Annotated in this window: 53 protein-coding genes and 1 pseudogene (1 of these 54 only partly in view); 32 read left to right on the forward strand and 22 right to left on the reverse strand. The window is 65.9% G+C overall.

The genetic code is table 11. The features are described from left to right. Together FG91_RS17270 and FG91_RS17275 are read right to left on the reverse strand one after the other, a co-directional pair. Positions 1-1,471 (reverse strand): annotated as a pseudogene (locus FG91_RS17270) (hypothetical protein); the annotation flags it as partial. 73 nt (positions 1,472-1,544) lie between these two features. Further along, positions 1,545-2,171: a DUF4126 domain-containing protein gene (locus FG91_RS17275; RefSeq protein ID WP_037517449.1), complete on the reverse strand. Its 627-nt coding sequence runs from the start codon at positions 2,169-2,171 to the stop codon at positions 1,545-1,547. A 109-nt stretch (positions 2,172-2,280) separates the two neighbouring features. On the opposite strand from FG91_RS17275, the gene FG91_RS17280 reads away from it, so the two are divergent. Both FG91_RS17280 and FG91_RS17285 read left to right on the forward strand, forming a co-directional pair. Then, positions 2,281-3,075 carry an NUDIX hydrolase gene (locus FG91_RS17280; RefSeq protein ID WP_052187827.1) on the forward strand — a complete coding sequence of 265 codons (795 nt, stop codon included), beginning with the start codon at positions 2,281-2,283 and terminating at the stop codon, positions 3,073-3,075. Positions 3,076-3,248: 173 nt separating this feature from the next. Continuing rightward, a complete protein-coding gene (locus FG91_RS17285; RefSeq protein WP_231732538.1) occupies positions 3,249-3,479 on the forward strand; it encodes a hypothetical protein in 231 nt (76 codons plus the stop codon). A 116-nt stretch (positions 3,480-3,595) separates the two neighbouring features. On the opposite strand, the gene FG91_RS17290 is transcribed toward FG91_RS17285, so the two are convergent. After that, positions 3,596-4,453, reverse strand: a complete 858-nt coding sequence (locus FG91_RS17290) for a carbon-nitrogen hydrolase family protein (protein ID WP_037517455.1) — start codon at positions 4,451-4,453, stop codon at positions 3,596-3,598. Between the two features lie 87 nt (positions 4,454-4,540). Between FG91_RS17290 and FG91_RS17295 the strand changes: the two genes are divergently transcribed. Continuing rightward, positions 4,541-7,480 carry a M16 family metallopeptidase gene (locus tag FG91_RS17295; RefSeq protein ID WP_037517458.1) on the forward strand — a complete coding sequence of 980 codons (2,940 nt, stop codon included), beginning with the start codon at positions 4,541-4,543 and terminating at the stop codon, positions 7,478-7,480. 10 nt (positions 7,481-7,490) lie between these two features. Here the strand turns inward: FG91_RS17295 and FG91_RS17300 are convergent, their stop codons facing one another. Together FG91_RS17300 and FG91_RS17305 are read right to left on the reverse strand one after the other, a co-directional pair. Beyond that, positions 7,491-9,275 carry a cation:proton antiporter domain-containing protein gene (locus tag FG91_RS17300; RefSeq protein ID WP_037517460.1) on the reverse strand — a complete coding sequence of 595 codons (1,785 nt, stop codon included), beginning with the start codon at positions 9,273-9,275 and terminating at the stop codon, positions 7,491-7,493. 63 nt (positions 9,276-9,338) lie between these two features. Next, complete coding sequence (locus FG91_RS17305; RefSeq protein WP_037517462.1) at positions 9,339-10,553, reverse strand: NADP-dependent isocitrate dehydrogenase; 1,215 nt, start codon at positions 10,551-10,553, stop codon at positions 9,339-9,341. A 136-nt stretch (positions 10,554-10,689) separates the two neighbouring features. Here FG91_RS17305 and FG91_RS17310 point away from each other — a divergent pair, with 136 nt between their 5' ends. After that, a complete protein-coding gene (locus FG91_RS17310) occupies positions 10,690-11,424 on the forward strand; it encodes a phosphatidylserine decarboxylase (protein WP_037517464.1) in 735 nt (244 codons plus the stop codon). Position 11,425: 1 nt separating this feature from the next. Then, the gene (locus FG91_RS17315; RefSeq protein ID WP_052187829.1) at positions 11,426-12,199 is read left to right on the forward strand and encodes a CDP-alcohol phosphatidyltransferase family protein; all 774 of its coding nucleotides are present in this window, start codon (positions 11,426-11,428) and stop codon (positions 12,197-12,199) included. Here the strand turns inward: FG91_RS17315 and FG91_RS17320 are convergent. Further along, positions 12,183-12,443: a hypothetical protein gene (locus tag FG91_RS17320; RefSeq protein ID WP_037517466.1), complete on the reverse strand. Its 261-nt coding sequence runs from the start codon at positions 12,441-12,443 to the stop codon at positions 12,183-12,185. The genes FG91_RS17315 and FG91_RS17320 overlap by 17 nt on opposite strands. A gap of 324 nt (positions 12,444-12,767) precedes the next feature. On the opposite strand from FG91_RS17320, the gene rpsB reads away from it, so the two are divergent. The 12 genes from rpsB to rpmE all read left to right on the forward strand — a co-directional run bounded on the left by rpsB (position 12,768) and on the right by rpmE (position 24,108). Then, the gene (rpsB, locus tag FG91_RS17325; RefSeq protein ID WP_037517468.1) at positions 12,768-13,625 is read left to right on the forward strand and encodes a 30S ribosomal protein S2; all 858 of its coding nucleotides are present in this window, start codon (positions 12,768-12,770) and stop codon (positions 13,623-13,625) included. 132 nt (positions 13,626-13,757) lie between these two features. After that, a complete protein-coding gene (gene tsf / locus FG91_RS17330; protein ID WP_037517471.1) occupies positions 13,758-14,684 on the forward strand; it encodes a translation elongation factor Ts in 927 nt (308 codons plus the stop codon). A 115-nt stretch (positions 14,685-14,799) separates the two neighbouring features. Continuing rightward, complete coding sequence (gene pyrH, locus FG91_RS17335) at positions 14,800-15,522, forward strand: UMP kinase (RefSeq protein WP_037517473.1); 723 nt, start codon at positions 14,800-14,802, stop codon at positions 15,520-15,522. A gap of 79 nt (positions 15,523-15,601) precedes the next feature. After that, complete coding sequence (gene frr / locus FG91_RS17340) at positions 15,602-16,156, forward strand: ribosome recycling factor (protein ID WP_037517475.1); 555 nt, start codon at positions 15,602-15,604, stop codon at positions 16,154-16,156. Between the two features lie 34 nt (positions 16,157-16,190). Then, entirely contained in the window at positions 16,191-16,883 is a 693-nt protein-coding gene (gene uppS / locus FG91_RS17345; RefSeq protein ID WP_037517645.1) for a polyprenyl diphosphate synthase, read from the forward strand. A 3-nt stretch (positions 16,884-16,886) separates the two neighbouring features. Further along, the gene (locus tag FG91_RS17350; protein ID WP_037517477.1) at positions 16,887-17,564 is read left to right on the forward strand and encodes a phosphatidate cytidylyltransferase; all 678 of its coding nucleotides are present in this window, start codon (positions 16,887-16,889) and stop codon (positions 17,562-17,564) included. Between the two features lies 1 nt (position 17,565). Beyond that, positions 17,566-18,732 carry a 1-deoxy-D-xylulose-5-phosphate reductoisomerase gene (locus FG91_RS17355; protein ID WP_037517479.1) on the forward strand — a complete coding sequence of 389 codons (1,167 nt, stop codon included), beginning with the start codon at positions 17,566-17,568 and terminating at the stop codon, positions 18,730-18,732. After that, on the forward strand, positions 18,725-19,855 hold the full coding sequence (rseP, locus tag FG91_RS17360) for an RIP metalloprotease RseP (protein WP_037517482.1): 1,131 nt from the start codon (positions 18,725-18,727) through the stop codon (positions 19,853-19,855). The genes FG91_RS17355 and rseP overlap by 8 nt, the downstream gene beginning before the upstream one ends. Positions 19,856-19,928: 73 nt before the next feature. Then, on the forward strand, positions 19,929-22,592 hold the full coding sequence (gene bamA, locus FG91_RS17365; RefSeq protein WP_037517485.1) for an outer membrane protein assembly factor BamA: 2,664 nt from the start codon (positions 19,929-19,931) through the stop codon (positions 22,590-22,592). Then, positions 22,592-23,281, forward strand: coding sequence for an OmpH family outer membrane protein (locus FG91_RS17370; RefSeq protein ID WP_037517488.1), 690 nt, complete (start codon positions 22,592-22,594; stop codon positions 23,279-23,281). The genes bamA and FG91_RS17370 overlap by 1 nt, the downstream gene beginning before the upstream one ends. 5 nt (positions 23,282-23,286) lie before the next feature. Beyond that, entirely contained in the window at positions 23,287-23,766 is a 480-nt protein-coding gene (gene fabZ, locus FG91_RS17375; protein ID WP_037517490.1) for a 3-hydroxyacyl-ACP dehydratase FabZ, read from the forward strand. 114 nt (positions 23,767-23,880) lie between these two features. Then, positions 23,881-24,108: a 50S ribosomal protein L31 gene (gene rpmE, locus FG91_RS17380; RefSeq protein ID WP_037517493.1), complete on the forward strand. Its 228-nt coding sequence runs from the start codon at positions 23,881-23,883 to the stop codon at positions 24,106-24,108. Positions 24,109-24,135: 27 nt separating this feature from the next. Here rpmE and FG91_RS17385 read toward each other — a convergent pair whose 3' ends face one another. Then, positions 24,136-25,608 (reverse strand): glycerol kinase, encoded by a 1,473-nt coding sequence (locus FG91_RS17385; RefSeq protein ID WP_037517496.1) that lies wholly within the window; start codon positions 25,606-25,608, stop codon positions 24,136-24,138. 367 nt (positions 25,609-25,975) lie between these two features. On the opposite strand from FG91_RS17385, the gene FG91_RS17390 reads away from it, so the two are divergent. From FG91_RS17390 to FG91_RS17400, 3 genes are all read left to right on the forward strand, one after another. Then, on the forward strand, positions 25,976-27,358 hold the full coding sequence (locus FG91_RS17390) for a DEAD/DEAH box helicase (protein ID WP_037517499.1): 1,383 nt from the start codon (positions 25,976-25,978) through the stop codon (positions 27,356-27,358). A 59-nt stretch (positions 27,359-27,417) separates the two neighbouring features. Then, positions 27,418-29,085, forward strand: coding sequence for an MFS transporter (locus FG91_RS17395; protein WP_037517501.1), 1,668 nt, complete (start codon positions 27,418-27,420; stop codon positions 29,083-29,085). A gap of 90 nt (positions 29,086-29,175) precedes the next feature. After that, the gene (locus FG91_RS17400) at positions 29,176-30,213 is read left to right on the forward strand and encodes an alpha/beta fold hydrolase (RefSeq protein WP_235212083.1); all 1,038 of its coding nucleotides are present in this window, start codon (positions 29,176-29,178) and stop codon (positions 30,211-30,213) included. On the opposite strand, the gene FG91_RS17405 is transcribed toward FG91_RS17400, so the two are convergent. From FG91_RS17405 to FG91_RS17440, 8 genes are all read right to left on the reverse strand, one after another. Beyond that, a complete protein-coding gene (locus tag FG91_RS17405) occupies positions 30,167-30,919 on the reverse strand; it encodes an alpha/beta fold hydrolase (RefSeq protein ID WP_037517502.1) in 753 nt (250 codons plus the stop codon). The genes FG91_RS17400 and FG91_RS17405 overlap by 47 nt on opposite strands. A 46-nt stretch (positions 30,920-30,965) precedes the next feature. After that, positions 30,966-31,205, reverse strand: a complete 240-nt coding sequence (locus tag FG91_RS17410) for a hypothetical protein (RefSeq protein ID WP_037517649.1) — start codon at positions 31,203-31,205, stop codon at positions 30,966-30,968. A gap of 132 nt (positions 31,206-31,337) precedes the next feature. Further along, positions 31,338-32,288, reverse strand: coding sequence for a DUF5996 family protein (locus tag FG91_RS17415; protein WP_037517503.1), 951 nt, complete (start codon positions 32,286-32,288; stop codon positions 31,338-31,340). Between the two features lie 123 nt (positions 32,289-32,411). Continuing rightward, positions 32,412-33,083: a spermidine synthase gene (locus FG91_RS17420; RefSeq protein ID WP_037517504.1), complete on the reverse strand. Its 672-nt coding sequence runs from the start codon at positions 33,081-33,083 to the stop codon at positions 32,412-32,414. Beyond that, the gene (locus FG91_RS17425; RefSeq protein WP_037517505.1) at positions 33,080-34,330 is read right to left on the reverse strand and encodes an N-succinylarginine dihydrolase; all 1,251 of its coding nucleotides are present in this window, start codon (positions 34,328-34,330) and stop codon (positions 33,080-33,082) included. The genes FG91_RS17420 and FG91_RS17425 overlap by 4 nt, the downstream gene beginning before the upstream one ends. 3 nt (positions 34,331-34,333) lie before the next feature. Beyond that, positions 34,334-35,335 (reverse strand): arginine N-succinyltransferase, encoded by a 1,002-nt coding sequence (locus tag FG91_RS17430; RefSeq protein ID WP_037517506.1) that lies wholly within the window; start codon positions 35,333-35,335, stop codon positions 34,334-34,336. Next, a complete protein-coding gene (locus tag FG91_RS17435; protein WP_037517508.1) occupies positions 35,332-36,540 on the reverse strand; it encodes a hydrolase in 1,209 nt (402 codons plus the stop codon). The genes FG91_RS17430 and FG91_RS17435 overlap by 4 nt, the downstream gene beginning before the upstream one ends. 52 nt (positions 36,541-36,592) lie before the next feature. Then, positions 36,593-37,795, reverse strand: coding sequence for a hypothetical protein (locus FG91_RS17440; protein ID WP_152568166.1), 1,203 nt, complete (start codon positions 37,793-37,795; stop codon positions 36,593-36,595). A gap of 224 nt (positions 37,796-38,019) precedes the next feature. Between FG91_RS17440 and FG91_RS17445 the strand changes: the two genes are divergently transcribed. Next, complete coding sequence (locus tag FG91_RS17445; protein ID WP_037517509.1) at positions 38,020-39,201, forward strand: GGDEF domain-containing protein; 1,182 nt, start codon at positions 38,020-38,022, stop codon at positions 39,199-39,201. A gap of 2 nt (positions 39,202-39,203) precedes the next feature. Here FG91_RS17445 and FG91_RS17450 read toward each other — a convergent pair whose 3' ends face one another. Continuing rightward, the gene (locus tag FG91_RS17450) at positions 39,204-39,503 is read right to left on the reverse strand and encodes a hypothetical protein (protein WP_037517511.1); all 300 of its coding nucleotides are present in this window, start codon (positions 39,501-39,503) and stop codon (positions 39,204-39,206) included. A gap of 214 nt (positions 39,504-39,717) precedes the next feature. On the opposite strand from FG91_RS17450, the gene FG91_RS17455 reads away from it, so the two are divergent. From FG91_RS17455 to trhO, 8 genes are all read left to right on the forward strand, one after another. Then, complete coding sequence (locus FG91_RS17455; protein WP_037517513.1) at positions 39,718-41,814, forward strand: malate synthase G; 2,097 nt, start codon at positions 39,718-39,720, stop codon at positions 41,812-41,814. Next, on the forward strand, positions 41,811-42,170 hold the full coding sequence (locus FG91_RS17460) for a GFA family protein (RefSeq protein WP_161785675.1): 360 nt from the start codon (positions 41,811-41,813) through the stop codon (positions 42,168-42,170). Before FG91_RS17455 ends, FG91_RS17460 begins: the two co-directional genes overlap by 4 nt. 208 nt (positions 42,171-42,378) lie before the next feature. Next, entirely contained in the window at positions 42,379-43,350 is a 972-nt protein-coding gene (locus FG91_RS17465; protein ID WP_037517516.1) for a magnesium transporter CorA family protein, read from the forward strand. A 19-nt stretch (positions 43,351-43,369) separates the two neighbouring features. Further along, positions 43,370-44,059: a hypothetical protein gene (locus FG91_RS17470; protein WP_052187831.1), complete on the forward strand. Its 690-nt coding sequence runs from the start codon at positions 43,370-43,372 to the stop codon at positions 44,057-44,059. An 83-nt stretch (positions 44,060-44,142) separates the two neighbouring features. After that, the gene (locus FG91_RS21130) at positions 44,143-44,637 is read left to right on the forward strand and encodes a hypothetical protein (protein WP_052187832.1); all 495 of its coding nucleotides are present in this window, start codon (positions 44,143-44,145) and stop codon (positions 44,635-44,637) included. 29 nt (positions 44,638-44,666) lie between these two features. Next, positions 44,667-45,290: a DJ-1/PfpI family protein gene (locus FG91_RS17480; protein ID WP_037517518.1), complete on the forward strand. Its 624-nt coding sequence runs from the start codon at positions 44,667-44,669 to the stop codon at positions 45,288-45,290. Between the two features lie 95 nt (positions 45,291-45,385). Next, positions 45,386-47,401 (forward strand): GMC family oxidoreductase N-terminal domain-containing protein, encoded by a 2,016-nt coding sequence (locus FG91_RS17485; protein WP_037517519.1) that lies wholly within the window; start codon positions 45,386-45,388, stop codon positions 47,399-47,401. A 28-nt stretch (positions 47,402-47,429) separates the two neighbouring features. After that, positions 47,430-48,155 (forward strand): oxygen-dependent tRNA uridine(34) hydroxylase TrhO, encoded by a 726-nt coding sequence (gene trhO / locus FG91_RS17490; RefSeq protein ID WP_081940660.1) that lies wholly within the window; start codon positions 47,430-47,432, stop codon positions 48,153-48,155. 139 nt (positions 48,156-48,294) lie between these two features. Here trhO and FG91_RS17495 read toward each other — a convergent pair whose 3' ends face one another. Then, complete coding sequence (locus FG91_RS17495; protein ID WP_052187834.1) at positions 48,295-49,629, reverse strand: caspase family protein; 1,335 nt, start codon at positions 49,627-49,629, stop codon at positions 48,295-48,297. 15 nt (positions 49,630-49,644) lie between these two features. Beyond that, positions 49,645-50,271, reverse strand: a complete 627-nt coding sequence (locus FG91_RS17500; RefSeq protein WP_037517522.1) for a class I SAM-dependent methyltransferase — start codon at positions 50,269-50,271, stop codon at positions 49,645-49,647. Positions 50,272-50,364: 93 nt separating this feature from the next. Between FG91_RS17500 and trxB the strand changes: the two genes are divergently transcribed. Then, positions 50,365-51,330: a thioredoxin-disulfide reductase gene (gene trxB / locus FG91_RS17505; RefSeq protein WP_037517524.1), complete on the forward strand. Its 966-nt coding sequence runs from the start codon at positions 50,365-50,367 to the stop codon at positions 51,328-51,330. Between the two features lie 80 nt (positions 51,331-51,410). Here trxB and FG91_RS17510 read toward each other — a convergent pair whose 3' ends face one another. Genes FG91_RS17510 through FG91_RS17525 form a run of 4 tightly spaced genes read right to left on the reverse strand, consistent with a single transcriptional unit; the run spans position 51,411 to position 54,095 of the window. Continuing rightward, complete coding sequence (locus FG91_RS17510; protein WP_037517527.1) at positions 51,411-52,208, reverse strand: hydrolase 1, exosortase A system-associated; 798 nt, start codon at positions 52,206-52,208, stop codon at positions 51,411-51,413. Next, a complete protein-coding gene (locus FG91_RS17515) occupies positions 52,193-52,861 on the reverse strand; it encodes a hypothetical protein (protein ID WP_037517531.1) in 669 nt (222 codons plus the stop codon). The genes FG91_RS17510 and FG91_RS17515 overlap by 16 nt, the downstream gene beginning before the upstream one ends. Before the next feature lie 14 nt (positions 52,862-52,875). Continuing rightward, positions 52,876-53,142 (reverse strand): acyl carrier protein, encoded by a 267-nt coding sequence (locus tag FG91_RS17520; RefSeq protein ID WP_037517533.1) that lies wholly within the window; start codon positions 53,140-53,142, stop codon positions 52,876-52,878. After that, the gene (locus FG91_RS17525; RefSeq protein WP_235212084.1) at positions 53,139-54,095 is read right to left on the reverse strand and encodes a GNAT family N-acetyltransferase; all 957 of its coding nucleotides are present in this window, start codon (positions 54,093-54,095) and stop codon (positions 53,139-53,141) included. The genes FG91_RS17520 and FG91_RS17525 overlap by 4 nt, the downstream gene beginning before the upstream one ends. 74 nt (positions 54,096-54,169) lie before the next feature. On the opposite strand from FG91_RS17525, the gene FG91_RS17530 reads away from it, so the two are divergent. Both FG91_RS17530 and FG91_RS17535 read left to right on the forward strand, forming a co-directional pair. Beyond that, the gene (locus FG91_RS17530; protein ID WP_037517536.1) at positions 54,170-55,702 is read left to right on the forward strand and encodes an acyl-CoA ligase (AMP-forming), exosortase A system-associated; all 1,533 of its coding nucleotides are present in this window, start codon (positions 54,170-54,172) and stop codon (positions 55,700-55,702) included. Beyond that, positions 55,699-56,721: the 5' portion of a pyridoxal-dependent decarboxylase, exosortase A system-associated gene (locus FG91_RS17535; protein ID WP_037517538.1), read on the forward strand. It continues 207 nt past the right edge of the window; only the first 1,023 of its 1,230 coding nucleotides appear in the window; its start codon is at positions 55,699-55,701; the stop codon falls past the right edge of the window. Before FG91_RS17530 ends, FG91_RS17535 begins: the two co-directional genes overlap by 4 nt.

The raw sequence follows: 56,721 nt of genomic DNA on the forward strand, positions 1-56,721 counted from the left end.
GATACCAATTCTGCCCCGTGCCAGCGGTGGTGCCGCCGCGAAACAGGAAATATTCATAGGCGCCGACGGCGACGCGCTGGTTGAGCGCAAAGGCGCCGCTCGCCGTCGTCCCGCCGTTGATCGCCTCGACGACAAGGATGCCGTTCTGCGCCGTGACACCCCCGGTGCCGCCGGCGTTGAGTACGGTGATTCCCGTTGTGCCCGACGCGGCGCCCGCGTCGATCACCAGCTTGTCGGACAGCGAGTTGTCGCCCCCGAGCACGGTATCGATCAGCAGCAGCCCGCTGTCGCCGACATAGTCACCGCGCACGGTGAAGCTGTCGCCCGGCGTATTGCCGCCATTGGTCAGGTCGATGCGCCCGGCGTTCACCAGCGTTGCACGCTGCCCCGCGGTAAAGGCCGTGATCCCGCCCTGAAGGCCGCCGCCGAAGATCGTGCTCGACGCATCGAGCTCGAAACGGCCGGTGCCCGTCCCCGCATCGCCGAGCGTCAGGAAGCCATCGAAGGTCAGTTCGCTATCGTCGGTGGCGCGGATGAGTTCCCAGCCGTCGAAGCGCGCGATTCCACCGCTTGTGACATTGTCGAAGGTGAGCGCGTCGCTGCCTTCGCCGCCGGTGATCCGCGGCGACCGGCCAAGATGCGCCGCCGTCAGGTTCACCAGCCGCGCGCTGTCATTGTCGCCGCCGAGATCGACCGTGCCGTGGACGATGCCGCCGCCGTCCCAGGTGAAGCTGTCGGTGCCGACGCTGAGCAGTATGTCGCCGCCGACCGATCCGCCGGTGATCGTCACGCTGTCGGTGCCACCCGATACGCTGATGTTGCCGCCGATCGTGCCGCCCGACAGGATGATCGTGTCGTTGCCGAATCCGGCGACGAGATTGCGATCGATGATGCCGCCCGACATGTCGAACAGATTGTCGGCGAGCTTCATATTGACGCGGCCGATCCGTCCGCCGGTCATCCGCGCCGTGTCGCCATCGTCGAACGCGTCAACGATGCGGCCGCCCGACATGAGAAAGGTGTCCATCGACCCGCCCTGGTTGAGCGTGTTGATCTCGCCGCCGGTCATCGTGAAATCGTCGATGCCTTCGCCTTGCTGCACCTGTCCGGTGATCGTCCCGGCGCTGATCTGGAAACGGTCGTCGCCGTTGCCCTGATCGACCCCGCCGTTGATCCGGCCCGAATCCATCACGACCGCGTCGGTCCCTCCGCCAAAGGTCACATTGCCGGCGATGGTCCCGGTTCCACCGGTGGGGAGCGTCAGCCGGTTGTTGCCGCCCGGGTCGTTCAGACCGGCGGGGGAGGTGCCGCTGCTGCAGACATGGGTGTCATTCCCGGCAGTCGGGGTGAAGACGCATTGGGCAAGCGCCGGCGATGCCTGCGTCAGCGTGAGGCCGGCGGCAGCGGTCGACAGGAGCAAATGCTTCCGGCGCGGGGCGCGTATCGGCTTTGATATGGATTTGGGGGGCATGCGTCCTCATTCCCTTTCGGGTTTGGTGTGCCCCCCTGTCCGTAAAGCCTATAAAGTGAATGTTGCCAAATTACTAAGCATCAATCGGCGGCGGCGTTTCGTCGCCCAGAGCGCGCTTCAACGTCGTCTTGATATTGCGCAGCAGCCGGCGCAGCGCGATGATGACGATGACGGCGGCAACCGCGAGCAGGATCGCGATGACGATGGCCAGCGGCGGATAGGCGATGGCCAGCGCCAGCAGGCCGCCCGTAGCGACATCTTCGCCGGTCGACACGACGGCGTTGCTGAACGGTTCGGGGCTGACGTTGACGACCGCGCGCGTCGTCGCCTTGGCGCCATGGCTCAGCAAGGCGCCGCCGCCGCCGAGCAGAAAGGCGATGACCTGCCACGCGGGGTTCGATGAATCGACCAGCGCCAGCGCGAGGAGGGCGCCGCCGAGCGGGCGGATGATGCTGTGGACCGTGTCCCACGCCGAATCGACCCACGCGATCTTGTCGGCCAGAAATTCGGCGATGGTGCCGACAAAAGCGACGCCGAGCACCCAGGGGTTGGCGAGCACCTGCAAGGCGGCGAGATGTTCGGGCAGCGGCAGCCAGCCGAAATGCATCGCGATGCCGGTGGCCAATATGGTCAGGTAGAGCCGCCAGCCGGCAAGGAGGCTGAGGCTGCCCGCGACGCCCAAAATCTCGACGATTCCCAATGCCCTGCTCCCCGTCCCGGATCCCTTGGTCGAGCGTCATCTTGCACCCGTCCGCGCGTGCCCGCAATGCCGGGATGACAAGGGGGTGCGGCGGGGTTATCGCTTGCCCATGACCGATACATCGACGACCCTGCCCGCCGAGACCTTGCCTGACGGTGCCATTCCCGCCGCGACGCTGGTCATCATGCGGCCGGCGGACGACGGCGGCGCTGACGAGATATTGATGGTCAAGCGGTCGGTCACCATGGCTTTCGCGGCGGGGGCGGTCGTGTTTCCCGGCGGCCGCGTCGACCCCGACGATTATCGGGTGGCGCGTCTGTACGGGCCGGGCATCGACGAAGCCGACGGCGCGGCACGGGTCGCGGCGCTGCGCGAGACGCTGGAGGAAACGGGCCTCGCGGTCGGTTGGCCGGCGCTGGCCGAAAACGACGTGGCCGAGGTGCGGCAGGCGTTGCTCGCCGGAACGCTGCTTTCGGACATATTGGCGGCGCGCGGCGACCGAATCGCACTCGAATCCTTCGTCCCTTTCGCGCGGTGGTGCCCCAATTTCAAAGAGGCGCGGACGTTCGACACGCGTTTCTATGCCGTCGCCGCCCCCCCGCACAGCCATGAACTCACGGTCGAGGAGGCCGAGCACAGCCATATCTTCTGGGCGAGCGCGAAGGCCACGCTGGCGATGGCCGACCGCGGCGACGTGTCGGTGATCTTTCCCACCCGCCGCAATCTCGAACGCTTGGCTCAAGTCATGGATTTTAGCGGATTTTCCGAGCATTCCGGCCAGTTTCCGGTCGAGCTCATCACGCCATGGGTCGAGGAGCGCGAGGGGCAGTCCTATCTCTGCATCCCCGGGCATCTCGGCTATCCTGTTACGAGCGAATCCTTCGAGCGCGTACGGCGCGGATAAGTAGCGTTCGAAGCAACAACTTTTCCCCTATTTATGATTTACTAAGATTTACCGGGGTAGGGCAAAACGTCGTTGCAATTGCTGAACGCCGTGCCTAATAAGGCGCTGCAGAAGCAGACCGGGGGAAACTTCGCCGGTGTGATTCGACAAAAGTAATCCAGTGGACGGAGAAAATGATGAACCTGCTTAAGAAAGCTGCGATCTCTCTCGCAGCGACCTCGATGATTGCGGCGCCGGTTGCCGCGTCGGCTGCTCCCGCAGCCCGCGCAGCTTCGGCCGTTGACGGCCAGAGCGAACTCGAAGGCAGCACGAGCTGGATCATCGCTGTCCTCGCTCTCGTTGCTGTCGTTGGCGGCATCATCATCGCGTCGGACAACGACGACGACAAGCCGACCAGCCCGTAATAACGGCTGTTCTGGCTAGCCAGACTTTCGCAAAGGGCTCCGAGCTTCGCTCGGGGCCCTTTGTTTATTCCGGGTGGTGATACAGCCACGCGTCGCCAAGACGCGGCGATGCGGGGTCAGAGTGCGATGGTGCGGTTCGTCCGCGATCGCGCGAGCGGGATCGCCTGGCGGGCGCGGTGGGTGGCGGCCGCGTCGATGGGGGCGAGCGTCAGCGCATAGCCCTCGGCGTGCGCATCGCCCGGCCTTGCAGCATCGGCCAGAACGATACCCCAGGGATCGACGGCAAGGCTGTGCCCGAAGGTCTGCCGGCCGTCTTCATGCGTGCCGCCCTGCGCCGCCGCCACGACATGACAGCCGGTTTCGATCGCCCGCGCGCGCATCAGGACATGCCAATGCGCCTCGCCCGTCGACACGGTGAAGGCGGCGGGGATGGCGATCAATGTCGCGCCGCGATCGACCAGCGCGCGGTAAAGTTCGGGGAAGCGCAGGTCGTAACAGATGCTGAGCCCCAACTGTCCCAGCGGCGTATCGACGACCGTCGCGGCGTCGCCGCCGGCATAGGCGGCCGATTCCTGCCAGTTTTCGCCCGAGGGCAGGGTGACGTCGAACATGTGGATCTTGTCATAGCGCGCACGGATGCGGCCGTCGGCGGCGATGACATGGGCGCGGTTGACGCGCCGTTCGCCATCGTCGGCGAGGAGCGGCATCGATCCCGAATGCAGCCATATCCCGTGCTTCTGCGCCAATGCCTGCAGCGCTGCGGGCCAGGGGCTGTCGGCTTCGCGGGCCAAATGCGCGCCCGATCGCGCGCGGTCGCGATCGAGGAGCAGCGACATTTCGGGAAGAAAGGCCATCGCGGCACCGTGCGCCGCGGCTTCGCCCATCGCGCGGTCGATCGTCGCGAGATTGACGGCGGGATCGATACCGCTCGTCATCTGGACGAGCGCGGCGAGGGGTGCGGGTTCTTCGGTCATGGCTTCTGGCTAAGCCGATGGCGTCCGCAGGACAAGCCGCATGACAGTTCAGTGGCCAGCAAGGTTCGAAGGCGATAAGATGGGTCAATGTTCACTTTCTCCCGGCGCGCGCCGCTTCGTTTGACCCGATCTTTTCTCCTTGCCGGCGCCGCTGCTGCGTTGCTGCTGGCGGGGCCGTCCGTCAGCGCGCAAGGGACGGCGACGAAAACCGCCGGTGCCCCAGCGAAAAGCGGCGACTGGCTCTATGTCGGCAGCGACATTCCACGCGATACCGCGTGGCAATTCGGGGTGCTTCCCAATGGCGTGCGCTATGCCGTGCGCAACAATGGCGTGCCCCCGGGGCAGGTGTCGATCCGCGTCCGCATGGACGTCGGCTCGATGTTCGAAACCGAACAGGAGCGCGGTTACGCCCATTTGCTCGAACATCTGACCTTCCGCGGGTCGGAGCATATTCCCGATGGCGAAGCCAAGCGCATCTGGCAGCGGTTCGGCGTCACCTTCGGCAGCGATTCGAACGCCCAGACGACCCCGACCCAGACGGTCTATCAACTCGACCTGCCGAGCGTCACGCCCGCCAATCTCGACGAAAGCATGAAATTGCTGTCGGGCATGGTGCGCGAACCGCGCATTTCGGAACTCGCAGTTGCGGCCGAGCGCGGTGTCGTGATGTCCGAACTGCGCGAAGCCGACGGCCCGCAAAAGCGAATTGCCGACGCGACCAACGCGCATCTGTTCGCAGGGCAATTGCTCGGCGACCGCTCGCCGATCGGCACCACCGCGTCGCTGGGCAGGGCGAGCGCGACCTCGGTCGCCGCCTTCCACAGTCGCTGGTATCGCCCCGACCGGGCGGTCGTGGTTATCGTCGGCGATGCCGATCCGGCGGTGCTCGCCGGGCTGGTCGCGAAATATTATGGTGACTGGAAAGCCGACGGCCCGAACCCCGCCAATCCCGATTTCGGCAAGCCCGACCCGACCAAACCCGCGGCGCGCGAAATCGTCGAGGCGAACCAGCCGCTCGCACTGACGCTGGCGATGGTGCGCCCGTGGAAGAAGCGCATCGACACGGTGGAAAATACGCGGCGGCTCTATCTCGAATTCATCGCACAGGCGCTGGTCAACCGGCGGCTGGAAAACCGCGCGCGCAGCGGCGGCAGCTATCTGGTCGCGACGGTCGAGCAGCAATATGTCAGCCGCAGCGTCGACGTGACGATGGCGTCGATCGTTCCGCTGAGCGACTGGAAAGCTGCGCTCGCCGACGTGCGCGGCGTGATCGCCGACGCGGTTAAAAATCCGCCGTCGCAGGCCGATATCGACCGCGAGGCGAACGAGATCCAGGCGTTCCTGGTCAAGGAACTGGAGAATGCGCGCAACGAGCCCGGCGCGCGGCTTGCCGACGACATGGTGCGCGCGGTCGACATAAACGAAACGGTGACGAGCCCGCAGGGCCAGGTCGACATGTTCAAGGCGATCCGCGCCTCGGCGACGCCGAAGGTGATGCTCGACATCAGCAAGGCGATCTTTGCCGCGCCGGTCACCCGCGTCGTGCTGACCACGCCAACGCCCGCGGGCGGCGATGCCTCCGTCCTCGCCGCACTCAAGGCACCGGTGACCGCGCGCGACGACCGGCTGGCAACGGTGAAGGCCGATTTCAAGCAGCTTCCGGCCGTCGGCCAGCCGGGCACGATCACAGTGGCCAGCAGCCTTCTCGGGCTGCGCGCCGAGCGGCTCGAATTCGCCAATGGCGTGACCGCGCTCGTCTCGAACAACAAGGTCGAGCCGGGCAAGGTGCGCGTCAATGTGCGCTTCGGCACCGGCAACCGCAGCGTCGCCGCCGACGCGCCGAACCTGCTCTGGACAGGTGACTATGCGCTGGTCGCGAGCGGCATCGGCCCGTGGGGGCAGAATGAGATCGACCAGCTGACCAACGGCCGGCAAATCCAGATGAATTTCGCGATCGACGACGATGCGTTCGAACTGTCGGCCGAAAGCCGGCCCGCCGACCTGGCCGACCAGATGCGGCTGATCGCGGGCAAGCTGGCGCAGCCGCGCTGGGATCCGGCGCCGGTCGAACGGCTGCGCATCGGTTTCCTCACCGGATATGACCTCAACGACGCGACGCCCAACGCGGTGCTCGACCGCAATTTGCGCGGCTGGCTGACCAATAACGACGCGCGCTGGGCCGCGCCCGACAAGGCGCAGATCGAGGCGCTGACCCCCGCCGCCTTCCGTGCCTTCTGGGAACCGCGCCTCGCCAGCGGGCCGATCGAGGTGCAGATTTTCGGCGACCTCGAAACCGTCGACTATAAGAAGATCCTCGCTGAGACGCTCGGCGCGCTGCCGCCGCGACAGACCCTCGCGCCGCCCGCCGGCCAGCGCGTCGACTTCGCTAAGCATGTCACGGTGCCCGAGATCGCCTATCACCGCGGCGAGCAGGGACAGGCGGCGGCGATGACGGCCTGGCCCACCGGCGGCGGCCTCGCCTGCCCGCGCGACGCGCGTGGGCTTGAGGTGCTGGCGGCGATCTTCAACGACCGCCTGTTCGACCGCCTGCGCGCCGAGCAGGGGGCAAGCTATGGCCCCGTGGTCGACAGCCACTGGCCGACGGGCTTCGACACCGGCGGCTATCTGCTCGTCGGCAGCCTGCTCGCGCCGAAGGATCTCGACCGCTTTTACGGCATCGCCCGCGACATCGCCGCCGACCTGGTCGCAAAGCCGATCACCGCCGACGAGCTGGCGCGCAACGCCGGGCCGATCCGCGAACAGGTCGCGCGCGCGTCGACGGGCAACGTCTATTGGATGTTCCTGCTCGAAGGCGCGACGCGCGATCCGCGCGTCACCGCGGCGGCGCTGTCGATCCAGGATGATATTTCGGCGGTCACCGCGGCCGATGTCCAGCGGCTGGCGCGGCAATATCTGACGCCCGATCGCCAATGGTCGCTGGCGATCCTGCCCAAGGGGATGACGCTGGCCGAGGCATCGGCGCTGGGCGCGGCGCCGGTCCCGGCACCCTCGGCGGGCGGGCGTTAGGGTCCCGACCCTAAGCCTTCTTGCTGCTCTCGATGGGGCGGCGGGTCTTGCGGATCCGCGGCTCGCGTTCCAGCTGGCCCTTGGTCATGATGTCGTGCCGCATCTTGGCGCGCACGTCGTGGATTGAGGCGATCACCGGCCCCATCGCGACGCCGAGGTCGATGAGCACCGCTTCGGCGAGTTGCAGCGAGCTTTCCAGCGTCTCGGGCACCGCGTCACTCGCCCCTGCCTGATAGAGGGTGGCGGCATGGTCGGCGTCGCGCGCGCGGCTGATGATCGGCAAGCCGGGATATTTCTGGCGAAGCTGGCGCGTCATTCTGAGCTGCTGCACCGGGTCGTCCATGGTCAGCACGATGGCGTTGGCGGTTTCGACCCCCAGCTTGTCGAGGCTGCCCGGGCGCGCGACGTCGGCGAAGCGGACGATGAACCCGTCGCGCCGTGCGGCGGCAACCGTGTCGATATCGGCGTCGACCGCGACATAGGGCCGGCCATGTTCGCGGAGCAGTTCGGCGACGGTGTGGCCGACGCGGCCGAAGCCGACGATCACCGTCCGGCCCTCGGGCGTTTCCTCGGCTTGCGTATCGCCGGTGCGCATTTCGATCCGCCGCGCGATGTCGTGGCCGACACGCGCGAGCAGCGGCGTGATCGTCAGCCCGATCGCGGTGACGAGTTGCCAGAATTCGGCGGTGCCCCGGCTGATGATCTGCGCCTGGAGCGCGGTCGCGAGCACGATCAAGGTCGTTTCGGAGGGGCTCGACATTAACAGGCCGACCTCGGCCGCCGTCCCGCGCCGCGCGACGTTCGAAAAGCGCAGTAGCGCCGCGGTGACGATCGCCTTGATCGCGACGACGCCGATGACCGCGGCGACGAGCTGCGGCCATTGGTCGGCAATCGTCCTGAGATTGAGGCCCATGCCGACGCTGATCAGGAACACCCCGAGCGCGAGGCCCTTGAACGGCGCGGTGATCGCCTCGACCTCGTTATGATATTCGGTCTCGGCGATCATCAGGCCCGCGAGCAAGGCGCCGACGATGGGCGACAGCCCGACCGCGGCGGTCGCGAGCGCCGCGACGATGACGACGAGCAGGCTCGCCGCGAGGAAAAGTTCGGGGTCTTTCGCGCGCGCGGCCTGCGCGAAGATGCGCGGGAGCAGGAACCAGCCGCCGATCGCGAGCGCGGCGACGACGACCGCACCCTGCCACAATGTCGTCAGCAACAGTTCGGCACTGTCGCCCGATGCCGCGGGCGACAAGGCGCCGAGAATGAAGATGATCGGGACGATCGCCAGATCTTCGAAGAGCAGCATCGAGAAGGAGGCGCGGCCGACCGCCGATTTGGTGCCCGCGATGGGGAGGACGAGCGCGGTCGAGGAGAGCGCGAGCGCGATGCCCAGCCCGAAGGCGGCGGGGGTCGAATAGCCGCCGACCAGCTTGAGAGCGACGCCGAGGATAAACCCGCCGAGGAGCAATTCGGCCGCGCCGATGCCGAACACCAGCTTTCTGAGTTGCCACAGGCGGCGGAATGACAGCTCGAGCCCGATCGAGAAGAGCAGCAGGATGATGCCGAATTCGGCGAAGAGCGCGATATCCTCGGTCGAGGCGATCGTGATGTGCCTCAGCCATGGATAGTCGGTGGCGAGCGCCCCCAGTCCCGACGGCCCGACGAGCAGGCCGACGAGGATGAAGCCGATCACGGGCGGCAGCCGGAAGCGCGCGAACGCCGGGATGACGATGCCCGCGGCGCCGAGGACCACCAGCGCGTTGCCGATGGCGGAGGTTTCTGTTTCCGATACCATAAGGGCCGACCTTATGCAGGCCGGCCCCGATTGGCTAGAGGACTATCCCAACCTTTTTGGTTGTTATGCGCCCATCTTGGCTTCGAGGTTCTCGACGATCGCCTCGAAGAAACCTTCGGTGGTCAGCCAGTTCTGGTCGGGGCCGATCAGCAGCGCCAGATCCTTGGTCATCTTGCCGCTTTCGACCGTCGCGACGCAGACCTTTTCGAGGTCGTCGGCGAATTTGATCAGCGCGGCATTGTCGTCGAGCTTGCCGCGGTGCTTGAGGCCGCCGGTCCACGCGAAGATCGACGCGATCGGGTTGGTCGACGTCGCCTTGCCCTGCTGATGCATGCGGTAATGGCGGGTGACGGTGCCGTGCGCGGCTTCCGATTCGACGGTCTGGCCATCGGGGGTCATCAGCACGCTGGTCATCAGGCCGAGCGAGCCGAAGCCCTGCGCGACGGTGTCCGACTGGACGTCGCCGTCGTAATTCTTGCAGGCCCAGACGAACTTGCCGCTCCACTTGAGCGCCGAGGCGACCATGTCGTCGATCAGGCGATGTTCGTACACGATGCCGATTTCGTCGAACTTCGCCTTGAATTCGGCGTTGAACACTTCCTCGAACAGATCCTTGAAGCGGCCGTCATAGGCCTTGAGGATCGTGTTCTTGGTCGACAGATACACCGGCCACTGACGCGCGAGGCCATAGTTCAGGCTGGCGCGGGCGAAGTCGCGGATCGAATCGTCGAGGTTGTACATCCCCATCGCGACGCCCGACGTCGGGAACTGGAACACTTCCTCGTCGATCAGCGTGCCGTCTTCGCCTTCGAACACGAGGCGCAGCTTGCCGGGGCCGGGGACGCGGAAATCGGTCGCCTTATACTGGTCGCCGAACGCGTGGCGGCCGACGACGATCGGGTCGGTCCAGCCGGGGACGAGGCGCGGGACGTTCTTCATCACGATCGGTTCGCGGAAGACAACGCCGCCCAGGATGTTGCGGATCGTGCCGTTCGGCGATTTCCACATCTTTTTGAGGCCGAATTCCTCGACGCGCGCTTCGTCGGGGGTGATCGTCGCGCACTTCACGCCGACGCCATATTTCTTGATCGCGTTCGCGGCTTCGACGGTGATCTTGTCGTCGGTCTCGTCGCGCTTCTCGATACCGAGGTCGTAATAATGAAGGTCGATGTCGAGATAGGGGAGGATCAGCCGCTCGCGGATCCACTGCCAGATGATCCGGGTCATTTCGTCGCCGTCGAGTTCGACGACCGGGTTGGCTACCTTGATCTTGCCCATGCGTTCAGCCTTTTTCCTTGGGGAGTCGGAGTTGCGAGCGCCTTAGGCAAAGCGGGGCGATTGATCAACTGCCGGTGGAACTGGCCCTGCGCCTTATCCATTGTCAGTATAGAAGCTGCCCCCTAGAAGAACGCCCATGTCCAATATCATATCCTCGAACCGCCCCGGCGGCGGCATCAAATGGCACTGGCCGTCGATCCATCCCGAAGGCCGCAAGTTCCTTTTGATCGCCGGTATCGTGACCCTCTGTTTCTGGCTGCTCGGCTGGGAAATCATCGGCTGGCTGATGCTCGGCGTGACCTTGTGGGTCGGCGCCTTCTTTCGCGACCCGGTGCGCGTGACCCCGGCAGGGAACGACGTCATCATCGCGCCCGCCGACGGGCTGATCACCCAGATCGCCGAAGTCCCGCCGCCGCCCGAAATCTCCGGCCCCGACGGGCTGGGCGCCGCGCCGATGCTGCGCGTGTCGATTTTTATGAGCGTCTTCGACGTCCATATCAACCGAACCCCCGTCGCCGGAACGCTGCGCAAGCTCGTCTATATTCCCGGTAAATTCGTGAATGCCGACCTCGACAAAGCGAGCGAGGAGAATGAGCGCCAGCATTTCGTCGTCGAGCGCGCCGACGGCGTGCGCGTCGGCTTCACTCAGATCGCCGGGCTTGTCGCGCGCCGCATCATGCCCTTCGTGACGATGGGCAACGAACTCACCACCGGCCAGCGCGTCGGCCTGATCCGCTTCGGCAGCCGCGTCGATGTCTATCTGCCTGCGGGCACGACGCCGCAGGTGCTGCTCGGGCAGCGCACGCTCGCCGGCGAGACGGTCGTCGCGCGGATCGGCACCGCCGAGACGATCGACGGGATCGGTCAATAAAATGACCGAGGACGAGCAGGTCATTCCCGATGCCGCGGGTCGCCGCATCGCCGGGGTCAGCCTGCGCGCCTTCGCGCCCAATGCGATCACCATCCTCGCGCTCTGTTCGGGGCTGACCGGCGTCCGCTTCGCGATCGGCGGCGAATGGGCCGCGGCGGTGACGATGATCATCGTCGCCGGGGTGCTCGACGGCATGGACGGGCGCATCGCGCGTTTGCTGCGCGCCCAGAGCAAGTTTGGCGCCGAGCTCGATTCGCTGTCCGACGTGATCGCGTTCGGCGTCGCGCCGGCGATGATCCTGTTCCTCTGGTCGCTTGCCGACGCCCCCAAATTCGGCTGGACCGCGGCGCTGGCGCTCGCGGTATGCTGTGCGCTGCGCCTCGCGCGCTTCAATTCGCGCCTCGATGCCGAATTCCAACCGCACAAATCGGCGGGCTTTATGACCGGCATTCCGGCGCCCGCCGGGGCGGGGCTGTCGTTCGTACCCGTCTATCTGTGGCTGGTCACCGGGAACGACCTGTTCCGCGAATGGTATGTCGTGATGCCCTGGGCGCTCGCCATCGCGATGCTGATGATCTCGGCGATCCCGACCTACAGCTGGTCGTCGATCCGGCTTCGCCGCTCGTGGCGTCTGTTCGCGCTGGCAGGCGTGGGCCTGCTCGGTGCCGCGCTCGTCACGGCGCCCTGGCAGACATTGCTCGCGGTGTGCGCGCTCTATCTGATGATGCTGCCCTTCGGCCTCGCAAGCTACGCGAAGGTCAAGCGGCGCGGCTGAGCGCCGGCTGCATGCGCGCTGCGGCGCGGATCGGGCGCGGGGCATCGCGCCGCGCCGGCGAGCGGCGCAGCGTCATCTTCTGCGGCAGCGGACCCGACTGCGGTGCGGTTTCGGCCGGGAAGGCGCCTTCGCCGAGCAGCGCCGAGAGAATCGCATTTTCGTTATTCTTGAGCATGGCCAGGATCACCGTGACGCCGATACCGGCGGCGAGGGCGAAGAGGAGAGCGGCAGCGACCTGAACCATGATCTTGTCCTTTCGGCTTCTGTGTGCGAAACCTTTTGTTGGCCAGCGACGGTTTCGTTGAACTTTTCGTTCCATGTTCTCGTTTTGTTCTCAACACTTTTGCGACGAACGGAGTCGCTTTGTCGCCGAGTTGAGTCTGGGGCCGCGCCTCCGTTGAGTCTCCATTGAACGCGAAAAGCCACGCACGCCCCTTGCTTTTGGCGGCCAAGGCGGCTAACGGCCCGCCCATTCCACATGGAAGGCGCACATAAACCGGTGCCGGATCGTCCGCTTGCGGGCCTTCGGTTCTTGCTTTCCAGAGGACCAACCGGAAGGAGAAAGACTATGGCGGCACCTGTCGTCACGATGCAGAATCTTATCGAAGCTGGCGCCCACTTCGGCCACCAGACCCACCGTTGGAACCCGCGCATGAAGCCGTACATCTTCGGCGCGCGCAACGGCATCCACATTCTCGACCTGTCGCAGACCGTGCCGCTCTTCGCGCGCGCCCTCGACTTCATCGCGTCCTCGTCGGCCGCCGGTGGCAAGGTCCTGTTCGTCGGCACCAAGCGCCAGGCGCAGGGTCCGATCGCCGACGCCGCGCGCGCTTCGGGTCAGCACTTCGTCAACCACCGCTGGCTGGGCGGCATGCTCACCAACTGGAAGACGATCTCGGGTTCGATCAAGCGTCTCAAGACGCTCGAAGAGCAGCTCTCGGGCGACACTTCGGGCCTCACCAAGAAGGAAGTGCTCAACAAGACGCGCGAGCGCGACAAGCTCGAAATGAGCCTTGGCGGCATCCGCGACATGGGCGGCATTCCCGACGTGATGTTCGTGATCGACGCGAACAAGGAAGAGCTGGCGATCAAGGAAGCCAACGTCCTTGGCATCCCCGTCGTCGCGATCCTCGATTCGAACGTCTCGCCCGACGGCATCGCGTTCCCGGTTCCGGCGAACGATGACGCCGCGCGCGCCATCCGCCTCTACTGCGATGCGGTGGCCCAGGCGGCGACCCGTGGCGGCCAGCAGGCCCGCGCGAACCGCGGCGAAGATCTCGGCGCCGCTGTCGAGCCCGCCGCCGAAGCCGTGCTGGCCGAAGAAGCGGCCGCTCCGGTTGCTGAAGAAGTTGCCGCTCCGGTGACTGAAGACGAACAGGTCCCGGCCGAAGCCGCTGCCGAAACCGAACGTCAGAGCGACGCCTAGTCGCTCTCGGGCATGACGGGACGGCGCGGCAAGACCCACGCCGTCCCTGTCATCCCTTTGACTTATCGCCCCGCCATGCGCGCGGGCGTCCCGCGGGCCAGATGGGCTCGCCCTTATTGAAAGGATTTTTCCATGGCTGAAATTACGGCCGCTCTCGTCAAGGAACTGCGCGACCGCACGGGCGCAGGCATGATGGACTGCAAAAAGGCGCTCGCCGAAAATAACGGTGACATCGAAGCGTCGATCGACTGGCTGCGCACCAAGGGCCTCGCCGCCGCCGCCAAGAAGGCCGGCCGCGTTGCCGCCGAAGGTCTCGTCGGCGTCGCCACCGACGGCACGCGCGGCGCGATGGTCGAAGTGAACAGCGAAACCGACTTCGTCGGCAAGAACGAGCAGTTCCAGGAATTCGTTCGCGACGTGACGCAGGTTGCGCTCGCTGGCAATATCTCGGACATCGAAGCGCTCGCCGCTGCCGCTTATCCGGGCGGTGAAACCGTCGCCGAGAAGCTGACCAGCAACATCGCGACGATCGGTGAAAACCAGTCGCTGCGCCGCAGCGTCATCGTCTCGGTGAACTCGGGCGTCGTCACGGGCTATGTCCACAACGCCGCCGCACCCGGCATGGGCAAGATCGGCGTGCTCGTCGCGCTCGAATCGACTGCCGGCGCCGACGTTCTCGAACCGCTCGGTAAGCAGCTCGCGATGCACGTCGCCGCCGCGAACCCGCTGGCGCTGAACGGCGACGACCTCGACGCCGACCTCGTCGCCCGCGAACGCGCGATCGCCGAGGAAAAGGCCGCCCAGTCGGGCAAGCCCGCCGACATCGTTTCGAAGATGGTCGACGGCGCGATCGCGAAGTTTCGCAAGGAAAACGCGCTGCTGTCGCAGCTGTTCGTGATGGACGGCAAGACCCCGGTCGCCGAAGTCGTCGCCGCAGCCGGCAAGGAAGTCGGCGCGGACGTGACGCTCAAGGCTTTTGTCCGCTTCCAGCTCGGTGAAGGCATCGAGAAGGAAGAAAGCGATTTCGCGGCGGAAGTCGCGGCCGTCGCCGGCGTCTAAAAAAGAAGATTCGGATTGCCGCGTTCATCGCGGTAGTCCGCTTGGCAATGGCGCGTGCCCGCTCTAGGGTGCGCGCCATTCGCTTATTCATCGATTACATAAGGTTCCCCCGATCATGGCTCTGCCCGGCATGAAACGTATCTTGCTGAAACTGTCGGGCGAGGCGCTGATGGGTTCCAGCCCGTTCGGCATCGATCCCGAAACCGTCGCGAGCATGGCCGCCGAGGTCAAGGAAGCCAAAGGCCGCGGGCTCGAAATCTGCCTCGTCATCGGCGGCGGCAATATCTTTCGCGGCATGGCGGGCGCCGCCAAGGGCATGGACCGCGCGCAGGCCGACTATATGGGCATGCTCGCCACCGTGATGAACGCGCTCGCGATGCAGAATGCGCTCGAACAGCTTGGCGTCGAAACGCGCGTCCAGTCGGCGATCGAGATGGACAAGGTGTGCGAGCCGGTGATCCGCCGCCGCGCCGAGCGTCATATGGAAAAGGGCCGCGTGGTGATCTTCGCTGCCGGTGTCGGTGCGCCCTATTTCACGACCGACAGCGGCGCCGCGCTCCGCGCCGCCGAAATGAAATGCGACGCGCTGCTCAAGGGCACCAGCGTCGACGGCGTCTATAACGCCGATCCCAAGAAAGACCCGACCGCGGTCCGTTACGATACGCTGAGCTATGACCGCGTGCTCGCCGACAATCTGAAGGTGATGGACGCGAGCGCCGTGGCGCTGTGCCGTGACAATCATATCCCGATCGTCGTGTTCAACATCCGCGAACCCGGCAATCTGGCGCGCGTGCTGGCGGGCGAGGGTGTTTCGACCATCGTCGGCGATGCCGACTAGCGATATGAAGCCCGGCGATGCCGACTGACGAAAACACGCCCGGCGACGCGGCCTGACAAGAATAGAAGAGGAAAAGACGATGGCGAAATATGACAAGGCCGATCTCGAGCGCCGCATGCACGGCGCGGTCGAAGCGCTGAAGAGCGACCTTTCGGGCCTCCGCACCGGCCGCGCGCACACCGCGCTGCTCGATCCGGTGACGGTCGAGGTCTATGGCAGTCACATGCCGCTCAACCAGGTCGCCTCGGTCAGCGCCCCCGAACCGCGCATGCTGTCGGTGCAGGTGTGGGACAAGTCGAACGTCGGCCCGGTCGACAAGGCGATCCGCTCGGCGGGCCTTGGGCTCAACCCGATCGTCGACGGCCAGATGCTGCGCCTGCCGATCCCCGAAATGACGCAGGAGCGCCGCAAGGAGCTGTCGAAGCTCGCCGGCCAATATGCCGAAAAGGCGCGCATCGCGGTGCGCAACGTCCGCCGCGACGGCATGGACAATCTGAAGGCCGACGAGAATAAGAAGGAAATCAGCGAGGACGAGCGCAAGCGCCACGAAACCGAGGTGCAGAAGCTGACCGACGCGACGATCGCCGAACTCGACGCCGCCGCGGCCGCCAAGGAAAAGGAAATCCTGGGCTAGTGGATCGGTCGGTTTTCGGGACCCTGTGCAGACCATGACGACAGCAGCCGCCAGCCATGGCGCACGCCATGTCGCCATCATCATGGACGGCAATGGCCGCTGGGCCAAGAAGCGCCTGCTGCCCCGCGTCGCCGGTCACAAGGCCGGGGTCGAGGCGGTGCGGACGATCGTGCGCGCCGCGGGCGACCTCGGCATCGAGGCGATGACGCTCTACGCCTTTTCGTCGGAGAACTGGAAGCGCCCCGAGGAAGAGGTCAGCGACCTGATGGGGCTGATGAAGCGCTTCATCCTGTCCGATCTCGACGAATTCGCCGCGAACGACGTGAAGCTGAAGGTGATCGGCAACTGGCGCGCGCTCGCGCCCGACGTCGTCAAGCTGATCGAAAATGCGCTCGAACGCACTTCGGGCAACAAGCGCACGACGCTCGCGGTCGCGCTCAACTATGGCGCGCAGGACGAGCTGGTTCGCGCGGCGACCGCCGCCGCCGCATCGGGCGAGATTACGGCCGAGGCGATCGAGGCGAACCTCGACACCGCCGACATGCCGCCGCTCGACCTGCTCATCCGCACCTCGGGCGAGGTGCGGCTGTCGAACTTCCTGCTCTGGCAATCGGCTTATGCCGAACTCTATTTCACCGACAAGCTGTGGCCCGATTTCAAGCCGGCCGATCTGAAAGCAGCGCTCGACCATTTTGCGCGGCGCGACCGCCGTTACGGGGGACTTTAGTTCATGGCGGCAGCGGGTAAATCGGACCTGTGGGTGCGGATCGGGTCGGCGATCGTCCTCTTTGCGATCGCGGGCACCGCGCTTTGGTTCGGAGGGCTCGCTTTCGGTCTGCTGCTGCTCGTCGGCGGAGCGCTCGTGCTTGTCGAATGGTTTGCGCTGGTTCGTGCCATGACGCTGGGCGGCGGCACCAAGACCGCGCTGGGCCTGCTCGGCCCCATTCTCGTTCTCGGCGCGATGGCAGGGCTCTGGTTCATCCGCGACCATCTCGGCATGACCGCTGCGCTATGGGTTTTCGGCATGGTCTGGGCGACCGATATCGGCGCCTATTTCGCCGGCCGTGCCTTTGGCGGCGCGCGCCTCGCGCCCAAAATCAGCCCGTCGAAGACCTGGTCGGGCCTCATTGGCGGCATGGTTGCCGCGCTGATCGCCAGCGCCACCATTGGCGACCGCGCGGGCATCGTCGGCGTCCCGTTGTGGATCGGCCTGTTCATGGGCCTGCTCGCGCAGCTTGGCGACCTCGCGCAAAGCTGGATGAAGCGCCGCGCGGGGGTCAAGGATTCGGGCAAGCTCATCCCCGGCCACGGCGGCCTGTTCGACCGCGTCGACGGCGTGCTGCCGGTCGCGCTGCTGCTCGGCGCGCTTGCCTTCGTTGGCCAGATCGCCGTGCGGGCGGCGGGTTGAGATGACCCAGCGCCGCCTCTCGCTGTTCGGCGCCACCGGATCGGTCGGGCAATCGACCCTCGATCTGGTGCGGCGCGACGGCGAGGCGTGGACGGTCGGCGTGCTGACCGCGAACAGCGACGTTGCGGAGCTTGCGAAGCTCGCCCGCGAATTCCGCCCCGACGTCGCTGTGATCGCCGACGAAGCGCGCTATGGCGAACTCGCCGAGGCGCTGGCCGGCACCGGGATCGAAGTGGCGGCGGGCGCTGAGGCGCTCGTCGAAGCCGCGCAGCGACCCACCGACCTCGTCATGGCCGCGATCGTCGGCACCGCGGGGCTCGCGCCGACGATGGCGGCGCTTGCCGCCGGATACGATGTCGCGCTCGCCAACAAGGAAGCCCTCGTATCGTCGGGCGAACTGATGACCGCGGTGGCGCGCACGTCGGGCGCGACGATCCTGCCCGTCGATAGCGAGCATAATGCGATTTTCCAGTGCCTCGCGGGCGGGCGCATCGATCAGGTGCGCCGCATCATCCTCACCGCGAGCGGCGGCCCGTTCCGCACGATGAGCGCCGATGATATGGCGCGCGTGACCCCCGCGCAGGCGGTCGCGCATCCGAACTGGTCGATGGGCGCGAAAATCAGCGTCGATTCGGCGACGATGATGAACAAGGGCCTCGAACTGATCGAGGCGCATCACCTGTTCCCCGTCGGGCTCGAACGCATCGAAATCCTCGTCCACCCGCAGTCGGTGATCCACAGCCTCGTCGAATATATCGACTGCTCGACGCTCGCGCAGCTCGGCTCGCCCGACATGCGCATCCCGATCAGCAGCGCGCTCGCCTGGCCGCAGCGCATGGCGACGCCGTGCGCGCCGCTCGACCTCGCCAGCATCGCGCGGCTCGATTTCGAGGCGCCCGACGAGGTGCGTTTCCCCGCGACCGCGCTCTGCCGCGCCGCGATTGCCGAGGGCGGCGCGCGCCCGGCGCAGCTCAACGCCGCGAACGAGGTGGCGGTCGCTGCCTTCCTCGCCGGCCGCATTTCCTTCCCCGCGATCGTCGACACCGTGCGCCGCGTGATCGACGCCGATGCGCCCGCGGTGCCGGCATCGCTTCAGGACATATTCAGCGTCGATGCCGCATCCCGCGCGGCTGCGCAGCAGTTTGTGGACCAATATGAACATGCCTGACATTCCGCTTTGGCTCTATCCGCTCGCGTTCCTCGCGGTCTTGGGGCCGCTCGTCTTCGTGCACGAATATGGCCATTATATCGTCGGCCGCTGGTGCGGGGTGAAGGCCGACACCTTCTCGATCGGCTTCGGGCGCAAGATCCTTGGCTGGACCGACAAGCGCGGCACCGAATGGAAGATCGGCTGGCTGCCGCTCGGCGGCTATGTCCAGTTCGCGGGCGACCGCGATGCGGTCAGCCAGCCGGACGCCGAATGGCAGCAACTGCCAGCCGACCAGAAATCGCACACATTCCCGGCGCAGCCGGTGTGGAAGCGCGCGCTCATCGTTCTCGCAGGGCCGGTGACCAACTTCCTGTTCGCGATCCTGATTTTTGCCGCGTTCAACATGACCTATGGCGTTGCCACGGTTCCGCCGGTGATCGGCGGCGTGCAGGCAGGGAGCGCGGCCGAGGCGGCGGGGCTCCGTATCGGTGATCGCATTACCGGGATCAACGGACAGCCGGTCGACAGCTTCGGCGATATCCCGAAGATCGTGGCCTATGATCTGGGCAGGCCCGCGAACCTCGATATCGCGCGCGGCGAGCAGCGGCTCGCGATCACCTTGCGCCCGCGGGTCACGACCGAAACCGACGGTTTCGGGAACAAGGCCGAGGTGGCGATCATCGGCATCCAGTCGGGCGCGCTGACCTATGCGCGCGTCGGCCCATTGGAAGCGGTGAGGGCGAGCGCGGGGCAGACCTGGAACATCGTCCAGCTGACCGGCAAGATATTGGGCCAGTTCGCAACCGGGCAACGTTCGGTCAAGGAAATGGGCGGGCCGATCAAGATCGCGAAGCAGTCGGGCGAGCAGGCGACGCTGGGCGTGGCCGCGCTGATCTTCTTCATCGCCTTCGTTTCCATCAATCTGGGGTTCATCAACCTCTTGCCATTGCCGATGCTCGATGGCGGTCATCTGGCCTTTTACGCCTATGAAGCGATCCGGCGCCGCCCCGCGCCGCCGCAGGCGCAGGAATGGGCGTTCCGATTCGGCTTTGCGGCGATCGTGACCCTTATGCTGGTCGTGACTTTCAACGATTTGGGCTCAATTGGCGTGTGGGACAGGATCGCCCGCTTGATTGGCTAGCGAGTCTGGGGCAGGGAGTGGCGCACGAACCCGCGGTCAGGCGGGTTTGTCGCTTTTGAGTTATTTTTTCGGGATGAACAGCGTGGCTTCACACAAATTCTCGGCGCGGACGCAGCTGTCGGTACTTCTTTTGGCCGGCACGATGCTCGCGACGCCGGTGATGGCGCAACAGGTTGCGCCGCCAGTCGTCCCGGCTCCGGCTCCCGAAGCGGCCCCCGCCGCGACGACGGTCAAGTCGATCACCGTCGTCGGCAACCAGCGGCTCGAGGCGCAGACGATCCTGTCGTACCTGCGCCTGCGCGTCGGTCAGCAATATGACCGCTCGATCCTCGATCAGGCGCTGAAGGATCTGGCCGCGACCGAATTGTTCAAGGATTTCCAGATCACCGACAATGCCGGTGCGCTGACGATCCAGGTCACCGAAAACCCGGTGATCAACCGCGTCATCCTGGAAGGCAACAAACGCCTGAAGGAAGACAAGATCCGCCCCGAGATCAAGCTCGCGCCGCGTCAGATCTTCACCCGCTCGAAAGTCCGCGCCGACGTGGCGCGCATCATCGAGCTCTACAAGCGTCAGGGCCGCTTTGCCGCGACGGTCGAGCCCAAGATGGTGTCGCTCGACCAGAACCGCGTCGATGTCGTGTTCGAAATCAACGAAGGGCCGAAATCGAAGGTCCGCCAGATCAACATCATCGGCAACGAGAAGTTCAGCGACGGCGATCTCAAGGACGAGATGGCGACGAAGCAGTCGAGCCTGATGACGATCCTGTCGTCGAACACCAGCTACGACCCCGATCGCCTCGCCTATGACCAACAGAAGCTGCGCCTTTTCTACCTGACCAACGGTTACGCCGATTTCCGCGTGATTTCGGCGGTCGCCGAGCTGACGAGCAACAAGCAGGACTTCATCATCACCTATGTGGTCGAGGAAGGCGAGCGCTACAAGTTCGGCGACATCGACGTGAAGAGCGAAATCCGCGACTTCCAGCCCGAAATGCTGAAGAAGCTGCTGCCGATGAAGGTCGGCGACTGGTATGACGCCAAGCAGGTCGAGGATACGGTCGAAAGCCTCAGCGAAACCGCGGGCCTGTTCGGTTACGCCTTTGCCGACATCAATCCCGAATTCCGCCGCGACCCCGAAACGCGGACGATGGCGATCACCTTCAACGTCGCCGAAAGCCCGCGTACTTATGTCGAGCGCATCGACGTCAACGGCAACACGCTGACCCACGACAAGGTCGTGCGCCGCGAATTCCGTTTGAACGAAGGTGATGCGTTCAACAGCTTCGGCGTCAAGCGCACCGAGAACCGCATCAACAGCCTGGGTTATTTCCAGGAAAACCTCGAAATCGAGCGCAAGGAAGGCAGCGCCCCCGACCGCATCATCCTCGAAACCAACGTCGAGGAAAAGCCGACCGGTGAACTCTCGCTATCGGCCGGTTTCTCGTCGATCGAGAATTTCCTGCTCCAGGCGTCGATCCGCCAGCGCAACTTCCGCGGTCTCGGCCAGCAGCTCCAGGCGTCGGTCAACTATTCGAGCTATTCGAAGTCGATCGAACTCGGCTTCACCGAACCCTATCTGTTCGACCGCAACATTTCGGTGGGCGGCAGCATCTATCGCCGCGATTTGAACTCGTTCAACTTCATCAACAACGACCGCCGGACGACGTTCCAGCAGGTCACGACGGGTGCGCAGATCAACGCCGGCGTGCCGCTGACCGAATTCATGTCCTTCTTCGCGCGCTACAGCATCAACTTCGACGATGTGACGCTCGACAAGTCGATCTATTATTTCGGCGACCAGTGCGACCCGCTCGTCGCCGGCCGTTATCTGTGCGACGCGATCGGCAACCGCACGACCTCGCTGCTCGGCTACACACTCGCTTATGACGACCGCGACAACCGTCTGCGCCCGACGCGCGGCCAGTCGCTCTCGCTCAGCCAGGATTTCGCCGGCCTCGGCGGCAGCGTCAAATATGTTCGCACGCGCCTGTCGGGAAGCAAGCATTTCAACCTCGGCAGCCGCTTCATCCTCAATCTGTCGGCCGAGGGCGGCTATATCTATCCGTTCGGCGGCCGTCCGACCCCGACCAGCGACAAGGTCCGCCTGACCGACCGCTTCTTCCTCGGCGAACCGCAGATGCGCGGCTTCGACATTCGCGGCGTCGGTCCGCGCGTCATACGCTACGGCTCGGTCGACCTGACCGATCCGGCCAATCCCGTCCTCGACACCACGACCAACGATCGCGGACAGATCGACGACGCGCTCGGCGGCCGCGCTTATTATCAGGGCCGGCTCGAACTCGATATTCCGCTCGGCACCGGCGCGAAGGAAATGGGGCTGCGGCCGTCGATCTTCCTCGACGTCGGTTCGGTGTTCAGCGTTCGCAGGCCTGAATTGACGACGCTGGCGAATTTCCGCGATCCGGCCGACAATCTGACCAAATATCTGTGCCGGAACGCCTCCACCGGTCAGCAGACCTTCGCAACGAACACGCCGAATGCAGACGGCACGCCGTCGGGCCAGTATACGACCTGCGCCACCGGCTTCACGCCGCTCGCGCCGTTCGAGGAACGCTTCTTCGGTGACACATGGATGCCGCGCGTATCGATCGGTGCCGGGGTGAACTGGAACTCTCCCTTCGGTCCCTTCCGGATCGACTTCGCTTACGCCCTTCGCAAAGAAGAGGGCGATGATACCAAACGCTTCTCATTCAATGTAGGAACCCAATTCTGATGAAGAAAATCCTTGCCGCCTCGGCGCTGGCGATTGCCACGCTGTCGGTTTCGCCCCTCCTGTCGGCTCCCGCCATTGCCCAGGCAAAGGGTGTCGGCGTTGCCGACGTCCGCGTCGCCGCGGCTCGTTCGAACGCCTTCCAGACCGCCTCGACGCAGATCGAAACGACCTACAAGGCGCAGATCGACCAGCAGCAGTCGCGCGGCCAGACGCTACAGGCCGAAATCAACGTCCTGATCGCGAAATATAACGAAGAAGCGAAGAAGACGCCGGTCAACCAGACTTCGCTGCAGGCTGCCGCCAAGGCCGTCCAGGACAAGCGCCAGGCCGCGCAGGCAGAGCTCGGCCAGATCGGCGCGCCCGTCGACCTCGCCATCGCTTATGTCGAAGACCAGATCAGCGTTCGCATGAACGAAGCGATCAAGGCCGCGATGACCGCGAAGAAGGTCGACCTGCTCGTGAATCCCGAGGCGGTGATTGCGCGCGAAAACAATGTCGACATCACCGACGCGGTGGTTGCCGAACTCAACCGCATCCTGCCGAACGTGTCGATTGCGGTTCCTGCCGGTTACCAGCCGGGCCAGCTTGTCCAGCAGCGCAACCAGCAGCTGATGGATCAGGCGCGCGCCGCGCAGGGTACGCGTCCGGCGACCCCGGCTCCGACCGGCACCGCACCGACGACCCGCTAAGATCGATGACGGACGGGGAAATTTCGGACGGCGCCTTGGGCCCGGTGGATATCCGCCGGATCCTGACGCTGCTGCCGCATCGTTATCCGATGCTGCTCGTCGACCGGGTGGAATCGATGGTGAAGGACACCTCGATCCACGCGGTCAAGGCGGTGACGATGAACGAGCCCTTTTTCCAGGGGCATTTCCCCGGCCGGCCGATCATGCCCGGCGTCCTCATCGTCGAGGCGCTGGCGCAGGCCGCAGGCATTCTCGCGATCGAATCGATGGGCCTCGCCGGTACGGGCAAGCTGGTCTATTTCATGGCGATTGACGGGGCGAAGTTCAGAAAGCCGGTTGAACCCGGCTGTCTGCTCGACCTGCACGCCACGATCATTCAAGCCAAGCGCAGCGTTTGCCGTTTCGAAGGCAAGGCGATGCTGAATGGCGCGCTCGCCGCGGAATGCCAGTTCACCGCGATGATTGCCGATCCGCCGAGCGACTAAGCAAGACTTGCAAAATCCGGCTTTCGCCGTTAGGGGCCACCGCTTCGCGGCCCCGGACGGGGAAGCAACGACTCACGCGGCTGGTCGGAAACCAGCGGCACAGGAGCTTGAGACATGAAAAACGACATTCACCCCGACTATCACATGATCACGGTCAAGATGACCGATGGCACCGAATATCAGACGCGCTCGACCTGGGGCAAAGAGGGCGACACGATGACGCTCGAAATCGACCCCACCGCGCACCCGGCCTGGACCGGCGGCACCGGACGCATGCTCGACGCTGCGGGTCAGGTCGCGAAGTTCAACAAGCGTTTCGGTGGTCTCACCCTCAAGCGCTAATGGCGCCCACCTCCGTGCAAGCGGGGGTCAGCCCAGAACCTTTGCAAGCGCGCTTTGCCATCCGGCAAGGCGCGTTTTGCGTTTCTCGGCACCCAGCGCCGGCGTGAAGCGCGTCGCGGTGCCGCGCATCGCCTTCGCGGCGCTGGCGAGTTCGGGGTACAGTCCGGCTCCCGTTGCAGCGAGCATCGCGGCGCCGAGTGCGGTGCTCTCGACGAAGCCGGGCCGCTCGACCACGATATCCAGCACGTCGGCCAGATCCTGCGCCATCCAGTCGTTCGCGGCCATGCCGCCGTCGATCCGCACCTCGGCCCAGTCGACGCCGTCGGCGGCAAACGCCGATTTCAGGTCGTGCGCCTGATAGGCCTGCGCTTCGAGCGCCGCGCGCGCGACATGCGCCTTGCCCGTCGCAAAGCTCAGCCCCGACAGCGCCGCGAGCGCATCGGGGCGCCAGTGCGGCGCGCCGAGCCCGGTGAGGGCGGGGACCAGATAGACGCCGCCATTGTCGGCCACCGAGCGCGCCAGCCCCTCGCTCTCTCCCGCGCTCGCGAGAAGGCCCAGCCCGTCGCGCAGCCATTTGATCAGGCTGCCCGCGACGAACACCGATCCTTCGAGCGCATAGGAGCGGACGTCGCCTTCCTGCACCAGCACCGTCGCGAGCAGGCGGTTCGCCGATTGCGGCCGCACCGTCCCGCTCGCCGACAGGATGAAGGCGCCGGTGCCGAAGGTCGCCTTGGTCTGCCCCGGCGACAGGCACGCCTGGCCGATCGTTGCAGCCTGTTGATCGCCCGCCATGCCGCAGATCGGGATCGCGCCGCCGAACAGCGCCGGATCGGTCATGCCGACGCGCGTCGTGCAACCGGTGATTTCGGGGAGCAGGCGCATCGGCACGCCGAGCAGGTCGCACAATTCGCCATCCCAGCCGCCTTGGCCGTTGATGTCCATCAGCAAGGTGCGCGACGCGTTGCTCGCGTCGGTGACATGGACGCCGCCGGTGAGGCGATAGATCAGATAGGATTCGACCGTCCCGACCGCGAGTTTGTCCCCGGCCTCGTTCAATTGCGGCCAGTGTTTCAGCGCCCAGCCGATCTTGGTGCCTGAGAAATAGGGGTCGAGCAGCAGCCCGCTCTTCGCCTGCGCCATCGGCTCATGGCCCGCATCTTTCAGCGCCGCGCAATCGGCGGCCGAGCGCCGGTCCTGCCACACGATCGCGTGCGCGAGCGGCTCGCCGGTCGTGCGGTCCCAGAACACCACCGTCTCGCGCTGGTTGGTAATCCCGATCGCGGCGACATGGTCGGCGCCGCCGGCCCGCGCGATCATCTCGCGCGTGCAGGCGAGGGTGGCTTCCCAGATTTCGGCGGCGTCATGCTCGACCAGCCCGGGGCCCGGATAATGCTGCCGGATCTCGCGCTGCGCGCTGCCGAGCGGGGTGCCGTCGGCGCTGAAAAGCATCGTGCGCGTCGACGTCGTGCCCTCGTCGATGACGATGATTTTCTCGGCCATTATGAACCCCCAAAACCGTTGGTGCTGAGCTTGCCGAAGCACCGCCCTTTTCTTCTGCTACCAATGAAGAAAGAACGGCCTTCCGACAAGCTCAGGGCAAACGGGAAGGGAAGCGTCGCTTGATCACGCAATAATCTTGCAATCCGGCGCAACCCATGCCATATGATGGTGCAGCGCAGCATGGCGGGACCACCCGCCGCAACCACCGGCAGCGTGATTTTCCCGCCCGAAACAGGCGCGGGACGAGCCGGACCAGCGCTTTGTCCCCAGAGGCACCCTTTCACGCGGGTCGTTTCGAACCCGCGGCCGTGCGCCGTCCGTTCGAACCGAACGGATGCGCCTGCGCGTCGCCCTATGTGAGTATTTTATGACGACTTTTAACGACTTTGGCCTGCACGCCGACATCAATCGCGCGCTTGCCGCCAAGGATTATACCCAGCCGACCCCGATCCAGACGCAGGCGATCCCGCCGCTGATGAAGGGCCGCGACCTGTGCGGTATCGCGCAGACGGGCACCGGCAAGACCGCCGGTTTCTCGCTGCCGTCGATCCATCATCTTTTGACCTATCCGCATCGCGCCAATCCGCGCAGCTGCCGCATGCTCGTCCTCGCGCCGACGCGCGAACTCGCCGCGCAGATCGCGCAGAGCTGCCGCGACTATGGCCGCTTTACCAAGCTCAGCGTCACGACCGTGTTCGGCGGCGTGCCGATCAACAAGCAGATCCGTGAGCTTTCGAGCGGTGTCGATATCCTCGTCGCGACCCCGGGCCGCCTGCTCGACCTGATCGACCAGCGCGCGCTGCGCCTCGATGATGTCGAAATCTTCGTCCTCGACGAAGCCGACCAGATGATGGACATGGGCTTCATCCACTCGCTGCGCCGCATCGCCAAGCTGCTGCCGTCGCGCCGCCAGAACCTCTTCTTCTCGGCGACGATGCCGAAGGAAATCGCGCACCTCGCCGAACAGTTCCTCGAAGATCCGGTGACCGTGTCGGTCACCCCGGCGGCGACCACGGTCGAAAAGATCAGCCAATATTCGACCTTCGTCGAACAGAAGGAAAAGCAGGCGCTGCTGCACTCGGTCATCGCCAGCGAGGATATCGACCGCGCGTTGATCTTCACCCGTACCAAGCATGGCGCCGACCGCGTCGTGCGCCACCTTGCGGGCGCGAATATCAAGGCGATGGCGATCCATGGCAACAAGAGCCAGTCGCAGCGCACCCACGCGCTGCAGGCGTTCCGCTCGGGCGACATCAAGCTGCTCGTCGCGACCGACATCGCCGCACGCGGCATCGACGTGTCGGGCGTCAGCCACGTGATCAACTTCGAGATCCCGAACGTTCCCGAACAATATGTCCACCGCATCGGCCGCACCGCGCGCGCCGGCGCCGAGGGCAAGGCGATCAGCTTCATCGCGCCCGATGAGCGTCCGTACATGCGCGATATCGAGCGCGTGACGCGGAGCAAGTCCGAACCGATGCCGCTGCCCGAGAATTTCAACGAGCTGGTGCGCAACCTGCCGAAGCCGGCGCAGCCGCCGCGCGACACCGGCAGCCAGGGCCGCAACCCGCAGCGCCAGCGCGAAGACGCGCTCCGCGGCCGTGACGGTAACAAGCCGCGCGGCGATCGCGGTCCGCGCCGCGACGGTGCGCCCGCCGGCGAAGGCGCCGAAGGCCAGCGCAAGCGCCGTTTCCGCCCGCGCAACAAGAGCGTCGGCGCACACAAGGGCGCGGTGAAGCGCGTCGGTTGACGCGCGCTACCCGTCCGCTAGACCCTTCGCCCACAAGATAATGGGCGAAGGGGTAGCGGATGACGAACGGTGACGGCGCGACGGCACTCGAAACCCGCCAAAGCGAACGCAAGGTCATCCTGGCCTCGTCGCTCGGCACGGTGTTCGAATGGTATGATTTCTACCTCTACGGCCTGCTCGCGACGATCATTTCGGCGCAATTCTTTTCGGGCGTCAACGAAACCACCGGCTTCATCTTCGCGCTCGGCGCCTTTGCCGCGGGCTTTGCGGTAAGGCCGTTCGGCGCGCTTGTGTTCGGGCGCATCGGCGATCTCGTCGGGCGCAAGAACACCTTCCTCGTCACCATGGGCCTGATGGGTCTCTCGACCTTCCTTGTCGGCGTGCTGCCCAGCTATGCGTCGATCGGCGTCGCGGCGCCGATCCTCCTCGTGCTGCTGCGCCTCGTCCAAGGGCTCGCGCTTGGCGGCGAATATGGCGGCGCCGCGACTTATGTTGCCGAACATGCACCCGAGGGCAAACGAGGCCTCTTCACCAGCTTCATCCAGACCACGGCGACGCTTGGGCTGTTCGCGGCACTCGGCGTCGTCATCGTCATCCGCTCGGTCATGGGTGAGGCGGCGTTCGCCGACTGGGGCTGGCGCATCCCCTTCCTCATTTCGGTGATCCTGCTCGGCGTGTCGCTGTGGATTCGCCTCCAGCTCGAGGAAAGCCCGGTCTTCAAGCAGATGAAGGAGGAGGGCACGACGTCGAAAGCCCCGCTCACCGAAGCCTTCGGCCGCTGGGAAAACCTCAAATGGGTGATCGTTGCGTTGTTCGGCGCGGTCGCGGGGCAGGCGGTCGTCTGGTATTCGGGGCAATTCTACGCGCTCTTCTTCCTCGAAAAGACGCTGAAGGTCGACGGCGCGACCGCGAATATATTGATCGCCATCGCGCTCGCGCTGGGCACGCCTTTCTTCATCTTCTTCGGCTGGCTCAGCGACAAGGTCGGGCGCAAGCCGATCATCCTCGCGGGCTGCGCGCTCGCCGCAATCACCTATTTCCCGGCGTTCCAGATGCTGACAGCCGCCGCGAACCCCGCGATGGCGAAGGCTCAGCAGAACGCCGCGGTGATCATGGCGGCCGATCCCGGCGCCTGCTCGTTTCAGTTCGATCCGATCGGGCGCAACAAGTTCGAAGGCAGCGGCTGCGACATCATCAAGTCGACGCTGGCAAAGTCGGGCGCGAACTACACGGCTTTCACGCGCGAGCGCATGACGGGCGAGCCCGCGCGCGTGCGCATCGGCTCGCGCGTCCTCGCCGCGCCCGATCCGTGGCGCATCGCCGAGGAGGACCGCGCAGGCGCGATCGCGACCTTCCGTTCGGACCTCGAACGCGCGCTGACCGACGCGGGCTATCCGGCAAAGGCCGACCCGGCGGCGATCAACAAGCCGCTCGTCGTCGCGATCCTCTTCTACCTCGTGCTGCTCGTGACGATGGTCTACGGCCCGATCGCGGCGCTGCTCGTCGAACTCTTCCCCAGCCGCATTCGCTACACGGCGATGTCGCTGCCCTATCATATCGGCAACGGCTGGTTCGGCGGTTTCCTGCCGACGACGGCGTTCGCGATGGTCGCGGCGACGGGCAATATCTATTACGGCCTGTGGTATCCCGTGATCGTCGCGGTGATCACATTGGTCGTCGGGTTGCTGTTCCTGCCCGAAACCTTCCGGCGCAAGATTCACGAATAGGTTCGATCTTCCCTCTCTCTTTCAGACGGCAGGCTGCGCATTGACCTCACGCCCTCAAACGCTAGGGTCGCCGCGAGCCTTGAGGGGGGCATGATGATCGACGAAGACGATTCCGACCCGCCGCCACCGCGGCGCCCGTTCTTCCGGCGCAAGCGGGTGCTGATCCCGCTCGCGCTGATACTCGCGATCGTCGTCGGCTTCCTCCTGCTCCTGACTCCCGACACCGACCGCGACGCGATGATCGCCAAATATGGCGGGCCGAACGCCACCTTCGTCGCGGGGCCGGCGGGGCAGCGCATCCACTATCGCGATCAGGGCAATCGCGAGGGACCTGCGATCATCCTGGTCCATGGCTCGAACGCGAGCCTTCATACGTGGGAACCGCTGGTGAAAAGGCTCGGCGCCACTTACCGGATCGTCACGCTCGACCTGCCGGGACACGGGCTCACCGGCGCGACCCCCGACACCGATTATTCGGCCGAGGGTATGATGGATGCCATCGACGTCGTCGCGGCGAAGCTCGGGCTCGATCATTTCATCCTCGGCGGCAATTCGATGGGCGGCTGGGTCAGCTGGCGCTACGCGCTCGCGCAGCCCGCGCGTGTCGATGCGCTGTTGCTGATCGACGCCTCCGGCATGCCGCTGCGACCGGGCGAGAAACGGCCCGAATCGAACGTCGGTTTCCGCGTCCTCGAATATCCCTTCGGCCGTTGGCTGGCGACGCGCATCACGCCGCGGATGCTCGTCGAACAATCGCTGCGCGGGTCGGTCGAGAAGCAGGAGATCGTCGATGAGGCGATGATCGACCGCTATTGGGAATTGTTGCACTTCCCCGGCAATCGCGAAGCCACGGTGCTGCGCGCGCGGATGGACCGCGAGCCCGCGATGGCGGCGCGCGTGGGCGAGATCAAGGCGCCGACGCTGATCCTGTTCGGCGACAAGGACCGGCTGATCAACCCGAGCGCCGCGAAGACCTTCAACGAACGCATTGCGGGGTCCGAGGTCGTGATGCTGCCGGGTATCGGCCATCTGCCGATGGAGGAGGCGCCCGATGCGACCGCGGAGGCGATCGCCGATTTCCTCAAGCGGCGGCTCGTACCATCTCCGGCTGATCCAGAAACGCGCTGATCCGCCCCGCGATGGCTGCGGCATGGGTGAAGGGGAAGAGGTGCGATCCCGGCACTATTTCCAGCACCGCGCCATCGATCCGTTCGGCGAGCATCTCACCATAGCAGGCGGGCACCACGCCATCCTGCTCACCCATCAAGACCAGCGTCGGAAGCTCTTTCAGTCCCGACAGGAAAGCCACACTGCTCCAGCCGATCATCGCAGCACTCTGGTAAGCGAGGCCGAGCGGTGTGGCGGTCTGAATCCGTAGCCCGCTCGCCAGCATGTCGTCGTCGAGCATCGCCGCCCATCCGATCCCCGGCGCGCCCATGACCGGCGTCGTCGCCATCAGCACCATATGACGCACGCGCCCCGGAAACTGGATCGCGATCTGCTGCGCCAGCGCGCCGCCCCAGCTGAACCCGGCGACGTCGATCATCTTGTGGCCAAGGCGGTCGGCGATCTCCATCACCACCGCCGCGATCGTCGGCGCGCCATAGGGCAACAGCGCGTCGGGCGAGCCGCCGACGCCGGGCATGTCGAGCGTCCAGACCTCGCGGCCGTGGATCTGCGCGAGCAGCGGCGCCGCGGCCGCCAGATCGGCGCCGATGCCGTTCAGGAATAACAGGGGCGTGCCGGGCGCGCCCTCGCGCCAGCGCGCGACGCGCAGGCTCAGGCCGTAAACATGCTCGCTGCTGATGGCCGGGCGGCCGCTGATCCTGCTCATGGCCGGTGCCTTCGCATATCTGGGTGACCGGCGAAAGACCGCTGATCTACTCCGCCTGCCGCGCGGCCGCTGCGGCCTGCTCGAAGCGTAGGCAATCGAAAATCTTCGCGCCCGCGAGGAACACCGAACCGGTGCAGGCGAGCAGCAACAGCTTGCCGCCAACTCCCGGATATTCGTGCAGATAGGCGGCGCCGCGCGCCATCGCCCCGACCGCGAGGGCATAGATGATGAGGCACGCTTCGAAGCGCGTCTTGATGACGAACAGGCGTCCGATTTTTTTCAGCATCACCCTAGCCTAAGCAAGCGCCGTGCCACCGGCGCAAATGCGGGATTCGGCGCGCCGGGCTTATGGTAAACTGTAAGTTAATCCGACAGGCAGGAACAAGCCATCAGGCCATCCGTTCGGCGAAAAGACGGTTCAATTCGTCTCGCGAACGCGCGCCGGCGCGCCCAGCGGGCACTCCAGCGCGGCGCGGTCCCAGCCCGCGTTATCGGCCGCCGCGCCATAGCTGCGCTCGAGGAAATGGAGCAGCAGCGCATCGGGTGACGCCGCCGTTCGCACGGCGTCATAGGGCAGGATATATTCGCCCATGCCCGTATCGAAGCGCGCCGCAGCGGGCATCGGATGGTCCCGGAACCCGGCCGGCTCGGGATAGGCGTAGGAGTAAAAGGCAGGCTCGGGAAAAGCGTCGCCGCCCGGCCAGAAACCCGCGCTGCTGACTTCGTGCGAATAGGCTTCGCGCGTCACCGGGTCAGGCAGCCCGGGTACGCCGCCGGAGTGCGGAGGCGCCGCGCGGCCCGAAAAGCGCGTGACGGCCAGGTCGAAGCTGCCCCAGAAGAAATGCACCGGGCTCGCCTTGCCGAGAAACCCGCTGCGGAACAGTTTGAAGACGCGGTCGACCTGCATCAGCGCGCGCCAGAAACGATGCGCGGCGTCGGCGTCATAGCTTTTGTGGCTCTCGTCGCGCGCGAACGGGATCGGATCGGGCACCTCGTTCGGCACGCCATGGATGCGCACCGCGATGCCGAGATCGGCGAGCAGCCCGAGCAGTCGGTCGTGAAAATCGGCGACGCTGCGCGGTTCGAGCACTAGCTCGCGTTCCTGCCCCCGACTTGTCCGGCAAATTAGGCGGTGGACGATGAAGTCGAATTCGATCTCCAGCAATTCATGCCCGACCGGGATCGGCGAGGTGGTGAGGCCGCGCGCACTGACATAGAGCGGCACCTGCCAGCCATGGTTGAGCCAGGGTGTCAGCGACAGGCGGATCTTGCCGACGATCTGCGTCCACAGCTGCAGCGTGATCGCGGTATCGCGCCAGTCGCCCCAGCGCAGTTCGGGCCAGATCGCGGATTGCTCGGTCGGTGACATCGCGGCTTTCCTTCGACAAATATCGTGCGCCGCCCCCGCCTGAAGTGTAGCCGTTTCTGTGTCTAAGAATAGCGCGGAATCGGTCCGGCCCGCGGCGTCAGCTCGCCATTTGCGCGACCGCCGCTAGTTCACCCGCGCAAACCAGATCACGTGCCGCGGGCCTTTGCCGTTGCTGCGCGCGCGAACGCCGACCTCTTCGACCTGAAAGCCCGCCGCCGTCAACCGGCGGGTGAAGCGGGCGTCGGGGGCGGCGGACCATATCGCCAAAATGCCGCCGGGGCGCAGCGCCGCCTTGGCCGTGGCAAGCCCCGCCGCCGAATAGAGACCCTCGTTAGCATCGCGCGTCAGGCCGTCGGGGCCATTATCGACGTCGAGCAGGATCGCATCATAGCGGCGCGTCGCCGCACCGATCGCCTTCGACACGTCGCCGAGGATCAGCTCGACCCGTGGATCGTCGAGACAGCCTGCCGCCAGCTCGGCCATCGGGCCGCGCGCCCACTCGATGATGCCCGGCACCAGTTCGGCCACCGCAATTTTCGCGTCGGGGCCGAGCGTCGCCAGCGCGGCGCGCAGCGTGAACCCCATGCCATAGCCGCCGATCAGCAGGCTGGCGGCCTTCGGGCTGCGCAGCCGGTCGCAGGTCATCGTCGCCAGCGCTTCTTCGGAGCCGCTCATCCGGCTGCTCATCAATTCGTTGCGATCGATCGCGATGATGAAATCGTCGCCGCGCCGGTACAGCCGCAGCTCGTCGCCGCCCGGGACTTCGGCGGTGCCGATCAGCTCGCGTATCTTCAACCGAGCTCGCCAAGGTCGAGCGTTTCGAGCAGCGTGGCGCGCGCCTTGCGCACGTCGCTCGCCAGCGCCGCCGACGCGAGGTCGCCGGGCGCGATCGCCTCGGGCCAGTGCGCTGCGACGACGCCGGCAATCCGGTCGAGCTTCGCCTCATCGGCGATGAAGCGCGGATCGACCGTCGCCGGATCGGCAACGACGCGCAGGCGGAGGCAGGCCGGGCCGCCGCCGTTCGCCATCGACTGGCGGACGTTGACGGGCAGCAGGCGGCGGATCGGGCCGTTGCCCGCGACATGCGCCTCCAGCCACTTCCACACCGCGGGTGTGGCCTGTGCCTCGGTCGGCAGCACCAGTCCCATGCCGCCGCCGTCGGGCAGGCTGACCAGCTGGGCGTTAAACAGATAGGATTTGATCGCGTCGGGCAGGCTCACCGCGCTCGCGGGCACCTCGACAATCTCGACCGCGGGGAAGGCGGCGCGAATCTCGGCATGCGCCGCCTCGCGGTCCTCGAACGCGGTTTCGTGGGTAAACAGCACATGCTCGTTCGCGACCGCGACGACGTCATTGTGGAACGCGCCGCCCTGGATCGCGGTGTCCGACTGCCGAATGAACAGCGTCCGCGCCGGATCGAGTCGGTGGTTGCGCGCGATCGCCTTCGACGCATCGAGATGCTGGCGCGCCGGGAAACGGCCGCCGCCGACGCCATAGACGAAGATCTCGACGCCAGCTGAGTCATGCCCGCTGCACAGCCGCATATGGTTCGCCGCGCCCTCGTCGCCGAACGGGGCGGGGACCGGCGCATGCACCGCAAAGGCCGGATCGGCGAACGCAAGACGAAGCTGCGCCAGCGTTCCCGGCCATTCGTGGCTGCGATGCGGCATGGTGACGAGGTTCGCGACGGTCAGATGGCATTTGCCATCGGCGCTGTCGGGGGCGGGGGAGACGGTCGCGGCGTTCGCGGCCCACATCGACGACGCCGACCATGCCTGCGCACGCAAATGCCCCTCGGCGTCCTCCGGCGTCGTGCCGAGCGTCGCCAGCCACGGCGCGTCGGGGCGGTCGAGCGGGGTGAAGAAGCCCTGCGGCAGCCCGAGCGTCAGGTTATGGCGCATCTTCTCGATGCCCTGCAGCGCCGCGGCGCGCGGCTGCGACACGTCGCCGGCGTTGCTTGCCGACGCGATGTTACCGCGGCTGAGCCCTGCGTAATTGTGGCTCGGGCCGATGATCCCGTCGAAATTGATTTCCGTGAGCATCGTTTAGCGCCCGATCCAGCTGATGTTGCTGCCTTTTCCGACACCCAGCAGCTTCGCGGCCTCGCTGTCGAGCGTCGCGCCGTCGCCGATCTTGCCGAAACAACAGCGGAAATCGGCGAGTTGCCCCGTCGCGACCAGCGCGTCCTTGCCCGTTTCGGCGATGGCCGAAATCTCGATATGTTTCGCGTCCTTGATGCTTGCGACCTGATCGGTGCGCGCGGTCATCGTCGGGCCGCCGTCGAAGATGTCGACAAAATTTTCGTACGCGAAGCCCTCATTCTCGAGCATGCGCATCGCGGCGCGCCCCGTCGGGTGCGGCACGCCGATGACGCTGCGCGCATGTTCGCCCAGCATCGCGATGTAGACGGGGTGTTTGGGCATCAGGTCGGCGATGAACTGATTGCCGTGGACCGCGTTGAACTGGTCGGCTTCCTGAAAATTCATGCCAAAGAATTTGCCCGCGACCCCGTCCCAGAAGGGCGATCCGCCCGCCTCGTCGATCACCCCGCGCAGTTCGGCGAGGATGCGGTCGCCGAAGCGCGCGCGGTGGCGCGCGATGAACAGATAGCGCGAACGCGCGAGCAATAGCCCGAGCCCGCCGGCGCGCGCCGCGGGGTGCAGGAACAGCCCGCCGACCTCGCTCGCGCCGTTGAGGTCGTTGCTGAGCATCAACACCTGCGCGTGGAAGGTGCGGCCCAGCTGCTCGCTATGCTTGCTGTCGGTGCCGATGCGGTACGAATAGAAGGGCCAGCGCTGACCGACCTGCCCGAAAATCTGGCAGGTGCCGCGCACTTCGCCATTGTCCGTATCTTCGAGCACGAGCAGGTAGAGCTCGTCCGACGGATATTCCTTGTCGCTCGCGAACGAGGCTTCGGTGCGCTCCAGCTTGGCACGCAAGGCATTCTTGTCGGGGGGCAGGTTGGTGAAGCCGCCGCCGGTCAGCTTCGCCATCTCGTAAATGCTCTGCAAGTCGCCCGGCTTGGCCGCCCGGATCACATAATTCACACCGTCCCCCGTTCCGCTATTCTTATCATGGTGAGTGCCGATAACTGCGCACGTTCGGCAAGGCTATCGACGATCAGAAATTCGTCCGACGAATGGATCGCGCCGCCGCGCGGCCCCATCGTGTCGACCACCGGCACGCCGCATGCCGCGATATTATTGCCGTCGCACACCCCGCCGGTCGCGTTCCAGCCGATCGGCAGGCCGAGCGCGGCGCCGCAATCGCGCACCAGTTCGAACAGGCGCGTCGCCGGCGCGTCGAGCGGTTTCGGCGGGCGGTTGAAGCCGCCGTGGACGTGGCAATGCACATCATGCTCGCGCGACACCGCCGCAATCGCATCGCGCATCGCCGCCTCGGCCGAGGCCATCGCGTCGGGGGTCGACGGGCGCATATTGACGCGCAGGATCGCGTTGTCGGGCACGATATTGTTCGGCCCGCCGCCGTCGATCTTCGCCGGATTGACCTTCAGCGTATCGGACTTCAGCGCGCCGAGCCGCAGCGCGAGGTCGGCCGCGGCGAGCAGCGCATTGCGCCCCTCCTGCGGATTGCGCCCGGCGTGCGCGGCGCGGCCGTGGACGATGACCGAAAAATTGCCGCTCCCCGGCCGCGCTCCCGCGAGCGTGCCGTCGGGCAACGCGGGCTCATAGGTCAGCGCCGCGGTCTTGCCTTTCGCCAGCTCGGCGATCAGCCGCGCCGATGCCTGGCTGCCCGTTTCCTCGTCGCTGTTGATCATCACGTCATATCCGACGCGGCCCGCGAGCGGCGATGCCTCCAGCGCCGTCAGCGCCGCGAGGATCACCGAAATGCCCGCCTTCATGTCGGCGGTGCCGGGGCCGTTAAGCACGCCGTCTTCCAGCCACTTCAACGTCTGGAACGGATGGTCGGCGGCGAACACCGTGTCCATATGCCCGGTCAGCAGCAACTGCACCGGTGCCTCGGGGCGCACGCGCAGGTGCAGATGGTCGCCGCGCTGGATGGTGTTGACGGTGCCGGAGCTATCGACGCTCTCGACCGGATCGGCGGCGACCAGCCGGACTTCGCCGGGCAGCGCCGCGAACGCATCGGCGAGCAGGCCCGCGACGGTCTGCAGGCCCGGAAGATTGCCCGTGCCGCTGTTCACCGCCGCCCATTTTTCGACCTGCGCCAGCATCGGCGCATCGGCAGCGCGTTCGAGCGCGTTATGTTCGGTTGTCGAGACGGACGTCATGCCCCGGCTATAGACGCGCGCAATGTCGTTTGGCGACCCCCGACGTTGCGCGTCAGGACGGCTTGGCTGGCTTCAGCAACGGCGTGTAGCCGCGAAGCTGCAGCGCCTTGCGCGGTGAAAGTTCGCCGGCGAGCTGATCCAGATTTTGCTCCGCACGCGCGTTTTTTTGCTGTGCAAACAGGGTTCGTGCGAGTTCGACGCGTGCGCGCTGCCGTACGTCGAGATTGCCGAAAGGGTCGAAGAAGGAATCGATCCGCGCACGGTCCTTCACGCCATCCCAACTAAATAGCTTCCCGGCCTCTTTGTCGTTCGCGATCGCCGCATAGCGCCGGGCGGCTTCGGTGGGCGCGATCTTGCCGGTCAGCATGGCGAGACGCGTCTCGAACAGCTTGGCTTCGGGTGACGGTGCCGTGCCTGCGAAATCGGCAAGCACGCGCCCGATCCAATCCCAATTCACGACGCCCGTCGCCGCCTGCATCCCCAGCAGGTTGAACGCGAGGATCGCACCCCGATGCTGCGCGGTCGTCGCGGCGAGCACGGCGTCTTCGGCCGGCCGGCCGAGGCTCGCGGGCGAGGCGATTTCGATGGCCGGATCGTTTTTCAGGATCGCTTCGATGTCGGCCTTGTGGAAATAGCCGACGACGACGAGCATCGTCTCACCCCTGTACCGTTGCGCGGCCGCGCGGATGCGCTGTGCCTGCATGAAGGTACGATACAGATAGAGGCGGCGCGGCAGGTCGCGATCGGCCCGCGGCGCGGGTTCGGCGGCCCATTTTTGCAGCGGCGCGAGCGTCGCCGGGTCTTCGGCGGCAAAAAAGTCCCAATCGAGGACCTTGCGATCGGGGAAGGTCAGGAAACCCTGGAACCCCTGTGCCTTGCGCACTTCCGGGGGCGTGTCGAGGTCGACCCCGAAGCCGAGCAGCTGATCGTCCATCGGCGGGGTCCAGTCGATCGGACAAAGCGCGGTGCCGCGCTTCGCGGCCCAGGGCAGGATGATGCCCTGAACCTCATATGTGAATTCGTAAAAATCCTGCCGCGACGCCTGTTCGGGCGGACGCTCGATGCAGACCGCGGCGGGCTTCACCAGATCGAGCCAGGCCGCGAGCATCCCCGGCTGATCCTTTTCGGCCACCAGTTGCGCGGCGTGATCGACGCCGAGGATCGCGACCCGCGTCCTGCCTTCATCAGCTTGCGCACCGTGCGGAAACGCGGCGGCGACCAGCAGGGTAAGGCATGCAAAGGCGCGTCGCAGCACGGTCGATTTCCTTGTCCAGAGAAGAGGACGACCGCATAGCACGGACAGGGCGCGTGACAATGTTCGCGGGACGGCCGCGGATTTCCTCTTCGCTGTGCGGTAAGTCACTGTCGCGCGCGTCGCCCTCGGCTATGAGGCGGCCGAATTGCACCGAATCGCAACGCATTAACCGAAAGTTCGGAACAGCGTCGCTACGCTGGCCGAACCGATAAGTGAGTGAGCCGATGACCGCCGCCTTTGTGCTTGGCATCAACATGTCCGTCGCCGGCATTTTCGCCGTTGCGTTCGCCGTGGTCGCGGCGACGAACCGCGGCGCGCGCGGTGCGCGGTGGCTTGCGGCGGGTTATGGCATGGGCATCATCTATGTCGCGCTGGAGTTTCTGCTGACGCGGCAGGTCGATCCGACCCCGGTCGGCATCGGCATATTCCTGGTCTTCCTGATCGCGCTCAGCTTTGCGCTGGTCGGTGTCGCCCATCATTATCGGGCGCAGCCGCCGTGGGGCGCGATGGCGGCGATCTGGGTCGTCACGATCCTCGCCGTGCCGGTGATCTTCAGCATGACCTATGGCTCGATCGTGCGCCTGATGCTCTACCAGATTCCCTATTTTGCGATGCAGGTCCTGCTCGGGCTTGTGATCTGGCGCTCGGGCCGGCGCCAGGCGCTCGACCTGCTGCTGATCGCGCTTCAGGTGCTCGCTGCGAGCATCTATGTCGCCAAACCCTTCATCGCGGCGATCGTGGGGACGGCGAGTGCGCCGCAGGGCTATATGGCGACGACCTATGCCGCGATCTCGCAAAGCGGGAGCGTCGTCACGCTCATGGCCATCGCGCTCGTCATGCTGCTCGTGATCATGCGCGACACCACCGCGGAGATGGTCGCGCGGTCGGAAACCGATCCGCTTTCGAGTGTGCTCAACCGCCGCGGTTTCGAACATCATGCCGAACTGGCGCTGCTGCGCGGCGAGGAGGTGGCGGTGCTCGTCGCGGCCGACCTCGACGACTTCAAGAAGATCAACGACAGCTTCGGCCACGCCGCGGGCGACGGGGTGATCGCGCATTTCGCGGCGATGCTGGTCGATGCGGCGCCCGCCAATGCGATCGTCGGCCGGATCGGGGGCGAGGAATTCGCCGTCCTGCTTCCCGACGCGCTGCTGTCCGACGGCCGCCTCTATGCCGAAACCGTGCGCACGACCTTTGCCTCGGCACGATTGCCGGTGCTCGGGGTCGACCGCGGCTTTACGGCATCCTTCGGCGTAGCCCAGCGAATCTCGGGCGATTCGCTGTTCGATCTGTCGCGCCGGGCCGACGCCGCGCTGTACCGCGCGAAGGCGGGCGGACGGAATCAGGTTCGCGTCGCAATTGCCGAATTGGCACCGGCGCCGGCGCCCGCCCGCGGGGTCGCCTGAGCTCAGACCGCGAGCAGCGGCGTGTCTTCCTCGCGCGGCGGCGCGGGTTCGAAACCGGGCAGGGGATCGAATTCCTCTTCGCTGAGCTCGATCGACGCGAGGCCGTCGAGCTTGAAGTGGCCGAGCCGCGGGTCCTCGTCGGACCGCCAGCTCTTGTTGAGGTTCAGTGCGCTGATGAACAGGTCGCCGCGGCGCTCGAACAGCAGGTGCGGCGCCAACGTCAGCACCTGGCCGTTATAATGCGCCGTCACCAGCCTTTTGCGGGCGATGGCTTCCATCAGTTTCAGTCGTGTGTCGTCCATGGTTTCAGAGCCGTTCGGGGGAGAAAGGTTTTATTGTGCAATGCAGCATAATCACATGCGGGCCCGGTGGGCAAGTGCCGAAAGTCCGCACAGCGGCTGAAAACCTATGCGCGAAACACCGCCCATTGCCAATCGAAACCAATCGCGGCATAGGGCGACGGCCCTTTCCTCCCCGGGTCCACTGGCGCAGCCGCGCCGACCAGAGGGTGCTTGCATGACTGAATTTCTCGATCGCTCCGGCCTGTCCGTCGATTCGCGACTGGCCGACTTTATCGAGCAGCGCGCGCTGCCGGGGACGGGGCTCGACGCCGCCAAATTCTGGAGCGATTTCGCGGGGCTGCTCGGCAAGTTCGCGCCGGAGAATGCCGCGTTGCTAGCGAAGCGCGAAGATTTGCAGGCGCAGATCGACGCCTGGCACGAAGCGCGCGCCGGACAAGCGCACGACCCGCAAGCCTATCAGGCGTTCCTTCGCGAGATCGGCTATCTCGTCCCCGAACCCGCGGCCTTCAAAGTCGGCACGCAGAATGTCGATCCCGAAATCGCGACGATGGCGGGACCGCAGCTCGTCGTGCCCGCGCTCAACGCGCGTTTCGCGCTCAACGCCGCGAATGCGCGTTGGGGCAGCCTCTACGATGCGCTCTATGGCACCGACGCGCTCGACGCGCCGGCTGCGAAGCCCGATGGCTACGACGCGGAGCGCGGCGCCGCGGTGATCGCGCGCGCCAAGGCCTTCCTCGACGAAGCGGTGCCGCTCGCGTCGGGAAGCTGGGCCGACTGGCAGGGCGAACAGCCCGTACTCGCCGATCCGGCGCAATGGGTCGGCAGCAAGCCCGGCGGCATCCTGCTCCGCCACAACGGCCTGCATATCGAACTGGTGATCGATCCCGCGAGCGCGATCGGCAAGACCGACCCCGCGGGCATCGCCGACGTCGTGCTCGAAGCCGCGCTGACGACGATCATCGATCTCGAGGATAGCGTCGCCGCGGTCGACGGTGAGGACAAGGCGCTCGGCTACACCAACTGGCTCGGCCTGATGCGCGGCGACCTCGTCGAGAGCTTCGCCAAGGGCGGGGCGACGGTCACCCGCGCGATGGAGGCCGATCGCGAATGGACCTCGCCGTCGGGCGAGGCCTTCACCCTCCACGGCCGCAGCGTGATGTTCGTGCGCAACGTCGGTCATCTGATGACGACCCCGATGATCAAGCTGCCGAACGGCGCCGAAGCGCCCGAGGGCCTCTGCGACGCCGTCATCACCAGCCTCTGCTCGCTCCACGACCTCAAGGGCCTCGGTAGCCTCAAGAACAGCCGCGCGGGCAGCATCTATATCGTGAAGCCCAAGCAGCATGGTCCCGAGGAATGCGGCTTCACGAACCGGCTGTTCGACGCGGTCGAGGATATGCTCGGCCTCGCGCGCCACACGATGAAGGTCGGTGTGATGGACGAGGAACGCCGCACCAGCGCCAACCTCGCCGCGTGCATCCACGCCGTGAAGGACCGCATCGTCTTCATCAACACCGGCTTCCTCGACCGCACCGGCGACGAGATCCACACGTCGATGCGTGCGGGTCCGATGATCCCGAAGGGCGAGATGAAGGCGAGCGACTGGATCGCGTCCTACGAGGACCGCAACGTCCGCATCGGCCTTGCCTGCGGGCTGTCGGGCAAGGCGCAGATCGGCAAGGGCATGTGGGCGATGCCCGACCTGATGCGCGCGATGCTCGACGCCAAGGTCGGCCATCCGAAATCGGGCGCGAACACCGCATGGGTGCCGTCGCCGACCGCCGCGACGCTTCACGCGCTGCACTATCATCAGGTCGATGTGTTCGCGCGCCAGAAGGAAATCGCGGGCGAGGCGGTGCCGGCGCTCGACCGGCTGCTCAACATCCCCGTCGCGGCGGGGCGCAACTGGAGCGACGCCGAAGTCACCCGCGAACTCGATAACAATTGCCAGGGCATCCTCGGCTATGTCGTGCGCTGGATCGATCAGGGCGTCGGCTGCTCGAAAGTGCCCGACATCGACGACGTCGGGCTGATGGAGGACCGCGCGACGCTGCGCATCGCCAGCCAGGCGCTCGCCAACTGGCTGCTCCACGGCGTCTGTACCGCCGAACAGGTCGACGCCGCACTGACGCGCATGGCGGCAAAGGTCGATGCGCAGAACGCCGGCGATGCGCTCTACGAAAAGCTGACCCCCGACGGCATCGCGTACCAGGCGGCGCGCGCGCTGATCTTCGAGGGCGTGACGCAGCCGTCGGGTTATACCGAACCGCTGCTGCACAAATATCGCCAGAAGAAGAAAGCCGCGGCGTGAGCTTGGCCGCCGCATGCCTTTGCGGCGCGACCCGATATATATTGGCAGAGCCGATCGGCGACGTCGTGCTCTGTCATTGCCGCCAGTGCCGCCGCGCCAATGGCGGGGCGTTCAATGTGGCGGTGCTGGCCGAAACGGCGAATGTGCGGTTCGAGGCCCGCGACGCCGTGCGCGAATTTGAAAGCTCGCCCGGCAAGTATCGCGCTTTCTGTTCGCGCTGCGGTTCACCCGTTTATAGTCGCCGCGACGATTTACCCGGCGTTCTTCGGTTGCGCGGCGGGTTGATCGACGACCTGCCGCCGCCGCGCCGGTTGACCGAAGCATATCGTGAGGACGGCTGGGACTGGCTGGCCTGACCGCTGCGCGCCCATGAATTGACAGCGCAAACCCGCGGGCGCATAGCGCCGCCCGCCGGAGCGCGACTCCGGCATCAACCCAAGGACCGAAAAATGGACCCCGACAGTAGACGTCGTACCATATGTCCGGCAGCCACGGCGGTCCGTCAGGGGTAATCTCCTGCGCATCTCCTGACGCTGGCGGACGCCAGCATTCAGGAGACACTCCATGTTCAACGCTTTCGTTCGCGAGGCCGATCGCCTCGTCCGCGCCGATATCGGCGCGGCAAACCCGCCCGCCATCCTGTGGGCGGACATCGTCCATCCGACCGCCGACGACGCCGCAAATGCCGCCGCCTTGCTTGGCATTTCGATTCCGACGCTGCCCGAAATGCAGGAAATCGAACCCTCGGCGCGGCTTTACGAAGAGGTCGGAGCGCAGTTCATGACGGTGCCGATTGTCGTCGGGCTCGACGGCGATGCGCCGCGCCTTGCGCCCGTCACCTTCATCCTCGGCGCGGCGAGCCTCGCGACGGTCCGCCATGCCGAGGCGGCGCCGTTCGAACAGGTTGTCGCGCGCCGGCTGCGCAGCAACGGCGCGACGACCGCCGAAACGCTGATGCTCGACCTGATCGAAGCGATCGTCGACCGCGTTGCCGACGTGCTCGAACGCAGCGCGCTCCACTGCGATACGGTTTCGCGCGACGTCTTTGCGCGGAAAGCGGCGGGCGGCGGCACCGAAGGTCCGGCGCGCGACCTCGAAGCGATGCTCGGCCGCATCGGGCGCGAGGGCGACCTGCTCACCAAGCTGCGCGAATGCCTCGTCGGGCTCGCGCGAATGCTGTCCTACCACAGCACGCGCAGCGAAGGCAGCGCGCGCGAGGCGCGCGTGCGGCTCAAGACGATCCAGCGCGACGTGCAGGCGCTGACCGATCACGCAAGCTTCCTGTCGGGCAAGATCAACTTCCTGCTTGATGCGACGCTCGGGCTGATCAACCTCGAGCAGAACCAGATCATCAAGATTTTCACCGTCGCCGCGGTGGCTTTCCTGCCGCCGACGCTGATCGCGTCGATCTATGGCATGAATTTCGACATCATGCCCGAACTGCGCTGGCAGTACGGCTACCCGTTCGCGATCGGGCTGATGCTCGTATCGTCGATCCTCCCCTTCGCCTATTTCCGCAAGCGCGGCTGGCTGTGATGACGGCGGGAGACAGACGATGCGGATCATCGAATTCCGCCTGCTGCCGGGTCTGGCAGCTGCGAGCGTAATCGCCACGCCGCTGCCCGCGATCGCGGCGGGCGGCGCGCATGGTGTTGACGACGCTGCCGTCGAAACCCCCGGCGCCTGCCATCTGGAAAGCTGGGTCAGCGACCTCGGCGGCGGCGAGCGCCTCCTCAACTTCAGCCCCGCCTGCACGGCCGAAGCGTTGCCGACGGTTGAAATCGGCGGAACTGTCCAGCGGGTCGGCGTTCCCGGCGCGCGCCGCTGGCTTGCCGGACCCGCCATCAAATGGACCTTGCACGAGGGCGGCCGCGGCCCCGCGGTCGGCCTTGCCGGATCGGCGTTGATCGACCCCGGTTCGGGGCATATCGAAAACGCGGCGCTTCTGGTGCCCGTGACCTTTCGGCCGGCGGACAGAATCACGGTCAACCTCAACGCCGGCGTCGGGCACAGCCGGGGCGAGGGCGCGCATCCGATCTACGGCGCGCAGGTCGATGTCGCGGCGGCGCAAGGGGTCGCGCTGATGGCGGAGATTTTCGGACGGCCCGACCAGCGGCCCGCGCTGCAGGCGGGGATCCGATGGACCTTCGACCGCGACCGCATCGATCTCGACCTGCTCGCCGGCCGGCAGGGCGGGGCGGCGGGCAACGGGAGCCTCACGCTGGGGGTCACAATCCGGCGATAGCGGATCGGCGATCGCCCGAAGCGGGCTTGCTGCGCGCGGCGCGCATGTGTTAGAACATATAAAGAACATCTTTGGAGATGCCCATGTCCGCCGCCGTCGATCCCGCGTACCGCCACTATCCGAAACTTGCCGAATTTCGCGAACGGGTCGAAGCAGGCGGCGCGGCGCTCAAGCTCTATCACCTGACCGCCGCCGATGCGCCGGTGCCGGACGAAGTGGCGAAGCTCTGCGCCGACTGGTTCGCCGAACAGGCATCGGCCGTCGTGGCACCGGGCGATTGCGGCTTCGTCATCCTCCACCGCTGCGGCGCCGATTTCTATTTCCTGCTCGTGTCGGTGTGGCGCGGGTCGAACGAACTCTGGGAGGCCGTTTGGTATCGGCACGGCGACATGCCCGCCTTCGCGCCGTTCGATCCGGCCTATCCGCCGGAAGGGGGCGCCCCGCGCCCGGCCTTCTGCGTCTGGGAGCTCGGGATCGTCGCGCACGAGAGCGCGGCATGGGGCCGCTATCTCGCGTCGCCGCGCGACGACACCGCGCGGTCGCGCTGGGTTGATGATATCTTCGAAGGCGCTGTATAGGCGCCGCTCGTTTCAAGGGGAGTTTTGACGTGCAGATTGCGGTGCTGACCTTCGACGGCTTCAACGAACTCGATTCGTTCGTTGCGGCCGGAATCCTGAACCGTTTGCGCGGGCAGGGCTGGGAAGCGCACATCACGTCGCCGACGCCGCGCGTGACCTCGATGAACGGCGTGACGATCGAGCGTCAGCAACCGCTCGACTTCGCGGCGAAGGCCGACGCGGTGATCATCGGCAGCGGGATCAAGACGCGCGAGATCGCGGCGGACCCGCTGATGCTCGGCCGCATCCGGCTCGACCCGGCGCGCCAGCTGATCGGCGCGCAATGTTCGGGGACGCTGCTGCTCGCAAAGCTCGGGCTGATCGGCGCGCTCCCCGCCTGCACCGACCTCACGACCAAGCCGTGGGTGATCGAGGCCGGAGTCGAGGTGCTCGACGCACCCTTCGTCGCGCACGGCAATGTCGCGACCGCGGGCGGCTGTCTCGCGTCGCAATATCTCGCCGCGTGGATCATCGCGCGGCTGGCCGGGACCGCCGCGGCCGAGGAAGCGCTGCATTATGTCGCGCCGGTCGGCGAGAAAGCGGACTATGTGACACGCGCGATGGCGGCGGTGCGGCCGTTCCTTGCGGAAGAAAATCTCGCGCGCACCGCCTAGGGTCTGGACCCTAACTGGCGATCCCGTACAATACAGCTTGCCCCGGCCTGCTATAATCCGGCATTTTGCGGCGTACGCAAACTGGGGGCAGGGCGATGACGGCACCGTTTAATTTCGGGCAGCTCAAATTTCTGAAGGCGCTGACCGAAGCGCTGTTTCACGAAGCCGAGATGGTGATTTCGGCCGATCAGGTCGTCGACAATGTCTGCGATCTGTTCGAAAAGGTCGGCGGGACCAAGCTCGACGAGATCCGCCTGTCGCTGACCGCGACCGAACTGGTGCTCGGCGGCCCCTTCTTTACCGAGAATGATGTCGCGGACCGCGCCGAGCGGCTGAAGGACCGGCTGCAGGACAGCCAGATCGACCTGTTCCAGGACATGGCGCGGCTGCGCGGCGTCATCTACGCCTGTTACTATGGGCACTGGCAGCCGGGGCTCGAACCCGGCGACCAGGGTGCCAACGCCGCCAATCCGGTGCATCGCCAGATTGGCTTCACCCTCCCCAAATTTCGCCAGCGCGGCAGCGATGATGTGCCGCTGGAGCGGATCCACGGGCGCGAGATCGACCCCGCGCATATCCTCGATGCGTCGAGGGTCGAGGAGGAATATGATGTGATCGTCATCGGCTCGGGCGCCGGGGGCGGGGTCGCGGCGTATAATATTGCGGCGCAGGGCTATAAGGTGCTGATCGTCGAGGCGGGGCCTTTCTATCCCTCGCACGACATCACGCATCACGAACTCGACATGATCGCGAAGCTCTACAAACATGGCGCGCTGCAAACCTCGACCAACCGCGATTTCGTCGTGTTCCAGGGACGCTGCGTCGGCGGATCGTCGACGATCAACAACGGCATTTGCCTGCGCGTCAACGAACCAGGGCGCACGCACCCCGATGCCAAGGATGTGCTCGCGAAATGGGCCGCCATCGGCGCCCCGATCGATGCTGCGGCGTTTCATGCCAGTTATGATTCGGTTCGCGACAAACTCGGCATCGCGCCGATCGAACCGCGCAGCGGGCGCCACAACGGCCCGCATCTGATCGAGGGGTGGCGCAGCTATGCGGCGGGATCGACCAACCCGCGCGACAGCGGAGCGATCGCCGACTGGTTCGCCAAGAATTTCGGCCCGCCGAACACCGCCAGTGCCTGCGCTTATTGCGGCTATTGCAATTCGGGCTGCGCCTATGGCCGCCGCATGGGCATCGCGCAAACCTATCTGCCCGAGGCGTGCCGCGATTTTGGCGCGCGTATTCTGCCGAACACCAAGGCCGAACGGATCATCTGGCAGACCGCCTATGACGGCCGGCGTGAGGCCGAGGCAGTGAAATTGGTCCTTCCCGATGGGGCGAAGACGCTCGTCCGTGCGCGCGTCGGTGTCGTCGTCGCGGCAGGCACGATCGCCTCGTCGAAGCTGCTCGACCGCAGCGACATCGACGGCACCGGCTATCAGGTGTCGCTCAACGTCGCTTCGCCGGTCGTCGCGCTGATGCCCGATGGCGCCGGCGGCGATGCGTGGGACGAGGATCAGATGTCGAGCTATGTCGACTGCGGCGATTTCCTCCTCGAAAGCCATTTTCAGCCGCCGATGTCGATGGCGTCGCTGATGCCTGGCTGGTTCGGCGACCATGCGAGCCGGATGAAGAATTTCGGCCGCGTCCATTCGGCGGGCATCCTGTTTCCCGCCGACCGCCGCGGGCAGATCGTCGATGGCAAGCTGAAGTTCAGCCTCGACGTGGACGACGATATCCCGGTGCTGCGCGATGCGATGGCGACGCTCACCAAGGTCCATTTCGCCGCTGGCGCGCTCGAATGCTATCCGGCGCTGGCCAAAGGGCAAAAGATCACGCCCGACATGGATGTCGACGCCTTTTTCCGCGATGCGATCCGCGAACAGGATGATGTCACGCTGTCGAGCAGCCACCCGCATGGCGGCAATGCGATCAACGAGGATCCGGCGTACGGCGTCGTCGACCTCGACTGCCGCGTCCACGAAACGACCAATGTGTTCGTCACCGACGCGAGCACGTTCCCCAGCTGCATCCGCGTCAACGCGCAATGGACGACGATGGCGATGGCGCAATATGCGACCGGGCGCGGCGATCCCTTTCGCTGAGGCGCAATCGCGCCTACATGGCGCCCCCATGTTCCAGGTTGCCGCCCTTTATCGTTTCGCATCGTTCGACGATCCCGCCGCGCTGCGCCAGCCGCTGATCGACCTCTGCGCGGCAGAGGGCGTGATGGGCACGCTCCTCCTCGCGCGCGAAGGCATCAACGGCACGATCGCCGGAACCGAGGCCGGGATCGTCGCGGTGCTCGACCATATTCGCGGCCTGCCCGACTGCGCCGAACTCGACGTCAAATATTCGACCGCCGCCGAGATGCCGTTCCAGCGGATGAAGGTGCGGCTGAAAAAGGAAATCGTGACGATGAAGGTGCCGGGGCTCGACCCCGCGCGCGATGCGGCGCCCTATGTCGATCCCGCCGACTGGAACGCGCTCGTCGACGATCCGGGCACCGTGCTCATCGATACGCGCAACGGCTTCGAGGTCGGCTATGGCAGCTTTACGGGCGCGGTCGATCCCGAGACCAAAAGCTTCGGCGAATTCCCCGACTGGTGGCGCGCCAACGCCGATCGCTTTGCGGGCAAGCGCGTCGCGATGTTCTGCACCGGCGGCATCCGCTGCGAAAAATCGACCGCTTTCCTCCGCCATGAGGGCGTCGAGGACGTCGTCCACCTGAAGGGCGGCATCCTCGCCTATCTGGAGCAAGTGCCCGAAGCCGAAAGCCGCTGGCACGGCAGCTGCTTCGTCTTCGACGAGCGGGTGAGCGTCGGGCACGGGCTGGTTGAGGTCGGCGAGAAGGAATAGGCCGGGGACTGTGGGCTGGTGAACGGCTATTCCCTACCTTTCGTCATCCCGGACTTGATCCGGGATCCATCGCAGCGCTGAAGTCATGGACCCCGGATCAAGTCCGGGGTGACGATGATGGATAGGGCGCCCTCGGCCGCTAGCTGACCGTCAACGTATAAGTCACCTTGTAATCGCTCGCGTCGCCATCAAGCGTCCTGGTGTACGTCCCTGACGCATCGCCGATATCGATCGTCCCGATATTGTCGCTGCCGCCAATGTCGTCGAACTCGCGCAGCTGGAAACTTACCGGCTGGTCGAACTCGAAACGCTCGGGCACTACCCAGCTCTCACCCTTTTTGATCGAGAATATCTCGCTCTTGCCCTCGGGAAAGCGCTGCCCCGTGTTGAAGCGCAGGAACAGCTGGTCGGGGAGGCCAAGCCCGAGGCGCCCGGTCAGCTTGACGCATTCGACGCGGATGTTCGACAGCGTGAATTTCCGCGCCGCCGGTCGCGCCACGGGGGCCGGCTCCGTCATCGCTACCATCGTGACGGGCGGGATGACCGCACCGGGATCTTTCTCCAGGCGGGTGATATTCTCGCCTGCTTGCGCGGCATATTTGCCCGCCGGAAATTCGGCGAGATAGGCGCTGAAGGCACGGACGCTGTTTTCGGCCATCGCGCCCTTCCACAGCAGCTCCTCCAGCCCGCTACGGTTGCCCGATGCTGGCGCACTCGCCGGCGTCGTGCGCGGCACCAGATAGACCGGCGTCCCGGTGATGCTCGCGCTCACGAACGGCCGCTGGCTGCCGCCGGTCGCCTGCAGAACATCGTCGCGGATCAGGCCGCCGAGCAACTGCACCGGCATATCGGGTTGCGGCAGGCGCTTCGCAAGCGACGTCGCGAAAGGCGAATTGCCGCTTGTCCCGTCGGCCGCGGTCTGCCCCGGCGCGGCGGCGAAGATGACGAGCACATCGTCGGCCTCGACCCCCGCCAAGCCATTGACGACCGCGCGCGTTCCCGACCGCCACGAGCGCCCGAACGGATTATTACGGCACGAATCGAGCACGACCATGCGAATCTGCGCCCCCGACACCGATTCCATCAGCCGGTCGAGATTGATCGCCTCATAGGGCAGGTCGAGATCCGATTTCAGCTGCGCGTCGGTCGGGATCAGCCAGTTCTTGCCCTGCGCCTCGATCCCGTGCCCGGCATAATAGACCATCGCGACCTCGGCGCCGTCGGCCTTGGCGCGAAAATCGCGCATCGCCTTCTGGAAGTCGTTGACCGCGAGGTCGGCGGCGATCGTCACATCGTCGAACCCCGCCTGGCGTGCCGACGCCGCGATGATCCTGATGTCGTTCGCCGGGTTCACCAGTCGGCTAGTGTTCGCATAATCGCCGTTGCCGATGATCAGCGCGACCTTGCGCGCTTCAGCGTCCGTCGGTGCGAGCAGGAAAAGGGCGGTGAGCGCGATTAGCCAGATTCTCATCATCTCTTTATCCTCTGGTCAGGAAAGCGGGCGAGCGGCTCCATATTCGTACCAGCCGAACGGGCGCGGCGTTTTCGGGATATAGGCGGCCGCCTGCCGGTCGACCGAAAACCCGGCCTTTTCATAAGCGCCGCTGATCGGCCGGGTCAGGTGGCAGTTGCCGCCAATCCGCTTCCACACCGGCTCGATCCGCCGCTGCCATTTCGCCACCCCGGCGTCGGGCGCGGCGCCATGTTCGAGGAACAAGGCAGTTCCGCCTGGCTTCAGCACGCGGCGGATCTCGCTCAGCACCGCAGCCTGATCGTGAACCGAACACAGCGTAAATGTCGTGACGACCGTATCGAACTGCCCGCTCTCGAACGGCATCGCCTCGCCGACTCCTTCGCGGATATCGGCGTCCATCCCGCGCGCTGCTGCCGCCGCGACGCTCATCGCGAGCAGTTCGGGCGAGGGGTCGAGCCCGCTAAAGCTCTCGATCTGCCCCGGCCGGTAGAATTCCATGTTGATCCCGCCGCCGCAGCCGAGCTCGAGCACATGGCCGCGCGCATGCGGCACCACCTTGCTGCGGACCTTCATGATCTGCCCCTGCGAACAGGCGCATTTGATCAGCCGCGGTACTCCGTGACGTTCCCACCAGCTTGCCATTCGCCAGTCTCCCCTTGGCGCGGAAGGTGACCCTTGCTAGCGCGGTTGGCAACACCCATCTGTGCGGGTCCGCACAGCCTTTGAAAGATCGTCATGCCCAGCGTCCATCACACCAAGATGCTCATCCTCGGTTCCGGCCCCGCCGGCCTGTCGGCCGCCATTTACGCCGCGCGCGCGGGCATGATGCCGATCGTCGTGCAGGGGCTGCAACCCGGCGGCCAGCTGACGATCACCACCGACGTCGAAAATTACCCCGGCTTTGCCGAGGTGATCCAGGGTCCGTGGCTGATGGAACAGATGACCGCGCAGGCGACGCATGTCGGCACCAGCATGATCTGGGACACGATCGTCGACGTCGATCTGTCGCGCCGCCCGTTCAAGCTGACCGGCGACGGCGGCGATGTTTACATGGCCGAAACGCTCGTCATCGCGACCGGCGCGCAAGCGAAATGGCTTGGCGTGCCGGGCGAGCAAGAGCTTGGCGGGAAGGGCGTCTCGGCGTGCGCGACGTGCGACGGCTTCTTCTATCGCGGCAAGAAGGTCGTGGTGATCGGCGGCGGCAACACCGCGGTCGAGGAAGCGCTCTACCTCACCAACCACAGCGAAGACGTGACGCTGATCCACCGCCGCGATCATCTGCGCGCTGAAAAGATTTTGCAGGACCGCCTGTTCGCCAATCCGAAGATCAAGGTCCTCTGGAACAAGCGCGTCGACCGTTTCGTCGCGGGTGAGGGCGTGTCGGGGCTGGTCGGCGTCGACCTGATCGACACCGAAACCGGCGAGGCGAGCTTTGAGCCCACCGATGGCGGCTTCGTCGCGATCGGCCACAGCCCGTCGACAGAGCTGTTCAAGGGCAAGCTGCCGCTCGATGCCGATGGCTATCTGGAAGTGACGCCGGGCACGTCGCTGACCGCGATCCCCGGGGTGTTCGCCGCGGGCGACGTCACCGACAAAATCTATCGCCAGGCGGTGACCGCCGCGGGCATGGGCTGCATGGCCGCGCTCGACGCCGAACGCTTTTTGGCCGAAGCCGAATATCACGCGATGGCGGACGCCTGACAAAACGTCGTCCCAGCGAAAGCTGGGACCGCGGGCGTTCATTGACGACGATGGCGATCCCAGCTTTCGCTGGGATGACGCTATGGTTTGAGAGCCGCCAATATCCGCTGAAACAACCAGTCGGCATCCTCCCCGGCGAAGCTGTGCGACGCGCTGCCGAGGCGCTCGACTGGAACGCGGCCCAGCGCTGCAGGGCAATTCTCCACGAACGTCTGGGCCGTGCGGTCGCCGGTCGCGAGCAGGATCGTAGCGGGTGTGTCCAGCCCTGTGATGGCCCGGTCAAGGCGCGCCGCGAGACTATCGGGCGCGGCGGGGGCGGCGGTCGCCTTCAGCGCCGAAAGCCCGCGGAACAATTTGCGGAAATCCACCTCGCCCTTGAGCAGCCGTAGCAGGCTTTTCGGATCTTTCAGCCGCGACAGGTAACGCGCCCTGATCGCCGCGGCAGGGGGCAGCGCGGACCCATCGGCTTCCTCGGCTTCGCCGTCATAAGTCCACGGATTGGCGACGATCAGCCCATCGAGCGCCAACGGCTGGTGCAGCAACAACGCGCTCGCCGCATCGCAATTGCCGAAGGCGACGATGCGCGAGACATGCGGCGCCGCCCCGCGAAACGCCGCAATCGCCGCGCCAATATCGGGCCCGCTGCTCTCGAACCCGCCGTTCGCGCCCTCGCTGTCGCCGATCCCGCGCCGGTCGAAACGGAACACCGGATGGCCCGCGTCGGCGATGCGTGCCGCCAGCATCGCCATGCCGCGATGCGCCCCGCTGCGGATTTCATTGCCGCCCGACACGATGAGCAGCCCCGTCGAGCCCGCCGCGTCGTCGAGGCTCGCGGCGAGCATCGCGCTGTCGCAGGCAAAGCTCAGCTGATGCCGCATGTCTTGCTCCATGCGGAAATATCGGCGGCAATCGCAGCCGCCATCGCGGCATCCTCGCCCGGCTCGGCGCGCAGCCACAGCGGCGTTCCGGCGATGCCGTCGGCGCCGAGGCTGATGCTCCGTAGTGGTTCCACCACCTGCGCCTCGCTCGTGCCGAGCTGCGCGACCATTTCGGGGGACAATCGGTTGCCCGCGACGAGCAGCGGCTTGGTTTTCGCCTCTTCCTGCAAACTTTCGAGCGATGACGTCAGCCCGGCCTCGCGGTCGGCGCTCACCCGCGCGCGCATCAAGGTGCGGAGCAGCGACGTTCCGCCGACGGGCGCCAGCCGCCACCAGGCCGCGGCTTTCACCCGGTGGTCGATCAACACCCCGCCGCGAACCGCGGCGACAAGGATCGGGCCATCGATGTCCGCCGCAACCTCGACAAGCGCATCCTGCCAGCGCGCCAGATCGACCTGCTCCAACGGAACAAGGCTCTCATTCTGCCCCGGCAGGTCGGGCAGCACCGCCGCAAATCCCTCGGCCGCCAGCGCGCGCATCGCGAGCACCAGGGTGCGGCGCGTGCGGTTCGCTTCCTCGAACAGCGGCGGGACAATCAGGACAGTGGCGCGGGGCGTGCCCGCGGGGTCGATGCGCAATCGATGTTCGCTCATGCGCGCATCCGGGGTCAGTCGGTCACTTTGCGCAGCGAAAAGGCGAGCAAATTACCATAAGTTTCAAAGATTTCGCCGTCGACTTCATCATCGTCGATGACGATACCCAGCCGGTCTTCCATTTCGGTCAGCACCGTCGCGACCGCCATCGAATCAAACTCGGGAAGTTCGCCGAACAGCCCGCTGTCCTCGGTCAGCGCCGCAGCGCGCGCTTCGCCGAGTCCAAGCACATCGGCGAGCAGGGCGCGAAGGGTGGCGTCGACGGTGTTGGCTTCGGTCATGAGTCTTTCCTGAGCAGCGAACGGGCAAATGCCTTCAATGCCGGTCCCCATGCCGCGACGCGCGACGGATTGAAAGCCTCGATGCGCCACAGCGGGTCGTGCCGGTTCATCCAGTCGCGCTTGTATCCGTCGTTGCCGGTGCCGAAATCGACGCGCTTCACGCCGTCGACCTCGATCACATGGCGGAACAATGCGGCCGACAGCAGGGTGCCGGGCGACGCTTTCAGGCTGTCCTCGACATGCGCGAGCTTGTGGATGAAGGCGGTGCCGTCCTCGACGGTCCAGAACTGCGCGGCGACGGGGATTCCGTCGATACGCGCGATTCCCATGCGCAGGCGTCCGCCATCGCCCTCGCCCTCGGCAAAGGCGCGCAGCAGTGCGGGGTGGCCTTCTTCAGGCTTCCAGCTCGCGGCATAGATTTGTTCGTAAGCCGCCCAGCTTCCCGGATCGAAATCGGTGAGCAGCTGAATATCGACGACACCCTTCTTCGCCTTGCGCTGGACGGTATTGCGCAGCGCGCCGGGCCGGCTCGCCCACCAGGCGTCATGGTCCATCTCGCCAAGGTCGAGCCAGTGGCGATCGCCGGTGGGCGTTTCTTTCACCCACCAGCCCGCAGCGCGGAGTGCGATGGCAAGTTCGGCAGTTTCGGCGACGGGGTAGAGCGTCAGGCGTGCAGCGTTCCGGCGAAGATCGGCAAAGAGCGCCCTCAAGGCGTCGCTTCGCTCGCCGTCGCCGGCGAAGAGCGGGCGGATCGAAAAGCTGTACCAATTGGTCAGCCCCGCGAAGTCGCCCGGCTTCTCGACCCGCAGCGGCAGCCATGCCGTCGTCGAACCGGCGCCGCCATGCGCATCGAAACGGCCCCGGCCGCCAAAGCCATGAGCCTCGAGCAGGTCGAACCACGCCGCGCGGTCGAACGGCGACGCAAAACCGGCCGCGCGCGCTGTGGCGGGCAACCGCTCATCATTAGCGTGATGTTCACCGTTCCCTTGCATGGTGCCGCCCTCTATCACTCCAGTCCTAACAGCCGATGACCAAAGCCGAAAACACATCTTCCAGGCCGATCGACCATCTCGCCCGCCGCGGCGCGCCGGATGCGGCTGCGCTGCTGATCGGCGACCGGGTCACGACATATGCCGATCTCGACGCCGGCGTCGGACGGCTGGCGTCATGGCTGCTCGAACAGGCGGGCGGCCCGGGCGAGCGCGTCGCCAGCTGGAGCGCGAAGACGCGGCTGGCGTGCCTGATGCCGCTCGCCGCGGCGCGCGCGGGGTTGATCCATGTGCCGGTCAATCCGCTGCTCAAGGGGCCGCAGGTCGCGCATATCCTTTCCGACAGCGGGGCAAAGCTGCTTGTCACCAATGGCGCGCGCGCCGAGATGCTTGGCGATGGCCTGCCCGACGAATGTATGGTGCAGGATCTGAAGGTCGGCGAGGAAGTGATTGATTCGAGCGGGCAGGGGCTGCCCCCGTCGATCGCCGAACCCGACGATCTCGCCGCGATCCTCTATACCAGCGGCTCGACCGGCCGGCCGAAGGGCGTGATGCTCAGCCATGCGAACCTGTGGCTCGGTGCCGAAAGCGTCGCCTCCTATCTCAAAATCGTCGCCGATGACCGCGTGCTCGCCGTGCTGCCGCTCAGCTTCGATTATGGCCAGAACCAGCTGCTTTCGAGCTGGTATGCGGGGGCCGCGGTCGCACCGCTCGATTATCTGACCGCGCGTGACGTCGTGAAAGCGGTGGCGCGGCACAAGGCGACGACGCTCGCGGGCGTGCCGCCGCTCTGGGTCCAACTCGTCGAAGCCGAATGGCCTGCCGACGCCGCGGCGCATTTGAAACGGCTGACCAACAGCGGCGGCGCGCTCACGCCGTCGCTGATCGACGCGATGCGCAGCACATTCCCCGAGGCCGACATCTATCCGATGTACGGGCTAACCGAGGCGTTTCGTTCGACCTACCTCGACCCGAAATTCGTCGCCGACCATCCGACCTCGATGGGCCGCGCGATCCCGCATGCCGAAATTTTGGTGTGCCGGCCCGACGGTACGATCACCGCCGACGAGGAACCCGGCGAACTCGTCCATTGCGGCCCGCTCGTCGCCAAGGGCTATTGGCGGGACGAGGAACGTAGCGCGCAGCGTTTCAAACCCGCGCCGCGTGCGTCCGAATATGGCGGGATGGCGGTGTGGTCGGGCGACACGGTGCGCCGCGACGCCAATCATCTCCTCTATTTCGTCGGCCGCGACGATGCGATGATCAAGACCGCGGGCAACCGCGTCAGCCCGACCGAGGTCGAGGATGTCGCGGTCGCGTCGGGGCTGATCTACGAAGCCGTTGCGTTCGGCGTGCCCGATGCGCGGCTCGGCGCCGCGATCATCCTCATCGTGCGCGGCAAGGATGGCGTCACCGACGAGGAAGGGCTTTCGGGCTATCTTCGCCAGAATCTCCCCAATTTCATGCAGCCGCAGGCGATCGAATGGCGCGACGCCTTGCCGCGCAATCCCAATGGCAAGCTCGACCGGGTGGCGATTGCCGCCGATTGGACCAAGGAGTTGACGGCATGAAGCCCCATGGTCCGATCCCGCCCGGCTTCCGCGCCGATGTCAGCGGGATGTTGCTCATCGGCGGCGACCGCGCCGAGGCGCTCGCCGACGTCGCGGGCGACACCCCGCTGTTCGCCTATGACAGCGCGATGCTCACCGCGCGCGTCGCCGAATGGCGCGCCGCGATGCCAACCGGGGTCCAGCTGCATTATGCGATGAAGGCGAACCCCTATGCGCCTTTGCTCGCCTTCATGGCGCGGCTGGTCGACGGGTTCGACGTCGCCTCGGGCGGCGAACTGAAAGCCGCGCTCGCCAGCGGGATGCCGGCGGGCGACATCAGCTTTGCCGGACCCGGCAAACGCGACCGCGAACTCGAAGCGACGATCACCGCCGGCGCGACGCTCAACCTCGAATCCGCGGGCGAGGCCGAACGAGCGCTGTCGATCGCCGAGCATCTCGGCCTCACACCCAGCCTCGCGGTGCGCGTCAATCCCGACTTCGACCTCAAGGGGTCGGGCATGAAAATGGGCGGCGGCGCCAAGCCGTTCGGGGTCGATGCCGCCGAGGTTCCGGCGCTCGTCCGGCGCCTGATGGACGCCGGTGCCGACTGGCAGGGTTTTCATATTTTTGCGGGATCGCAGGCGCTGGACGCCGCGGCCATCGCCGAGACGCAGGCGCAGACGGTGGCGCTCGCGGCGCGGCTCGCGAACGAGATCGGGGAGACCCCGCCGCTCGTCAATCTTGGTGGCGGCATGGGCGTGCCCTATTTCCCCGGCGACAAGCCGGTCGATGTCGCCGCGGTCGGGGCGGCGCTCGGCGAGACGCTGGCGGCGCGCGATCCGGTGCTTGCAAAGAGCCATTTCGCGATGGAGCTCGGCCGCTGGCTCGTCGCCGAGGCGGGCGTCTATCTGACCCGCATCGTTGACCGGAAGACCAGCCATGGCGAAACCTTCCTCGTCACCGACGGCGGCCTCCACCACCAGCTCGCCGCGAGCGGCAATTTCGGCACCGTGATCCGCCGCAATTATCCGATCGCGGTC

Source organism: Sphingopyxis sp. LC81 (assembly GCF_000756375.1).
Taxonomy (GTDB): Bacteria; Pseudomonadota; Alphaproteobacteria; order Sphingomonadales; family Sphingomonadaceae; genus Sphingopyxis.

What these genes read in the sequence shown, in the direction of transcription:
- FG91_RS17320 (WP_037517466.1), bottom strand. Translation starts at nt 12,443, where the DNA reads ATGGTTCAGGTCGCTGCCGCTCTCCTCTTCGCCCTCGCCGCCGGTATC.
- FG91_RS17295 (WP_037517458.1), top strand. Translation starts at nt 4,541, where the DNA reads ATGTTCACTTTCTCCCGGCGCGCGCCGCTTCGTTTGACCCGATCTTTT.
- FG91_RS17450 (WP_037517511.1), bottom strand. Translation starts at nt 39,503, where the DNA reads ATGGACGACACACGACTGAAACTGATGGAAGCCATCGCCCGCAAAAGG.
- rpmE (WP_037517493.1), top strand. Translation starts at nt 23,881, where the DNA reads ATGAAAAACGACATTCACCCCGACTATCACATGATCACGGTCAAGATG.
- FG91_RS17315 (WP_052187829.1), top strand. Translation starts at nt 11,426, where the DNA reads ATGACCGAGGACGAGCAGGTCATTCCCGATGCCGCGGGTCGCCGCATC.
- trhO (WP_081940660.1), top strand. Translation starts at nt 47,430, where the DNA reads ATGTTCCAGGTTGCCGCCCTTTATCGTTTCGCATCGTTCGACGATCCC.
- FG91_RS17310 (WP_037517464.1), top strand. Translation starts at nt 10,690, where the DNA reads ATGTCCAATATCATATCCTCGAACCGCCCCGGCGGCGGCATCAAATGG.
- FG91_RS17410 (WP_037517649.1), bottom strand. Translation starts at nt 31,205, where the DNA reads ATGCTGAAAAAAATCGGACGCCTGTTCGTCATCAAGACGCGCTTCGAA.
- FG91_RS17355 (WP_037517479.1), top strand. Translation starts at nt 17,566, where the DNA reads ATGACCCAGCGCCGCCTCTCGCTGTTCGGCGCCACCGGATCGGTCGGG.
- FG91_RS21130 (WP_052187832.1), top strand. Translation starts at nt 44,143, where the DNA reads ATGTCCGCCGCCGTCGATCCCGCGTACCGCCACTATCCGAAACTTGCC.
- trxB (WP_037517524.1), top strand. Translation starts at nt 50,365, where the DNA reads ATGCCCAGCGTCCATCACACCAAGATGCTCATCCTCGGTTCCGGCCCC.
- FG91_RS17350 (WP_037517477.1), top strand. Translation starts at nt 16,887, where the DNA reads ATGGCGGCAGCGGGTAAATCGGACCTGTGGGTGCGGATCGGGTCGGCG.
- FG91_RS17370 (WP_037517488.1), top strand. Translation starts at nt 22,592, where the DNA reads ATGAAGAAAATCCTTGCCGCCTCGGCGCTGGCGATTGCCACGCTGTCG.
- FG91_RS17500 (WP_037517522.1), bottom strand. Translation starts at nt 50,271, where the DNA reads ATGGCAAGCTGGTGGGAACGTCACGGAGTACCGCGGCTGATCAAATGC.
- FG91_RS17290 (WP_037517455.1), bottom strand. Translation starts at nt 4,453, where the DNA reads ATGACCGAAGAACCCGCACCCCTCGCCGCGCTCGTCCAGATGACGAGC.
- FG91_RS17530 (WP_037517536.1), top strand. Translation starts at nt 54,170, where the DNA reads ATGACCAAAGCCGAAAACACATCTTCCAGGCCGATCGACCATCTCGCC.
- FG91_RS17285 (WP_231732538.1), top strand. Translation starts at nt 3,249, where the DNA reads ATGATGAACCTGCTTAAGAAAGCTGCGATCTCTCTCGCAGCGACCTCG.
- FG91_RS17520 (WP_037517533.1), bottom strand. Translation starts at nt 53,142, where the DNA reads ATGACCGAAGCCAACACCGTCGACGCCACCCTTCGCGCCCTGCTCGCC.
- FG91_RS17305 (WP_037517462.1), bottom strand. Translation starts at nt 10,553, where the DNA reads ATGGGCAAGATCAAGGTAGCCAACCCGGTCGTCGAACTCGACGGCGAC.
- FG91_RS17425 (WP_037517505.1), bottom strand. Translation starts at nt 34,330, where the DNA reads ATGCTCACGGAAATCAATTTCGACGGGATCATCGGCCCGAGCCACAAT.
- bamA (WP_037517485.1), top strand. Translation starts at nt 19,929, where the DNA reads ATGAACAGCGTGGCTTCACACAAATTCTCGGCGCGGACGCAGCTGTCG.
- FG91_RS17400 (WP_235212083.1), top strand. Translation starts at nt 29,176, where the DNA reads ATGATGATCGACGAAGACGATTCCGACCCGCCGCCACCGCGGCGCCCG.
- FG91_RS17465 (WP_037517516.1), top strand. Translation starts at nt 42,379, where the DNA reads ATGTTCAACGCTTTCGTTCGCGAGGCCGATCGCCTCGTCCGCGCCGAT.
- FG91_RS17415 (WP_037517503.1), bottom strand. Translation starts at nt 32,288, where the DNA reads ATGTCACCGACCGAGCAATCCGCGATCTGGCCCGAACTGCGCTGGGGC.
- uppS (WP_037517645.1), top strand. Translation starts at nt 16,191, where the DNA reads ATGACGACAGCAGCCGCCAGCCATGGCGCACGCCATGTCGCCATCATC.
- rseP (WP_037517482.1), top strand. Translation starts at nt 18,725, where the DNA reads ATGCCTGACATTCCGCTTTGGCTCTATCCGCTCGCGTTCCTCGCGGTC.
- FG91_RS17510 (WP_037517527.1), bottom strand. Translation starts at nt 52,208, where the DNA reads ATGCGGCATCAGCTGAGCTTTGCCTGCGACAGCGCGATGCTCGCCGCG.
- FG91_RS17405 (WP_037517502.1), bottom strand. Translation starts at nt 30,919, where the DNA reads ATGAGCAGGATCAGCGGCCGCCCGGCCATCAGCAGCGAGCATGTTTAC.
- FG91_RS17470 (WP_052187831.1), top strand. Translation starts at nt 43,370, where the DNA reads ATGCGGATCATCGAATTCCGCCTGCTGCCGGGTCTGGCAGCTGCGAGC.
- FG91_RS17515 (WP_037517531.1), bottom strand. Translation starts at nt 52,861, where the DNA reads ATGAGCGAACATCGATTGCGCATCGACCCCGCGGGCACGCCCCGCGCC.
- FG91_RS17485 (WP_037517519.1), top strand. Translation starts at nt 45,386, where the DNA reads ATGACGGCACCGTTTAATTTCGGGCAGCTCAAATTTCTGAAGGCGCTG.
- FG91_RS17455 (WP_037517513.1), top strand. Translation starts at nt 39,718, where the DNA reads ATGACTGAATTTCTCGATCGCTCCGGCCTGTCCGTCGATTCGCGACTG.
- FG91_RS17435 (WP_037517508.1), bottom strand. Translation starts at nt 36,540, where the DNA reads ATGACGTCCGTCTCGACAACCGAACATAACGCGCTCGAACGCGCTGCC.
- rpsB (WP_037517468.1), top strand. Translation starts at nt 12,768, where the DNA reads ATGGCGGCACCTGTCGTCACGATGCAGAATCTTATCGAAGCTGGCGCC.
- pyrH (WP_037517473.1), top strand. Translation starts at nt 14,800, where the DNA reads ATGGCTCTGCCCGGCATGAAACGTATCTTGCTGAAACTGTCGGGCGAG.
- FG91_RS17280 (WP_052187827.1), top strand. Translation starts at nt 2,281, where the DNA reads ATGACCGATACATCGACGACCCTGCCCGCCGAGACCTTGCCTGACGGT.
- FG91_RS17445 (WP_037517509.1), top strand. Translation starts at nt 38,020, where the DNA reads ATGACCGCCGCCTTTGTGCTTGGCATCAACATGTCCGTCGCCGGCATT.
- FG91_RS17300 (WP_037517460.1), bottom strand. Translation starts at nt 9,275, where the DNA reads ATGGTATCGGAAACAGAAACCTCCGCCATCGGCAACGCGCTGGTGGTC.
- tsf (WP_037517471.1), top strand. Translation starts at nt 13,758, where the DNA reads ATGGCTGAAATTACGGCCGCTCTCGTCAAGGAACTGCGCGACCGCACG.
- fabZ (WP_037517490.1), top strand. Translation starts at nt 23,287, where the DNA reads ATGACGGACGGGGAAATTTCGGACGGCGCCTTGGGCCCGGTGGATATC.
- frr (WP_037517475.1), top strand. Translation starts at nt 15,602, where the DNA reads ATGGCGAAATATGACAAGGCCGATCTCGAGCGCCGCATGCACGGCGCG.
- FG91_RS17390 (WP_037517499.1), top strand. Translation starts at nt 25,976, where the DNA reads ATGACGACTTTTAACGACTTTGGCCTGCACGCCGACATCAATCGCGCG.
- FG91_RS17495 (WP_052187834.1), bottom strand. Translation starts at nt 49,629, where the DNA reads ATGATGAGAATCTGGCTAATCGCGCTCACCGCCCTTTTCCTGCTCGCA.
- FG91_RS17395 (WP_037517501.1), top strand. Translation starts at nt 27,418, where the DNA reads ATGACGAACGGTGACGGCGCGACGGCACTCGAAACCCGCCAAAGCGAA.
- FG91_RS17385 (WP_037517496.1), bottom strand. Translation starts at nt 25,608, where the DNA reads ATGGCCGAGAAAATCATCGTCATCGACGAGGGCACGACGTCGACGCGC.